This window comes from Maricaulis sp. (assembly GCF_030149235.1).
In the GTDB taxonomy this organism is placed as follows: domain Bacteria; phylum Pseudomonadota; class Alphaproteobacteria; order Caulobacterales; family Maricaulaceae; genus Maricaulis.
This window is the reverse complement of record NZ_JASBRW010000065.1, coordinates 1-49,605: the sequence shown is the minus strand read 5'-3', so window position 1 is coordinate 49,605 and position 49,605 is coordinate 1. Positions and strand designations below refer to the sequence as shown.

The following is a 49,605-nucleotide window of genomic DNA, read 5'->3' as shown; positions in this document are numbered from 1 at the left end:
TTTCGTTTCAGCGCCCAGGCGGCGCTGACACCTGCCAGGCCGGCACCGATGACGATAATGTCCTTGGCCACGCGCGATCGCTCCAGAATCTCATCTACAGACCGTCCTTTGAACTTCGCCGCGATGCAGATAAAAGCAAGCCATATTCCGCATTTGCCCGGTATGGATCTCATGGACAGCCTGGTTGCCCAGCTCAAAGCACTCGCCGAACCCACGCGCCTACGCGTCGTGGTCATGCTGGCGCGTGGCGAGCTGACGGTGTCCGAACTTGTCGGCATCCTGGGGCAAAGCCAGCCACGGGTCAGCCGGCACCTCAAATTGCTCACCGATGCCGGTCTGGCCGAACGTCTGCCGGAAGGCGCTTACGTCTTCTACCGCCTGACCGATAGCGGTGGTGGTCGCCGCCTGGCTGAACTGGTCAATGAAATGGTCCCGGCTGATGACCCGGTCATCGCCCGCGATGTCGAGCGCCTGGAGCGGACCAAGGCGCAGCGTGCAGCGGCGGCCCAGGACTATTTTGAAAGCGTCGCTGAGGACTGGGACCGGATCCGCAAGTTGCACTTGTCCGATGGTGCCGTGGAAGCGGCGATGCGCGATCTCGCCGGGGCCGGACCGTTCGGCCTGATGCTCGATGTCGGGGTTGCCACGGGACGCATGCTGGAGCTCTTCGCTGACCGTGTTGAGCGCGGTATCGGCATTGATATCAATCACTCCATGCTCAATGTGGCTCGTGCCAACCTGTCCGAGGCCGGGCTGACGCATTGCTCGGTCCGCCATGCCGATGTTGGTGCTTTGCCGTTTGAAAGCGACAGTGCCGATCTCGTTACCGTGCACCAGGTGCTGCACTATCTCGACGACCCGGCCATGGCAGTTTCGGAATGCGCCCGGGTTCTAAAACCCGGTGGCCGCCTCCTGGTCGTCGACTTCGCACCGCATCAGCTGGAAGAATTGCGCGAAGAGCACTTCCATCGGCGCCTGGGTTTCTCCGATGAGGAAATGTCGGAGGTCATCGAGCGCGCCGGGCTCAGCCTGTCAAAACAGGTCGATCTGCACCCGGAAGAGGATGCTGGCGAACTGACCCTGAAAATCTGGGTCGCGGCCAAGGGCTGAACTGTCGCTGCGGGTGGGAATGATGCCCTCGCCGAATTTTCTGGACGCAGTTGAATGCCGGATATAATGGGTCGCATCCATTTTCGGGGGGCAATTTGATGGAAGATAAAACCCTGCTTGGCTGGGAGGAATGGGCTACATTCCCCAAGCTTGGGCTGCCCGCGGTCAAGGCCAAAGTCGATACCGGGGCGCGAACATCGGCGCTGCATGCTGTCTCTATCGAGCCATTTGGCCCGCTGGAGAAAACGCAGGTGCGTTTCATCCTCCATCCGATTCCAGACAAGCCCGAGATCGAGATCGTCTGTTCTGCTCCTGCCGTCGACCGGCGCGAGGTCGTGTCGTCCAACGGGGAGCGCGAGTTGCGCTGGGTTATCGAAACCCCGGTACGCATCGGGGCTCGAGAATGGTTGGTCGAACTAACCCTGACCAACCGGGAAACAATGGCCTATCGCATGTTGCTGGGTCGTCAGGCGATTCCCGAGGATATGGTCGTCAACCCGACCCTGTCCTGCGTGCAGGGCCAGCTTAGTTATGACCTGTACAAGGAATTCCCCCGGAGGCGGCCGGTCAAGAGGCCGCTTCGCATAGCCATCCTCACCCGAGAGCCGAACAATTACTCGTCACAGCGATTGCGTGATGCCGCCCAAACCCGCGGGCATGTCGTTGAGATGATCAATACCGCCCGTTGCACGCTGGCTATCGATGCCAATGACCCGAAAGTCTATTACGACGGCAAGCCGCTGCCGGTGTATGACGCCGTCATTCCGCGCATTGGTGCCAGTATGACCGGGTACGGCATGGCAGTGCTGCGACAATTCTCGATGATGGGGGCCTATTGTCTCAACACGGCTGAGGCGATAGGCGCATCGCGCGATAAGCTGTTCGCGCACCAGATACTGGCGCGTTCGGGCATCAATATGCCTGTGACTGCGTTTGCGCACTCGCCGAAAGATACCGCCAATCTGATTGCTCATGTCGGGGATGCACCGCTGGTGGTCAAATTGTTGCAGTCTACGCAGGGACGCGGTGTTGTGCTCGCTGAAACCAAGAAGGCGGCGGAGTCGGTGATCGATGCGTTCCGAGGCCTTGATGCGAACTTCATTGTTCAGGAGTTTGTCAAGGAAGCGGGTGGCGCGGATATTCGCTGTTTTGTGGTTGGTGGCCGCGTGATTGCGACGATGATGAGACAGGCCGAGGAGGGAGAATTCCGCTCCAACCTTCATCGTGGTGGTACAGCGAAAAAGGTCCGTATCACCAAGCAGGAACGTATCGCGGCCGTGCAAGCCACGAAGTCTCTTGGTCTGTCCGTCGCAGGTGTCGATCTGTTGAGATCCGCTGCGGGGCCCAAAATCCTTGAGGTGAATTCCTCACCTGGCTTGGAGGGCGTTGAGCGATCCTCGGGCAAGGATGTCGCGGGTCTGATCGTCGAGTATCTAGAAACGCACGTTCGCCCTGCCCGGACTGGCAGGCGCAAAGCAGCGGCACGGACCCCCGCTGGGGCCCGCGCCGAACCGCCTAGTTCGCAGTCGGAATAATGACGCGGTCGACGACTTGGATGACGCCGTTGGAGGTCTGGATGTCGGCCTGGATCACTTCGGCATTGCCGACGCGCACGCCATTGGTGGCATCGATCAGGACGTTGGAGCCCTCAACCGTCTCCACCGACAGGATCTGACCGGCCAGCTGATCGCTGGTGATCGCACCCGGGACCACGTGGAAGGTCAGGATGTCGACCAGCTCGTGCCGGTTTTCCGGACGCAGTAGACGGTCCACTTCGCCGTGCGGCAGATTGGCAAAGGCACTGTCAACCGGGGCAAAGACCGTGAACGGTCCATCGCCCTTCAGCGTATCGACGAGGCCGGCCGCCTGAACGGCGGCGACCAGTGTGTTGAACTGGCCGGCACCGACAGCAGTGTCGACGATGTCAGCCCGGGCATTGGTGCCGTGGTGGTGAGAATTGTTCACGGCCTTCGGGTGGCTCATGGCCATAGCCGGGACAGAGACGAGGGCGGCGGCGATCGCCGCAATAGAGACAAGACGCATTATGCGCTCCCTTTTCGGTTCAGTTGCGTCCGGCGGTGGCCACCACCGGTCGCATGTCGGGGGGTGTCTCATGCATGTGACGTGAAGACTTACGCACCCGGTTGCAAAACAGATCTGAACCTTGCGGGAGTTTAATTCTCTAGTGAAAACAGTCCCCCGCCACCGGGCGTGCAAACCTCGACCCTGTCGCCCGCTTGCACTTCGATACGGAACAGGCCTTGCAGCTCCTCGACGCTTCCATCGGAGCGGATGACCCGCTGTGTCCCGGAGCGCGCATTGCCGCCGCCCTTGAGACCGAACGGGTGTTCGATCCGGCGTGAGGATAGCAGGGCCACATCCATGGGCTCCCGGAAGCGCAGGCAGCGCTGCGAGCCGTGCCCTCCACGGCAGCTCCCGTCGCCGCCGGAGTCTGGGCGGATACGGTGGTGAACCACCTCGACCGGGAAGCGTTGTTCGAGCACTTCCGGGTCGGTCATGCGCGAATTGGTCATATGGGTGTGGATCGCGTCCGTCCCGGCAAAGGGCTCGCCGTCATGACCAAATCCGGCACCCGAGCCTCCGCATATGGTCTCATAATATTGGTAGCGCGCATTGCCGAAGGTCAGATTATTCATCGTCCCCTGGCCGGCGGCGAGGCGACCGGTTGCGCCGAACAGGGCGTCGACGACAAGTTGGCTGGTCTCGACATTACCCGCCACAACAGCGGCCGGTGGACGCGGGTTGAGCAGGCAGCCTTCAGGGATGATCAGCTCGATCGGCTTGAGGCAACCCTCGTTGAGCGGGATCTTGTCGCCGACCAGACAGCGGAAGACATATAGTACGGCGGCCCGGGCGACCGATGCTGGAGCGTTGAAATTGCTTGTGCGCTGGGGCGAGGTGCCGGTGAAATCGACCACAGCCGTGCGCGCGTCCCGGTCAACGCGGATGGCAACGCGGATCTCGGCGCCATCATCAAGGCGAACCCGATGTCCGCCATCATGCAAGGCGTCGATGACGCGTCGCACGGCGCGTTCGGCATTGTCCTGGACGTGACCCATATAGGCCTTCACGACATTCAGCCCGTGATCGCCGACAAGACGCTCCAGTTCCGCAGCACCCTTGGCGCAGGCCGCAAGCTGGGCCTTGAGGTCGGCAATGTTCTGGTCCGGGTTACGGGCCGGGTAGGGCCCGCTCTCGAGCACCTCGCGGACGGAGGCGTCGAGGAAAGTGCCATTGTCGACAATGCGGACATTGCGGAATTGCACGCCTTCCTCCTCGATCGAAGTCGAAAATGGCGGCATCGACCCCGGCGCGATCCCGCCGACATCGGCATGGTGCCCGCGTGAGGCGATATAAAAGAGGCGCTCGCCGCTGGCCGGATCATGAACCGGCCGAACAATGGTGATATCAGGCAGGTGCGTGCCGCCATCATAGGGCGCGTTGACGGCAACTGCGTCTCCCGGGCCGAGATCAGGATGCGCCGCCGCGGCAGAGCGGACGCTGGCCGACATGGAGCCGAGGTGAACCGGCATGTGGGGCGCATTGGCGACGAGGCCGCCATCCGCATCGAACACGGCACAGGAAAAGTCGAGCCGTTCCTTGATGTTGACGGAATGGGCGGTGCGCTCGAGTGCGACGCCCATCTGCTCCGCCACGCTCATGAAACGGCGGTTGAACAATTCCAGCCGTACCGGATCGAGCTCGGTGCCTGCCGCTTCGCTGGCCTGGTGGCTGCCTTCGCGCTGCAGCCGCAGCATTCCGTCCTCCAACCGGTCGGCGCTCCAGCCGGTATCGAGCACAATTGTCGAATTCGCGTCCATGATCAGGGCAGGACCTGACAGGCGCGGTCCGACCGGAAGATCCTCAAGCCGGTAGACGGGGCAATCCTCAGCTTTGCCATCAATGACCATTGCAGCGCTACCGGCAGGAGCCGGTGCATCGCCCAGCGACATGTTCAAGGTCCAATCGCGCGATCCGGGCGGGGCAGCGGCGGCCTCAACCGTGATCGACTCCACCATCAGCTGCCCGGCCGGCATGAAGCCGAATAGCTGTTCATGCGCATTCCGGAATTCGGTGCGCATGCTTTCCGGGTCCGCCAGCGCGATGGGGATGGTCGTATCGGTGCCCTCGACCTTGATGCGGAGGTCGACACTGCGGCGGATCGTGTCTGCGGCAATGCCGGCCTGTATCAGGGCGTGCGAGGTTTCCCCAACCAGTCGTTCGACCGCCTCGCCGACCGTTCCGAGTGCGGTGCCTAGGGGAGCGCCGATTGCGGCCTGCCGGGTTTCCACCAGATCGGCCAGGCCGATGCCGAGCGCCGAGAGCAAGCCGGCATAGGGGTGAACCAGAACGGTTACCATACCGAGGCCTTCGGCGACCGTGCAGGCATGCTGGGCGCCGGCACCGCCAAAGGCCGACAGGGCATAACGGCCCGGGTCGACACCTTCAGCAATCGAGATCTGCTTGATCGCCTGCGCCATGCTCTCGATGGCCACCGCGAGAAAGCCTTCCGCGGCGGCCTCCGGGGACGGCAAATCCATGGCATTCGCCAGCTCGGCCAGGCGTTGACGGCTCGCCCCGACATCGATCGGGGCCTTGCCATCGGGGCCAAATTTATGCGGGAACCAGTCCGGCTGGATGCGGCCCAAAACAACATTGGCATCGGTTACGGTTGCCGGCCCGCCGCGCCCGTAGGCGGCTGGTCCAGGCTGGGCACCGGCACTTTCCGGTCCGACACGGGCCCTTTCGCCATCAAAGCTGAGGATGGAACCGCCACCGGCGGCAACCGTGTGAACGGCCATCATCGGCGCGCGCAGGCGCTGGCCCGCGACCTCGGTGTCCTCGACCCGAGCATAGCGCTGCCCGTCGAAGCGGGACACGTCGGTAGAGGTGCCACCCATGTCGAAACCAATCACGCGCGGATAGCCGGACTTGAGCGCCGTTTGCGCCATGCCGACCACGCCTCCGGCCGGCCCGGACAAGACGGCATCGCGGGCATGGAAATTCTCCGCCGGTGCGAGACCGCCTGAGGATTGCATGAAGTAGAGCGGTGTCCCGTCGACACCCGCTGCGACCCGCCCGACATAGTCTTTGAGAACCGGGGTGAGATAGGCATCCAGAACAGTCGTCGAAGCGCGCGGAACGATCTTGATCAGCGGGCTGGCGACCGAGGAGCGCAGGACCGTGTCGAACCCGGCGGCGCGGGCCAGAGCTTCGGCGCGCTCCTCATGCTCGCTATTGCGCCAGGCATGCATGAAGGCGATGGCAACTGTCTTGAGCCCGTCTCGCCGGGCCTGTTCGAGGCTCGCCTTGAGTGTCGCCTCGTTCAGCGGGGTCTGTACCCTACCGTCCGCGCTGAGGCGTTCCTCCACCTCTTCCACGCGCTCATAAAGCGGCGCGGGTCGCTTGAGATCGAGTGCGAAAATATCCGGCCGGGTCTGATCGCCGATAATCAGCAGGTCCTCGAAGCCGGCGGTGACGAGAAAGAGGGTGGGATCGCCCTTTCGCTCCAGCAGGGCATTGGTCGCAACCGTCGTGCCCATCTTGACCGCGGCGACTGGAGCGCCCGCGCTTAACCGCTTCACCCCTTCGCTGGCCGCGTCCTGATATTCCGGGCTTTCCGAGAGGAGTTTGAGCGCATGCAGGCGGCCATCAGGCGCGCGGCCGAGAATGTCGGTGAAGGTGCCGCCCCGATCGATCCAGAATTCCCAGTCCTGCGACATGCCCGCTCCCCTGATCAGCGGGGCGAGCCTAGCGGCGGAGCTTGGCGAGGCAAGTCCGGTCTGCGGCGAAATACCCTAGGAGAATTTGCACCGCCCCTCTCGCATGTACGGCGGTGAACGCTTACATTGCATGCGAAAGACGGATGGCTGATGAGTTTTTGGCGCAAGCTTGCGGCCCGGCTTCAGGGCCGGGACTGTTTCCTTGAATGCGACGGTTTCGATTGCGGCCCGGAGCGTCGGGTCGGTGATGCCGATTTTGCCATGGCTCTCATCGGTCTCGGTGCCAAGCTGGCCAAAGCCGATGGGGTCGTTACCCGTAGCGAGATCAAGGCCTTCTACGAAGTGTTCAGACCGCCGCCGGAAGGGCGCGATGCGCTGGACCGGGCCTTCGAGCTCGCCATGCAGACCACGCTTGGGTTCGAGGGTTATGCCCGGAGGTTAGCGCGCCGTTTTCGTGCGCATCCGGCCATTCTTGAAGATGTGCTCGATGGTCTCTTCCATATCGCCAAGGCCGATGGTGCCGTGACGGCGAGCGAGCTCGACTTCCTGGAATCCGTCGCCGAGGAGTTCGGTTTCACCCCGCTGGAATATCGTCGCGTTTATACCGCTCATATGGGCGCACCGGAGGATGACCCCTACGTCATCTTGGGCATTGATGCGGATATTTCCGACGCGGACCTCAAGCGCGCCTACCGTCGTATTGCGACTCAAAATCACCCTGATCGCATGATCGCCCGCGGAGCCCCGCCCGCGGCGCAGAAACTTGCCGATGAAAAAATGGCGGCCATTAACGTGGCTTACGGGAGAATTCTGGAAGAAAGAGGTATCCTGGCCGGGGCAGCCAATTGACCTCGGCGGTGTAAATGCCAACATGTAGGGGTGAGGGGATCAAAAGAGACGGTGCAGGATGACTGAAACGCATCAAACAACATCTGGGCCTCGCGCCGGTCGCGTACTTCGCGATGTCCTGGCCGCGGTGATTGCCGTGGCGACCATAGCGCTGGTCTTTATCCTCGCCGCCATGCTGACTGCCGTCTTCCTCGCCATTCTCGGTGCGGCCCTTATTGCCGGGGGCGCCTATTGGCTCTGGCTCAAGGTGCGCCGCCGCAAGAGTGATGATAGCCCGGAAGTGCTCGTCGCCACGCGCGGTCCGGAAGGCTGGACCGTAGATGGTCTGGGCGGATCCAAGCGCCGCGACTAGGTGCGGCTGTCCCGGCTTTCATCGAAAACACGCCAATGTGACTGTATGGCTGTGCGTCGTGTGTCCAATCATCCATTCGAATTCGTTTGGAGCCGATGATGCGTCGCGTCCTGATCCTGCTTTCCATCCTTCTGCCCCTTATGCTGGTCGGTTGCGTCAGCATGGGGTTGCCGAAAGTCTCTGCGCGCGGCGCTGATGAACCGGCCCGGCCTCTGATCGCGCCCCAGGCGGAAACGCTCGATAGCTGGAATGCAGCGCGGGCGCCCCTGCTGGAGGCCTTTGAGCGTGAGGTCTATGGCACTTATCCCGATCTGGGTGAGACCGTGGTGCTCGATCGTACTCTCGTCGATGTCGGGGCTTTTGGCGGGCGTGGCGATATTGAGGAATATCACCTCCGAATGGCCGGGCAGGAGACCTATCTGGTCACCATTACCCCCGCTGATGCGGGCGAGCCGGTGCCGACTATTATCCTGCAGATGTTCTGCGGCAATCGCGCCGCTCTGGGAGGGCGCGAGGACATCACCAGCGGCCCCAATGATCCGGGGTGTGATCCGAACAGCTGGTTTGCTGGAGCCATCCGCATGGTCTTCGGCCGCCACATTATGGAGCCGCCGATCGACGATATCCTCGATCGCGGCTATGCGCTGGCGATCATATATCCCGGCGATGTGGTGCCGGATCGCTCGACCAGTGGCCTTGCTGCGCTGGATGTGATGATGCCGGAGACCCCAAGCGGTGCCATCACGGTGTGGGCCTGGGTCTATTCCCGTGTCGTTGACGTCCTCGACGCCGACCCGCGGTATGATCCGGCCCGGACGGCGGTCTGGGGGCATTCCCGCAATGGCAAGTCCGCGCTTCTGGCGGCCGTCTATGACCCGCGGATTGATCTCGTGATTTCCCACCAGGCCGGAACCGGGGGCACGACGCTATCGCGATCCCATGCCGGGGAGAGTATCGGCCAGATCACGGAAAGCTATCCGCACTGGTTTGCGCCTGCCTATGCGGAATATGCCGGTAATGAAGAGGCGCTGTCGGTTGACCAGCACCAGCTTATCGCCCTGGCGGCCCCGCGTCCGGTGCTGATCGGCGGAGCCTGGCGCGATCAATGGTCGGATCCGCAGGGCAGTTTTCGGGCCGCGCGTTCGGCCAATCCGGTTTACGCACTTTACGGGTCCGATGGACTGCGCCAGCCCAGCATGTCGGATTTTGACCCGACCGCGGACCTGGCTCTGTTCATGCGCGGTGGTCTGCATGGAGTGCAGCCCTCGGACTGGGACAATTTCTTTGCTTTTCTCGACGCCCATTTCCAGCCGTCAAACCCGCACACGGAATGATGGCTTGTATCGATGCCGCGCTCGCGCGATGTATCGATCATGAGATGGCGTGATTTCCTCGCCCTTGTCGCCGTTTGCGTCGTCTGGGGACTCAATTTTGTTGTGGCGAAATTCTCGGTGACCGGGGATCCCGGCTGGGTGCCCGGTTTCGATGGGGCGCCGCCGATCTTTTTTGCCTTTCTGCGCTTCGCCTTGCTGTACGCCTTCCTCGCGCCTTGGCTCAGGCCGGGGCCGGCGGACATGAAGACCATGTTCGGTGTCGCCATGTGCATGGGGGCGCTGCAATACGTTCTGATCTTCATGGGCCTGCAATGGGCTACGCCGTCGGGGATGGCCATTGCCCTGCAGCTCGGCGTGCCCTTTGCCACCATTCTCTCAGTTGTACTGTTGAAGGAACATGTCGGCCCGGTGAGGCTGATGGGCATTATCGTGGCGTTCGCCGGGATCATTATCGTCGTCGCCAATCCGGGCGAGGCAGACCTGTCGCTGGGGCTTCTGATCGGGATCGGCGCGGCCTTCGTTGGCGCTCTGGGCATGATCCTGGTCAAGCGCATGCCGCTGGATAGTATCCGCATGCAGGCCTGGATCGGGCTGATTTCTTGGCCGCCGCTTCTGGTGCTCTCGCTGGTCTTCGAGCGCGACCAGATCGCCGCATCGCTGGACGGGGGCTGGATCTTCCTGGCCGCTCTCATCTTCACCGTCGTGCTGGTGAACATTTTCGGCCATGGCGTCTTCTACAATCTACTGAAGCGCTATGATGCCACGCTGATCGCGCCTCTGACCCTGATGGCACCACTGGTCGGCGTCATCTCCGGCCTGGTCATCACCAATGACCCGATTGGCTGGCGTCTCATTGTTGGTGGCGGTCTAACCCTGGTCGGCGTGGGCGTGATTGCTCTACGGCAGAACCGGAAGCTGCCCAATGCCGGACTGGCGCGCGAAAAGACGCTCTGACTCACCATGCCTGACGTGATCGAAAGCCCATCGCCGAATTTCAATGACCGCAAACTGCCGGTCTCGCTGATCATCCTGCATTACACCGGGATGGAAGACGGTCCCTCGGCGCTGGCGCGCATGTGTGATGAGGAGGCCCAGGTCTCTGCGCATTACATGATCGAAGAGGATGGCCGTGTTTTTCGCCTCGTCGATGAGGGCAAGCGCGCCTGGCATGCCGGTGTCAGCTCCTGGCGCGGTGAGTGCGATATCAACTCCGCTTCAATCGGTATTGAGATCGTCAATGGCGGGCATGATTTCGGTTTGCCGGACTTCCCGCCGGTCCAGATCGAGGCCGTGATCGCACTCGTGCGCGATATCATGCAGCGCTATCAGCTCAAATCGCACCAGGTGATTGGTCATTCCGATATCGCCCCCGGGCGCAAGATTGATCCCGGTGAGCGTTTCCCATGGGGTCAGCTGGCCGAGGCCGGTTGTGCGCTCGCACCGATGGATATCCGGCCTGACGGTTTGGACGCCGACGCCGCGTTGAGGGTTATCGGTTATGGGCTGGAAGCCGGGTTGCCGACCGTGGTCGAAGCCTTCCAGCGCCGCTATCGGCCTGCTCGCGTCGACGGTGTTATCGATGCTGAGACCGAGGCGCTCATTGGGGGCGTATTGGCCGCACGGACCTGAGCCTGGGCCGGCTGTAGGCGCGGCAGGCAATTGACGCGCAGGGCGTCTCATCCCTATGTAGCCTTGATCAGGCGGCTGGACGGTCGCGGCAGCAAGGCTGGAAACGGCGCTGTCGAGGAAAGTCCGGGCTCCACGGAGACAAGGTGCCGGGTAGCGCCCGGCGGGGGTAACCCCAGGGAAAGCGCAGCAGAGAGTAGACCGCCTTCGGTGCTTCGGTTCCGGGGGTAAGGGTGAAACGGTGCGGTAAGAGCGCACCGCCCCGACCGTAAGGAAGGGGGCACGGCAAGCCCCACCTGGAGCAAGACCGAATAGGGATGAGCGCGGTTCGCCGCACATGTGTTTCCGCATGTCATCCGGGTAGGTCGCACCAGGTGCGCCGCAAGGCGCATCGCAGATGAATGATCGTCGCCCCGCTCGCGGGGAACAGAACCCGGCTTACAGGCCGCCTGATCCTTGTCCCTCGCCCCGGCCCGGGCATCCCACAAGATTATATCTTATTCGGAAAGAATGCCCCGCCTCATGGGATTTCGCGCCCCCGCATGGGGTTGTTAGCGGTTGGACTGTGGATATTAACTTAATTTTCCGGATTTGTTCTCTTTGCGCGCCGATCTGAATACTTGGATTGGCGCGTTATTGCATGAAATTCGGCCTCTTCGTCATTGTCTCCCATCAAATCCCATGTTATCCCATAGTTAACCATGCAGGGGCTGCTGGTTGGTTCGGGGAGCGAGCGGGCGTGTTTTTGTCCACCACCATCAATGGCGTCGATGCGAAGGGGCGGGTTTCCGTGCCGGCGGATTTTCGCGCCGTGGTGCGGGGCGGGCCGTTTGACGGCATCATCGTCTGGCCTTCGTTTGATGGCCCCTATCTCGAGGGCGGTGGTCAGGCCCTGCTCGAGCGCTACCAGGCCCTGATCGAGGACATGGACCCGTATGATGATGCTCGCATCGCCTTTGAGCGGGCCATTTTCGGTGCCGCTAAGCCGCTCGCCTTTGATGCCAATGGTCGCGTGACCCTGCCCAAGGAGCTCAGCGATCATGCGGGGCTGGACGGCAAGGCGACTTTCGTCGGCCTGGGGTCTCGCTTCGAAATCTGGGCGCCGGAAGCCTTCGAGGAGCACAAGCGCAATGCCCAGGCCTTCGCGCGAGACAACAAGCGCTCGCTGCGTCCGGGTGCGCGTGCGGGAGGTGTATCGTGAGCCACGTCCCAGTTCTCCTGAATGAAGTGCTCGAGGCCCTCGATCCGAGCGAGGGCGATTGCATCATTGACGGCACCTTCGGCGCCGGCGGCTATAGTCGTGCCATTCTGGAGGCGGCCGGGGTGGATCTGATCGCGATCGACCGGGATCCGTCCGTTAAGGTTAATGCAGACGCATTCGCCGCCGAGTTCGGTGAGCGGTTTTTCTTCTATGCTGGCCCGTTTTCCGAGCTTGAGCAGGCGGCCAATGATGTCGGTCGGGACCATGTGGATGGTGTCGTGCTGGATATCGGCGTGTCGTCCATGCAGATCGACCTGGGCGAGCGGGGTTTCTCCTTTGCCAAGCCGGGGCCGCTGGACATGCGCATGGCGCAGGATGGGCCCAGCGCGGCCGATGCGGTCAATCGTCTGAGCGAAGCCGATCTGGCAGATATATTTTATGTCTACGGTGAAGAGCGCCGCTCCCGTCGGGCTGCGAAATTCATCGTCGAGGCCCGTCGCGAGGCTCCAATCGAGACAACCGAGCGTCTTGCCGAGATCGTTTCCCGCGCAATTGGCGGAAAACATTTGAAGATTCATCCCGCGACGCGGGTCTTCCAGGCCTTGCGGATTTTCGTCAATGACGAGCTCGGTGAGCTGGCGCGTGCACTTGAGGCCGCTGAGCGGCTGCTCGCGCCGGGTGGGCGGCTGGTTGTGGTTACCTTCCATTCACTGGAGGACCGCATGGTTAAAGCCTTCTTCCGGGCCCGTTCCGGTCTGGCAGGAGGTGGCGGCTCGCGTCATGCACCGGCTGTCGAGCAAGGTCCCGCAGCGGCGTTCAAGCTTGTGACCCGCCAGGCCGTTACGGCCGGCGCGGAGGAGATTGATGCCAATCCGCGTTCCCGCTCGGCCAAGTTGCGCGCTGCGATCCGCACCGAGGCACCGGCCTGGGCCAAGGGTGATCCGCTGCACCAGGCTGTTGTTCCGCTTGCACGTTTGGAGGCTGCGTCGTGATCCGCACCTTGAATGTCATCGCTCTTGTCGTCGCCGTCGCCCTGGCGGCGGCGCTGTATATCGCCAAGACCGAAGCGAAGTCGGCACAGGAACGGCTGGAAACGATACAGGCTCAGCTGGCTGAGGAGCGCCGCCAGATCAATGTGCTCAATGTCGAGATCGCTCATCTGGAAGAGCCCGAACGTCTGCGCCAGCTGGCGCGTCAGTATTTGGGCTTCGAGCCGCTTGATCCGGCCCGAGAGATCACCATGAATGACTTGCCGCTGCTGGTCGATCGTCGCGAGGATGAGCAGACACTGCGCGGGGATATGGTTCTGGCCGGACAGGTCCCGGAAGAACTGCCGGCCCAGGCACGGCGTGCCGGAGGGCCACGCTGATGAAGTGGTGGCCTTTCAGGAAGTCGGTTTCCAGCGAGGCCACGACCCCTGCGCCGCCAGCTCTGACCGAGGCGGCGCCCGCTGACATGTCTCGCCTCTTGCGGCTGGAAAGCGAGGAGACCCAGGCGCTTGATGCGGCTCGCAGTCGCCTGCGCATTATTGGTATGGCGCTCGCGGTCGGGTTTTCCATTCTCGGTGTCAAGGCCGTGACCATGGCGACCGGCGGGGCGGTGGAGCGCGCGCCGCGCATGGTGGCGGACGCAGAGCCGGCGACGCGTGGCGATATCTTCGATCGGACCGGGCAGGTGCTGGCGACAACGCTGGAGACGCACTCCCTTTACGCCGATGCGACCGATGTCTGGGATCCGGTAGAAACGGCCCAGGCCCTGCGCACGGTTCTGCCGCACCTCGATGAAGGCCGGCTCATCCGCGACCTGTCCTCGCGCCGGCCCTTTGTCTGGATTCAACGGAATTTGACGCCGCGTCAGCGCCAGGCGGTTTTTTCGCTGGGATTGCCGGGTATTGGTTTTCGTACCGAGCCGCGCCGTGTCTATCCGCGCGGCCGGCTGGCCTCGCACATTGTTGGCTACACCGATCGTGATCTGAACGGGCTGGCGGGCTCGGAGCGCGCGTTCAACTCAGCCCTTTCGGCCGGTGATGGTCGCCCGGTCGCGTTGTCGATCGATATGGGTGTACAGTTTCACCTCGACGAGGTCCTGCGTCTGGCCATGGCCGAGTTCGAGGCGATGGCGGCGATCGGTGTGGTGATGAATGTCCGCTCCGGCGAGATTGTCGGCATGGTTTCCCTGCCGGATTTCGACCCCAACCGGCCGATGGATGCAGCCAATGGCGAGCGTCTCAACCGGGCCGCCCAATCCGTTTACGAAATGGGGTCGACCTTCAAGGCCTTCACCGTGGCCCTGGCGCTGGAGACAGGCACGGCGACTCTGGAAAGCGGCTATGATGCCAGCAATCCTCTGCAGTTGGGCGGGCATACGATCAGTGACTTCCATGCCGAAGAACGCTGGCTGACCCTGTCGGAGATTTTCACCCATTCCTCCAATATCGGTTCCTCGCTGATGGCGCTCGAGGCCGGGGGTGAGGCCCAGCGCGGCTTTCTTGGTGATTTGCGGTTGCTGGAGCGCGCGCCTATCGAGCTGGCCGAAAGTGCCGACCCGATCTTGCCGCGCCAGTGGTATGAGACTGAAACCGCGACGATCTCCTACGGTCATGGTATCGCCGTAAGTCCCATTGCGACGATCGCGGCGTTTGCGGCGATCGCCAATGATGGCGTCTACGTTCCGCCAACCCTCCTCCCGGTAGCGGCCAATGAAACGGTGTTGTCTGAGCGCGTCATGAGCTCGGAGACAGCGCAGGATGTTCTGTCACTGATGCGTGAGAATGTCGCCAACGGAACCGGGGGGCGCGCCGAGGCGCCGGGTTATCTTGTGGCCGGCAAGACCGGGACAGCGGAGAAGCCGAGCCGCGGCGGTTATGATTCCGACCGCCTTATTTCCTCCTTCTCGGCGGTCTTCCCATACGACGATCCGCAATATGCAGTCCTTGTGATGCTCGACGAACCGCAAGGCAATGAATCGACCTATGGCTACGCCACGGGGGGATGGACTGCGGCGCCGGCGACGGGCGAGATCATCTCCCGTATTGCGCCGATCCTCGGCGTGGAACGCCGTGATGCCGATCCCGACAGCCGGGCTCAAATGGTCCGCGCGGCCTTGATGCCGGAGATGATCCCGTGACCCTTGCCGACCTCCTCGATAGCGCGCTTGTGCAGCCCGGTTTCGACGCGATCGAGGTGACCGATATCACCCTGGACAGCCGCAAGGCGGGACCGGGCTGTGTGTTTGCGGCGTTGCCTGGTGTGAAGGTGCACGGCCGCCAGTTCGCCGCTTCCGCGGCCGAGCGTGGGGCGGTCGCCGTTATCAGCGATGCACCGATCGACGGGATCGGTGTGCCGGTGATTGCTGTGGAAGATCCTGCGGCACTGTTTTCCTTCATGGCGGCGAAAGTCTTTCCCGGTCAGCCCGAACATGTCGTGGCGGTTACCGGGACCAACGGCAAAAGCTCCACCGTTGAATTCCTGCGCCAGATCTGGGTCAAGGCAGGGATTGATGGCGCCAGCCTGGGTACGCTCGGCGTCACCCGGGGGCATGAGCGTGAAGTGACCGGATATACGACGCCCGATGCGGCCGCCCTGCAAAAGGCGTTGAGTGCCCTCGCGAGCGAGGGGGTGACCCACCTGGCCATGGAGGCGTCGAGCCACGGGCTCAAGCAGCGCCGGATGGAAGCGGTCAATCTCAAGATCGCCGGCTTTTCCAACCTGACCCAAGACCACCTCGATTATCATCCGGATTTCGAAGACTATTTCCGCTCCAAACAGCGCCTCTTCACCGAGCGATTGCCGGTGAGCGGCACAGCCGTCATCAATATTGACGGCGAGTGGGGCGTGAAGATTGCTCAGAGCACGCGGGCGAGAGGGGTAAAGACCCTGACGATTGGCTGGCGCGGCGAAGATCTGCAATTGCTCGAAGTCGTGCCTCGCCCGGCGAGCCAGAGCGTGGCCTTCAACTGGGGCGGTGAGACGATCCGGATGGAAGTGCCGCTGGTCGGCGAGTTCCAGGTGCTCAACGCCATCCTCGCCGCTGCGATTGCCTTTGAGGAAGGGCTGGACCGGGATCTCGTCATTGCCGCGCTGCAAAGCCTTGAAGGCGTCGCCGGCCGATTGGAGAAGGTTGGTGAAACCGCCGATGCAGCTCCGGTCCTGGTTGATTACGCCCACACGCCTGATGGTCTGGACAAGCTGATCCGCGCCGCACGGCCGCATACACGAGGCCGCATTCTCGTGGTCTTCGGATGCGGCGGCGACCGTGATCCCGACAAGCGCTCCAAGATGGGTGCGATTGCCGAAGAACTGGCCGATATGGTCATCGTCACCGACGATAACCCGCGCTCCGAAGATCCCGCCGACATTCGCCGGGCGGTCATGGCTGGCTGCCCGAGCGCCACCGAGATCGCCGATCGTGAGGAGGCGATTTTCCACGCGGTCACCGAATTGCGCGAAGGCGACTGCCTGCTGATTGCGGGCAAGGGCCATGAGACCGGGCAGACGGTTGGCGATGTCGTTCATCCGTTTGATGATCGTGAGGTCGGCGCCCGGGCGCTCAAGGCGCGGGAGGCCAGCCATGTCTGAACCGCTCTGGACCGCCAAACAGGTCATGGCCGCCACGGGTGGTGAGCTGCTCGGCTCCACCGAATGGCAGGCTGGCGGCGTCTCTATCGATACCCGTACGCTCAAGCCGGGCGATATATTCGTCGCCCTTAAAGATGTCCGCGACGGTCATGCTTTCGTGCCCGACGCCATGGCGCGTGGTGCGTCCGCAGCCCTGGTCGAACGCGCTGATGCCGGGCCGGGCAATCTGATCAAGGTATCCGATACTCTGGGCGCCTTGCAGGCACTCGGCGAAGCCGCACGCCGCCGATCAAGCGCGGTGCGCGTCGCTGTGACAGGGTCGGTTGGCAAGACCAGCGTCAAGGAAGCGATTGCGGCGGTGTTCCGGGCTGCGGGGTCGGCGCATTGGAGTGTTGCGTCGTACAATAATCATTGGGGCGTACCCCTGACTCTGGCGCGCATGCCGCGCGCGACGGAGCGCGGTGTATTCGAAATGGGCATGAACCATGCCGGCGAGATCCGTGAACTCTCCACCATGGTCAGGCCGCATGTGGCGCTGATCACCCGGATTGCACCGGCGCACCTGGAGAACCTTGGAACCGTCGAGGCTATCGCCGATGCCAAGGGCGAGATTTTTGAAGGGCTTGAGACCGATGGGGTCGCAATTTACCCCGCCGATGATGCCCATGCCGAACGCCTCGCCCGCCATGCGAAGCACTCCTCTGCGGCCTTCATGCTGGAATTCGGCACCAAAGCCGGTTCGGCAATTCGCATCGAGAGTTTCGAAACCGATGCCCAGGGCTCTCGCGGCATGATCGATGTGCTTGGGGTCCGGGTTCCGTTTCGCCTGGCGGCTTCGGGCGATCACTGGGCCTGGAATACCGGTGCCATTTTCGCCGCTGCAGCGGCTGCCGGGCTTGATGCCCGTCATGTGTCAGAAGCCCTGAGCGCGGTCGATGCCGAGCGTGGACGCGGACAGGCGCTTGATGTTGAGCTGCCGGATGGTGGACGTTTCACCCTGCTGGACGACGCCTATAACGCCAATCCGGTGTCGATGCGGGCGGCGATCAGCGCTCTCGGTGCGGTCGAGCCGGGCCCTGGGGGGCGCCGCATCGCCATCATGGGGGATATGCTGGAACTGGGTAAGACCTCGCCCACGCTGCACGCCGAGCTGACCGGGCCCCTGGAAGATGCCCGGGCCGATCTGGTGTTTTGCTGCGGCGGGCTGATGCGCAACCTCCAAGACGCCTTGCCCGCAGCGATGCGCGCAGGCTATGCCCACACCGCTAGCGATCTTCTCGAACTGGTCAAAGCGGCGATCAAGCCGGGTGATGTGGTCCTGATCAAAGGATCACATGGGTCCGGTCTTCATAAGATTGCCTCAGTTCTCGCCGATGGCAGTGCGTTCACGCTTACGGAGGCCTGAAACAGCCCATGCTCTACTTGTTGTTTGCGCCGCTGGCGGAAGACCTCCAGCTGGCCAACCTGTTTCGCTATATCACCTTCCGGACCGGCGGTGCGCTGATGACGGCGCTAATCATCGCCTTTGCGTTCGGCAAGCCGATGATTGGATGGCTGCGGCGCAAGCAGGGCAGGGGCCAGCCGATCCGGGAAGAGGGCATTGAGCGACATGTGATCGAAAAGGCCGGCACCCCGACCATGGGCGGCTTCCTGATCCTTCTCGGTGTCATGGTTGGCACACTGCTCTGGGCTGACCTGTCCAATCAGTATGTCTGGATTGTGATTTTCGTCACCGGTGGCTTCGGTCTGATTGGCTTTATCGACGACTATCTCAAGGTCTCCAAGCAAAACACGGCGGGTTTCAGTGGCAAGCTGAAGCTGCTGGGCGAGTTCGTCATCGCCCTGATTGCCGTGTTCTGGGCCACTCATGTCGCACGTGAGAGCGGTATGGACCCGGCCATGGCGACCTCTGTTGCCTTTCCTTTCTTCAAGGACTTCGTCCTCAATATCGGCCCGCTCTTCTTCGTCTTCGGCTGTATTGTCATTGTCGGCGCGGGCAATGCGGTGAACATGACGGACGGGCTCGACGGGCTGGCCATTGTGCCGGTGATGATTGCCGCGGCGACCTTTGGCGCCATTGCCTATGTCGTCGGACGGGTTGATTTCGCCGAATATCTCCAGGTTCACCACACGCCGGGAACGGGCGAGCTGCTGGTCTTCTGCGGCGCTCTTCTCGGGGGTGGTCTCGGCTTCCTGTGGTGGAATGCCCCGCCGGCCATGATCTTCATGGGCGATACCGGGTCTCTTTCCCTGGGCGGCGCGCTCGGGGCCATCGCCGTCGCGGTCAAGCACGAGATCGTTCTCGCCATTGTCGGCGGTCTGTTCGTGCTGGAGATGGTGTCTGTCATGGTGCAGGTCGCCAGTTTCCGTCTCACCGGTAAGCGGGTCTTCCGTATGGCTCCCATTCATCATCATTATGAGAAAAAGGGATGGGCCGAGCCGACAATCGTGATCCGGTTCTGGATCATTGCCGTCATTCTCGCCCTTATCGGACTGGCCACTCTGAAGCTGAGATAGGATAAACGGCGCATGATCCCGATCCAGACATATAAGGGCCGGCGCGTTGCCGTGTTCGGATTGGGCCGCACCGGTATCACCGCCGCGCGGGCGCTGAAAGCGGGTGGCGCCGAAGTGTCGGCCTGGGATGACTCCGAGCCGGCGCGGGAAAAAGCCATCGCCGAAGGCATCGAGCTGGACGATCTCAATCGACGCGATTGGGGCGATATCGCCGCGCTGATCCTGTCACCGGGTGTACCGCTAACCCATCCCAAGCCGCATCGCATGGTCGAGCTGGCCAAGGCCGTCGGCGCGCCCGTGATCGGGGATATGGAGCTTTTCGCCCAGGCCCTCAATGCGCTGCCGAGCCGCCGCCGGCCGAAAATCATCGGCATCACAGGAACCAACGGGAAGTCCACCACGACCGCCCTGATCGGCCATATCCTGCGTGCCACCGGGCGCAATGCTATCGTGGCCGGGAATATCGGCGATGCCATCCTGGCGCAGGACCCACCCCGGGCGGGCTCTTATTATGTGCTGGAGCTGTCCTCCTACCAGATCGATCTGACCCAGTCGCTGCGCTGCGATGTGGCGATCATGCTGAATATTTCACCCGACCATCTCGAGCGTCATGGCGGGTTCGACAATTATTTCGAGGCCAAGATTCGTCTGTTTGAAATGCAGGCCCCCGACGGCATTGCCGTCATCGGTATCGATAATGACGAGACCAATGCCTGCTATTCGCGCCTGCGCCGCGAGCGAGGTGAGGAGCTGGTGATCCCGATTTCTGCCGGTCGCGTGTTTGCGCGCGGCGTGTTTGCGCTCGGCACCAAGGTTTACGAGGCAATCGACAGCGCGTCGGTTCCTCTGGTCGATCTCAAGCAGGCCCGCGCGCTTCCTGGCAAGCACAACGCCCAGAACGCGGCCGCAGCCATGGCGGCTGTTCGCGCGCTTGGTGTGGGCGGCCGCGCAGCGGCGGAGGCGATGAAGAGCTTTGGAGGCCTGCCGCACCGACAGGAGCTGGTCGCCCTGCATCACGGCATTCGCTTCATCAATGACAGCAAGGCGACCAATGCACTGGCGGCACTGCAGGCGCTCGGGTCGTACGAAAATATCTACTGGATCGCTGGCGGACGCGGGAAGGATGATGACCTCTCGGTTATGCGCCCGGGCTATGAACGTGTCGCCAAGGCTTTTCTGATTGGCGAGGCCGAGGATGAGTTCGCAGCCGAGCTGGATGGGCGTTTGTCCTACGAGCGGTGCGGCGACCTGGCCAACGCAGTTCGCGCGGCCTTCCTGGCGGCGCGGGCGGATGGCCGCCCGGATCCGGTGGTGCTTTTGTCGCCGGCCGCAGCCTCCTTTGACCAGTTTGCCAATTTCGAGGCCCGTGGTGCAGAATTCGCGCAGCATGCCTTGCAGCTGGAGGACGCCGATAATGATGGCGAGGCCGTGGAGAGTGTCGCTTGATGGCGCTGGCCCCACGCGTCGTGATTACCTGGTGGCGCGGGGTCGACCGCACCTTGCTGTTCACCATTCTGGCGCTGATCGTAACGGGTTTACTCCTGTCCATGGCCGCGAGTCCGGCCGCGGCTGACAGGCTTGGTTATTCCGACCCGTTCCATTTCATCTATCGCCAGGGCGTGTTCGCGACACTCAGCGTGGCCGGCTTGTTGTTCGTTTCCTCGCTCAGCGCGAAGGGCGCGCGGCGTCTTGCAGCGCTGGCCCTGCTTGGCTCACTCGTCCTGATGTTGGCTTTGCCCTTCATCGGTCACGAGGTGAAAGGCGCAACGCGGTGGATACGCATTGGCAGTTTCGGCCTGCAGCCGTCCGAATTCCTCAAGCCGGCGCTGATCGTGACGGCGGCCTGGCTGTTTGCCGAGGAAAAGCGCGGGGCGCCGATCCCCGGGCGGATTATCGCGTTCGGGATCTATCTGGCATCCGTGGCCCTGTTGATGATCCAGCCTGATTTTGGCCAGACCGTCCTTTTGACCCTGTGTTTTGGCGGTGTGTTTTTCATCTCCGGCCTGTCCTGGATCTGGGTCGTGGGCCTCGGCGGGCTGGCGGCCGCCGGTTCGGCGGCGGCCTATATGACCTTCCCGCATATCGCCAGCCGCGTGGACCGTTTCATCAATCCGGAGAGTGGTGACAATTATCAGATCGAGCGCGCTGTCGAGGCGATTTCGCGTGGCGGGGTCGCCGGGGTTGGTCCTGGCGAGGGAGAGGTGAAACACTTCCTGCCCGATGCCCATACCGACTTCATATTCTCTGTCGCCGCTGAAGAATTTGGTCTTCTGGCCTCACTCTCGATTATCGGCCTGTTCTCGATTTTCGTCATCCGCGCCTGGATGCAGGCCATGCGCCTGACCGATCATTTTGCCCAGCTCGCCGTGGCGGGTCTCGGGCTGCAATTCGGTTTGCAGGCGCTTGTCAACATCGCCGTGAACTTGAACCTGATCCCGCCGAAGGGCATGACTTTGCCATTCGTTTCCTACGGGGGATCGTCGATGCTGGCTCTGGCCTTTGGTGCAGGGCTATTGCTCGCCTTCACCCGCCGCCGCCCGGGGGCTTATTCGAGCCGTTACGCCATATGACACCACGCCGATGTTTGATTGCCGCCGGGGGAACCGGCGGACACCTCTTTCCTGCCCGGGCCGCCGCTGAAGCCCTGATCGAGCGCGGCTGGCAGATCCGTCTTGTCACCGACGCCCGCGGGATGAAGCACACCGAGGGCTTCCCGGCCGTTGCGATTGACGAGATCCATGCTGCCAGCCCGTCGACCAAAAACCCCGTCAAGCTGCTCAAGGCCGGCATCGAGCTGACCCAGGGGCTGGCCCAGGCGCAGGGTATTCTCAAAGCCTGGAAGCCGGACGTGGTGGCGGGGTTTGGCGGCTATCCGGCCTTTCCGGCGCTGGCCGCTGCCCAGGTGGCGCGTATCCCGTTTTGTATCCATGAGCAGAATTCCGTTCTGGGGCGCGTCAACCGTGTCTTTGCCGCCAAGGCCGGCTTCGTTGCGTCCGGTTTCGAACGGCTTGACCGGCTGCCGGAGCGCGCCCGCAAGCGTCACATGCTGACGGGCAACCCGCTGCGCGATCCGATCGTGGCCGCCCGGGCGGCCGGTTATCCGGAATTGAGCGAGGCGGGCCGCATCAATCTCCTGGTGCTGGGCGGTTCTCTGGGAGCGCGTCTGCTTTCGGAAACGGTCCCGGCAGCGATCGCACAACTCCCGGAATCGCTCAGGTCTCGCCTTGATGTCGTCCAACAAACGCGCGAGGAAAACCTCGATGTGGCGCGCAAGACCTATGAGGACGCCGGCGTGAACGCGACCTGTGAACCCTTCTTCCACAATGTCGGTGAGCTCTATGCCGCCTGCCACCTCGTGATCGGAAGGGCCGGAGCCTCAACCGTGTCAGAGGTCATGGGGGTCGGCCGGCCGGCGATTTTCTGTCCGCTCGGCATTGCGACCGATGACCATCAGACCGCCAATACGGACAGCCTGACCCAGGCGCTTGCCGCCGATGTCCTGACAGAAGCCGATTTCACTGCCGACCGTCTTGCAGACCTGCTCGAGGCGCGGCTGACCAATACCAAGGATCTCACCGAACGGGCCGCCGCCGCGCGCTCGCTCGGCCGGCCCGATGCCGCAGACGCACTTGCCAAGGCGGTCGACGGACTTGTTACCGGAGCACTCGTATGAATTTCGCAGCCTTGCCCTTTCCCGTCGGGCCGGTCCACTTCGTCGGTATCGGCGGTATTGGCATGAGCGGTATCGCTGAGGTGATGCTGAACCTGGGCTATAAGGTCCAGGGGTCCGACATCAAGGCCAATCCCAATGTCGAGCGCTTGCGTTCAAAGGGCGCCAGCATCGCCATTGGCCATGCCGGCGAAAATGTCGAGGGTGCGGGCGCCATTGTCGTGTCCACGGCGATCAAGCCCGACAATCCGGAGCTCGTTGCGGCGCGGGCCGCCAAAATCCCGGTCGTCCGCCGCGCCGAGATGCTGGCAGAGTTGATGCGTCTGAAATTCGCCGTCGCTGTCGGCGGTACGCATGGCAAGACGACGACCACATCATTGGCGGCGGTACTGATGGATGCGGCGGGCGTCGATCCGACCGTGATCAATGGCGGCATTATTTCCGCCTACCAGTCCAACGCCAAGGTGGGACTGGGTGACTGGATGGCGGTCGAGGCTGATGAGAGCGATGGCTCTTTCCTCAAGCTGCGCTCGACCGTGGCCATCGTCACCAATATCGACCCGGAGCATATGGAGCATTACGGCGATTTCGACACGCTGCGCCAGGCCTTCCGTCAGTTTGTCGAGAACCTGCCCTTCTACGGGTTCGCCGTGCTGTGTACCGACCATCCTGAGGTGCAGTCCCTCGCCAGCCGCGTCGAGGACCGCCGGGTCATCACCTATGGCCTCAACCCGCAGGCCGATGTGCGCGCCGAGAATGCCCGCGCCGAGCCGTCCGGTTCGACCTTCGACGTCGCCTTCCGCGTGCGTGGCCAGGAGGAAGAGACCTGGCGCGACCTGCACCTGCCCATGGTTGGCGAGCACAATGTGCTCAACACGCTGGCAGCGCTGGTGACCGCACGTGAGCTGGGGCTGACCGAGGACAAGGCCAGGTCGGCCCTCGCTGAGTTCGGCGGGGTGAAGCGTCGCTTCACCAAGGCCGGTAGCTGGAACGGTGCAACCATTATCGATGATTACGGCCATCACCCGGTCGAGATCGCTGCGGTCCTGAAGGCCGCGCGCCAGGCCTCGACTAGCAAGGTCATCGCCATCATGCAGCCGCACCGCTATTCGCGCCTGGCTGACCTGTTTGAGGACTTCTCCACCTGCTTTAACGATGCCGACACGGTGATGGTGTCCAATGTCTTTGAAGCTGGCGAGGACCCGATTGAGGGCGTGGATCGCGACAGCCTGGTGGAAAGCCTGGTCGCGCATGGTCACCGTGAAGCCATCGCCGTGACGCGCAATGATGTGGCGCGTGAAGTGAAAGACCGGGCCAGCGAGGGGGATGTCGTCATCTTCCTCGGTGCCGGAGATATCACCCAGTGGGCCTATGCCCTGCAGGGTGAGCTGGAGGCGCTGGCTTGAGCCTGATTTCTCGCCTTCCGGAGGTGCGCGGCAAGTATATCGAAAACGCGCCCCTGAAAGATGTGACCTGGCTGCGGGTCGGTGGTCCGGCGGATGTGATGTACCTGCCGGCGGATGAGGATGATCTCGCGACGTTTCTGGCGGCGGCGCCTGCGGATGTGCCGGTGTATGTCCTGGGTGCGGGCTCGAACACGCTGGTGCGTGATGGCGGTATCCGCGGCGTGGTCATTCGATTGGCCGGTCCGTTCGCGCGGTCTGAAGCGATTTCAAATACGCAGATCAAGGCCGGCGCGGGTGCGCTGGACAAGATGGTCGCCAAGACGGCGCAGAAGTCCGGGATTGCCGGGCTGGAATATCTGGTAGGCGTTCCAGGAATGATCGGCGGGGCCCTGCGGATGAATGCGGGCTGTTATGACCAGGAAACCAAGGATGTTGTGATCGAGGCTCGGGCCGTTGACCGGCAGGGGCAGATCCATACGGCTTCGCCGCGGGAGCTGGCCTACAGCTATCGCCATTCCGGAGCCCCGGAGGACTGGATATTCACATCCGCAATATTCCAGGGCCAGCGCGACGACCCCGCTGCGATCCTGGAACGTATGGAGGCGATCACGACACGTCGTGAGGGCACGCAGCCGATCCGCGAGAAGACCTCCGGCTCCACTTTCGCCAATCCCGATGCCCCCGGCACTGTGAACCAGCGCAAATCCTGGCAGCTCATCGACAGTGTCGGCGGTCGCGGGCTCACACGCGGCGGTGCCAGCTTTTCCGAGCAGCATTGCAACTTCCTGATCAATGACGGCACCGCGACCGCAGCTGATCTGGAAGGTCTGGGCGAAGAAGTTCGTGCGCGTGTGAAGCAACAGCACGGCGTCGAACTGCGCTGGGAAGTCAAACGGGTGGGGGAAAAGGACTAGAGAATGACCCAACGTATCGCCGTTCTCATGGGCGGGCTCTCGCCCGAGCGCGATGTTTCCCTCGTTTCCGGGGCCGCCGTAGCCGAGGGGTTGCGTGAAAAGGGCTATGACGTCGTCGAGATCGATGCCGGGCGGGATCTGTATGGTCAGCTCGCCGAGGCCGATCCGGGTATCGTCTTTAATGCCCTGCACGGTGAATGGGGCGAGGACGGCCTGGTCCAGGGCGTGCTCGAGCATTTCGGTAAGCCCTATACCCATTCCGGCGTGCTCGCCTCATCCTTGGCGATGAACAAGCAGATGGCCAAGGACGTCTTGCGGGCCGCGGGTATTCCCTGCCCGGAAGGCATTATCGTCAACCGTTTCGAGGCGGCGCGCGAACATGCGATGAAACCGCCCTATGTCGCCAAGCCCAATGCCCAGGGGTCATCGGTCGGCGTCCATATCGTGCTGGAAGGTGCCAATCGCCCGCCCGCCGACCTGGCGGCCGAAGCTGAAGGTCTGGGCGATCACGTCCTGGTCGAGCGCTATGTGCCCGGCCGCGAGCTCACGGTGGCGGTGATGGAAGATAAACCGCTGGCGGTCACCGAGATCATCCCCAACACAAAGTTCTACGACTATGAGGCCAAGTATGCGGCCGGCGGGTCGGATCATATTTTACCGGCAAAAATTCCGGCCGATATCGAGAAGCTTGCCATGGAACTGGCGCTAAAGGCCCATAAAGTCTTGGGTTGTCGGGGGTTGACGCGCTCTGATTTTCGTTACGACGAATCAGCGAATCAGCCTCTATGGTTACTCGAAATTAACACCCAACCCGGCATGACTCCTACCTCTTTGGCGCCAGAACAGGCGCTTCACTGCGGGATCGCGTTTCCAGATCTCGTAGCATGGATGGCGGAGAATGCGTCGTGTCGAAGGTGAGGCGCGGGGGACCGAAAAAGTCGGTCCGTCGTAGAACCAAACCCAGGTCCGCCGCGGTGTCCGCACCGCGGCGTTTGCGTAACTGGGCTACGGCCCAAGTCCGAGGTGCGCGTTACCGTGTGGCGAATGCCGCGCGCTTGGGCGGTATCGCGTTGGCCGGTCTGGCCGCGGTGAGCCTTGCTGTGCTCGCCCTGTTCGGACAGCTCGGCGCCGTCAATGACTATGCCACCCGCACAGCCCAGACCCAGCTCGCCCGAATCGGTTTTGCCGTCGACAGTGTTGATGTCACTGGCGCACAGGGCGTGATCGCACACAAGATTGTTGAGGCGACGCAGCTGTCCGGCGGACAACCGATCTTCGCCGTTGATCCCGAGATTATCCGCGCCCGTGTCGAGGCGCTTCCCATCGTCCGGACCGCCCAGGTCGCGCGCCTCTGGCCCAACCGGATCGCCGTCGTGGTCGAGACCCGTTCCGCTTATGCCCTGTGGCAGAACCAGGGTGAGCTCGCCATCATCGATCGCGATGGTGTGGTGATCGCCCTGGCCGACGCCATGGATCCGCCGGCACTGCCGCTTGTCGTTTCTGCTGGTGCCAATGACGCCGCCCCCGAGATTGTCGAGGCGCTGGAGCGTTTCCCGCATATCGCCGAACGTGTGGTCGGAGCCGTGCGGGTCGGCGAACGTCGGTGGAATCTGCGGCTCGATAGCGGGGCGGATATCAAATTGCCCGAGGGTGACGTGCTCGCAGCGCTGGCGATCCTGGATCGCGTGCATGCCGAGCGGGGGGTGCTGCGCCTGGCCGCAGAGAGTTTTGATTTGCGCGGTGAGGGCGACCTGATCGTCCGTGCGCGGCCCGAGCGGGCTGCCGAAGCCGGGATGCGGGAGCGCGACGCATGAATGTCCTGAATTTCTTCCAGTCGCGCCGACCGCAAGCACCGCAAGCTGCGCCCGCCAATGCGGTCTATGCAGCGCTGGATGTCGGCTCCTCCAAGGTGGCGTGTTTCATTGCCAAGACCGATCAGACGATTGCGGGCCCGCGTCCGCGCATGGTCGGTGTGGGCCACCAGTCGAGCCGTGGTGTGCGTGGTGGGGCTGTGGTCGACATGGATGCGGCGTCCGAAGCTATCCGAACCGCGGTTGAGCAGGCCGAGCGCATGGCCGGTCAGGCCGTCAGCGCCGTCAGTGTCAGCCTGTCTGCAGGCCAGCCGACCTCGACGCGGATTGCGGCCGAGATCGATCTGCCCAATCGCGAGGTCACTGCCCGGGACCTCCGCCGCCTTCTCGACGGCGCCCTGTCCGAATTTGCCCTGGATGACCGCATCCTCCTGCACGCCATTCCGCTGTCCTGGTCCGTGGATGACCATCGCGGTATCCGTGATCCGCGCGGCATGTATGGCAAGACGCTGGGCGTGGAGGTGCATGTGATCACCGCTGCTGTCGGGCCGCTGCGCAATCTCATGACCTGCGTCGAGCGCTGCCATCTTGGACTCAAGGCCGTGGTCGCGACCCCTTACGCCTCTGGCCTGTCCGCCCTGGGTGATGACGAGGTAAAGCTCGGCGCCACCTTGATTGATATGGGCGCAGGCGCGACGACGGCGGCTGTCTTCGCGGACGGCGCGCTTTTGCACATTGATGCAGTTCCTGTCGGTGGCGCCCATGTCACCGCGGACGTTGCGCGGGGGCTATCGACCCCGCTGGCGGCTGCAGAACGTTTGAAAATTCTCTACGGCTCTGCCCTGGACAGCCCGGATGACGATCAGCAGATGATCGAAGTACCGTCGGTGGTGGGCGAGGAGGGAGCGGCTTATGGCTCAGCGCCACGCTCTCTCCTCAACTCCATCATCCGTCCGCGCCTGGAAGAGACGTTCGAACTGATCCGCGACCGGCTGGAAGCGGCTGGCGTGGAAGATGCCGGAGGGCGCCGCATGGTGCTTACGGGCGGAGCTGCACAACTCCCGGGCGCTTCTGAACTGGCGAGCCGGGTCTTTGGCAAACAGGTGCGTGTTGCGGGGCCGGGCGGCATTACGGGACTGGGCGACGCGGTCGCCGGTCCGGCGTTTTCCGCCGTGTCGGGTATTGTGCGCCGTGAAACGCGTGGCGCGACCGATGCGATTTCCGGCCCTCGCGTGCTCGGCGGCGGCGCGCGGCGGGCGGCTTCCCGAGCGGGTGATGGCGAGGTCCGTGGGCCGGCCGCCATGTGGCGCTGGTTCGCGGAAAGCTTCTAAACGCAGAGCTGCGCAAAACCGCGTCTAAATCCTGCTCATTTCATTGCATTTAATATTGCGCTTAACACTCGCTTAAGTGTGTGAGGGCGATGATACCGTTCGAAATTCGTTAACCTTACTTGTGTGTGAACGGGGTCCGTTATGACGCTCAACCTCTCCATTCCGGAAACGACCGAACTGCGGCCGCGCATCGTCGTCTTTGGTGTCGGTGGCGCAGGGGGTAATGCCGTCAACAATATGATCGAGGCGGCGCTGGAAGGCGTCGACTTCGTCGTCGCCAATACCGACGCTCAGGCGCTGTCGCGCTCGAGCACGGAAAAGCGCATTCAGATGGGCGCAGCGATTACCGAGGGCCTCGGCGCAGGCGCCCGTCCGGAAGTTGGCCAGCAGTCGGCCCAGGACTCCATCGATGAAATTCGTGAACACCTGCAAGGCGCACACATGGTGTTCATCACTGCCGGTATGGGCGGCGGCACCGGTACCGGCGCGGCCCCGGTTGTTGCCCAGGCCGCTCGTGAGCTGGGCATTCTGACCGTCGGTGTCGTGACCAAGCCGTTTCACTTCGAAGGCACGCGCCGCATGAAGCTGGCGGAAAATGGCATCGAGCAGCTGCAGGAACATGTCGATACGCTGATCGTCATTCCCAACCAGAACCTGTTCCGCATCGCCACGGAAAAGACCACCTTCGCCGAAGCCTTTTCCATGGCTGACGAAGTGCTGCACTCCGGTGTGCGCGGGATCACCGATCTCATGGTCATGCCGGGCCTGATCAATCTCGACTTCGCTGACGTTCGCGCGGTGATGAATGAGATGGGCAAGGCAATGATGGGCACGGGCGAGGCCGAGGGCGAGAAACGCGCTGTCGATGCCGCCCAGGCTGCGATCTCCAACCCGCTCCTCGATGATGTTTCGATGAAGGGCGCGACCGGCGTTCTGATCAATATCACCGGCGGTTACGACATGACCCTTTATGAGGTCGACGAGGCTGCGAACGAGATCCGCGCTGAAGTTGATCCGGATGCGAATATTATCGTTGGATCGACCTTCGACGAGAATATGGATGGCTCCATGCGCGTCTCCGTGGTCGCTACCGGGATCGAAGCGGAAGCCATGGCCATCGATCCGCGTAACCGCCAGCGTACAGTCACCACGACGCCCGAGCGCATTGTTCAATCGTCTCCGGCCGGTACGGCTGTTGCAGCGTCCGGCGGCAATGATCACATCCTGCCGTGGAAGCGCATGAATACGGATCGTCCGGGCCGGATGATGCAGGAGCCGCGCACCGAAGCGCAGGCACCGCGTGAAACCGAAGTTCGCGAGGAGCCGCTGCGTCGCGCAGCGGGTGCCGAAGACATGACCCCGCCGCCGGCGGACCCGACACAGGGTGAAGTCCAGGGGCAGCCGCTGACCTCGCCGCAGGTCGAGGCGCCGCGCATGGAAGCCGCCGCGCCCACCCCGCCTCCGCAAGTTGTCGTCGACCAGGCTCGCTTGCAGCGTGAGGCCGAGGCACTCAACGCTCGCTATGAACAGCGTCGCTCCGAGCCTGCTGCACGGACGATCATGCCGGAACCGAAAGCGGAAGAAGAGCCAAAGCGCGGCTTTTCCCTGTTCGGCCGTCGTCGCAAGCCGGCTGAGCCGGCGCCGAAGGCGGCCCCAGTGGCAGAAAAAACTCCGCCGGTGCAAGCACCCCGGGCACCATCTGGTGATCTCTTTGGGGATAGCCTGGATGAGGGTGATCTGGAGATTCCGGCCTTCCTGCGCCGCCAGGCCAACTAGTTCAGTCGCACGCGTAACAAAGCGCAACAAAGCTTTAATTGTATCCTCGCGCTGCCTGTCGTTTCCTCCAAGAGAGGGGCGGCTCGTGCCGCAGATATAAAACAAAAGCGATGGCGAGTTGTTGTGATTTACCGGCAAACATTGGCGGCACCGGTCGTATGTGCAGGGGTGGGACTGCATAGCGGCGAACGCGTACGCCTGGTGATGCAGCCTGCATCTGCAGGATCTGGCATCGTATTCATCCGTTCCGATATCACCGATCGTGACAACCGCGTGGAAGCGCGGGCTGATGCGGTCACCGGCGTGCGTCTGGGGACGACGATCGCTAATGGTGACGGCGTATCTGTTGCAACGGTCGAGCATCTTATGGCCGCGCTGGCCGGTGTCGGGGTTGATGATGCCATTGTCGATATCGACGGTCCCGAATTGCCGGTAATGGACGGGTCTTCCGCACCCTTCGTCGAGTTGATCCACAAGGTTGGGCTCGTGGCTCACGCGGCACCGCGCCGCGCCATTCAGGTTCTCAAGCCGGTCATGGTCGAAACCGAAGGCCGCCGTGCCGGTTTCCTTCCGGCTCTCAAACCGATGATCGAAGTCGATATCGCGTTCGAGCACCAGGCGGTTGGCCGTCAGTCCTGCGTCTTCGATGTGACGCCGGACATCTTCGCCAATGACATCGCCGGTGCACGCACCTTCGGCTTCCAGAAGGATTATGACGCGCTCCTCGCTGCGGGCCTCGCCCGTGGCGGCTCGATGGATAATGCGGTTGTGCTGGACGAAACCGGCGTGGTGAACCCGGAAGGGCTTCGCTATGACGACGAGTTCGTCCGTCACAAGGCGCTCGATGCCCTGGGCGATCTCTATCTCGCCGGTGCGCCGATTCTCGGCCGTTATTCCGCGAGTCGTCCGGGCCATGCGATCAATAACGCGGCCGTTCGTGCTCTGCTCGAGGATACCAGTGCGTGGAAAATGGTGACCATGCGAGGCGGTACGACGCACGATATTGCGCTCGCCCAGTCCTAGTATTCCCGTTTCTTTTAGGTGAAGCGCTGACAGCACTCTTTTGCGGCGCGCCGTGATCGGCTACAAGGCTTTGACCACCGGCGCTTAACCAAGCGTCCAACCAGTTGAGTCGTGTTTGATGCTTCGTAAGTCGCGCCTGATCACACCTATTCTCGCCGCCGCCGCTCTGGCTGCTTGTTCAAGCGGCCCGGAAACCGAGCTCGCTTATATCGAGCGACCGGCAGAGACGATTTATGGCGAGGCGTTCCGCGCCATGGATCGCCAGCAATACCGTGTCGCCGCTGCGATCTATGATGAAGTCGAGCGTCAGCACCCGTATTCGGAATGGGCGCGACGCTCCATGCTCATGGCGGCCTTCGCGAACTACCAGGGGCAGCAGTATGACGAGGCCATCTCAGATGCGCAGCGCTTTATCTCCCTGCACCCGGGCAATCGTAGCGCGGCCTATGCCTATTATCTGATCGCCATCTGCTATTTCGAGCAGATCATGGATGTCGGTCGCGACCAGCAGACGACCGCCCAGGCCATGGAAGCGCTTGAACAGGTGGTTCGCCGTTTTCCTGACAGCCGTTATGCCACCGATGCCCGTTTGAAGATCGACATGACGCGCGATCACCTTGCCGGCAAGGAAATGGACGTCGGCCGCTGGTATCTGCGTCGCAATTATCATCTTGCTGCGATCAACCGGTTCCGCAATGTGATCGAGGAATATGGCACCACCAGCCACGTGCCGGAAGCGCTCCATCGTCTGGTCGAAAGCTATGTCGCTTTGGGCGTAGATGGCGAGGCGCGCCAGGTCGCTGCTGTGCTCGGTTATAACTTCCCGGGCTCGCAATGGTACCAGGACAGCTATGATCTGCTGACCCGCGAAGGTATCACCCTGGATGAGGCCATCGAGGGTGAGGACCCGACCTATTTCGATCGCGCCTGGCGTCGTCTCTTCGGTTAAACTCGAGGTGCAACCGCGCTGAATGCTGCACGCCCTCTCCATCCGCAATGTGGTCCTGATCGACACGCTCGATGCGGTATTTGACAGCGGGTTGTGTGCGCTGACCGGTGAGACCGGGGCCGGTAAATCCATTCTTCTGGGCGCTTTGGGCCTGGCCGCTGGTGAGCGAGCGGAACGCGCGCAGGTCCGGTCCGGCGCCGATGAGGCGCGCGCCGTTGCGACATTCGAGCTGCTCCCGGATCATCCGGTCTGGGGCTTGCTCAGGGAAGCCGATATCGAGGCGGAGCCGGGTGAGGCGCTAATTCTGCGCCGGCGACTGACTGAAGACGGTCGCTCCCGCGCCCACGTCAATGACCAGCCCGCCAGCGTTGCGCTTCTGCGCCAACTGGGTGATGCCCTTGTCGAGGTTCACGGCCAGCATGATGGCCGCGGCCTCATGGATCCGAAAACCCATCGTGGCCATCTGGACACCTATGCTGGTCATACCGGCCTGCTGGACGATTGCCGGACTGCCTGGGCCTCGCTGCAGGGCGCTCGGAGGCGGCTGGATGATCTGATTTCTGCCAATAACGCCTCCCAGGACGAGCAGGATTATCTTCAACATGCGCTTGAGGAACTCGATCGGCTTGCGGCCAGGCCGGGCGAAGAGACGGCGCTCGCAGAGGAGCGCCAATTCCTGCAAGGCGCCGAGCGCGCTCTGGGCGATTTGCAAGACGCTCAGTCTGCCCTGACCAGTGATGGCGGTGGGCTGGAGAACCGGTTGAACGCCGCCCTCCGAGGGCTCGACCGGGTCCGCGACCAGATCGGCCCGGCCGGGGGTGAGGCCGGCGATGCGCTGGAGCGGGCCTCCGGTGCGATCGACCGTGCGCTGATAGAGTTTGGCGAGGCGGGGGAGGCGCTAGCGGATGCGGCCGAGGCCTTCGACGTTGAACCGGGCCGGCTTGAGGCGGTCGAGGAGCGTCTCTTCGCTATTCGCGGCGCAGCCCGAAAACACGATGTGCAGCCCGATGGCCTGCCGCAGATCCAGGCCGCGATCGCCGCCAAGCTGGAGGCTATTGATCAGGCTGGAGACCAGATTGCTGAGGCCGAGAAGGCCGTCTCTGCAGCCATGGCTCGCTATGATGACGCCGCGAATGCGCTCTCGGCGAGTCGCGCTGCGGCTGGCGAACGCCTCGCTGAGGCGGTAGCGGCTGAACTGCCGCCACTGAAAATGGATAAGGCCCGCTTTCGCGTTGCCGTGATCAGCGACCGTGAGCGCGGCGGCCCAGGCGGACGCGACCAGGTGGCGTTTGAGGTTTCGACCAATCCCGGTGCTCCATTCGGGGCCTTGGACAAGATCGCATCCGGGGGCGAACTGTCGCGCTTTGGACTCGCGCTCAAGGTCGTTCTGGCCTCTGAGGAACAGGGGCGGGTGCTGGTCTTTGACGAGGTTGACCAGGGCGTCGGTGGGGCTGTTGCGGACGCTGTTGGCCGCCGGTTGAAGCAATTGGCCCGGCAAGGCCAGACCCTCGTTGTCACTCATTCTCCGCAAGTGGCGGCGCTGGCTGATCATCACTGGAAAATCGAGAAGCAGGATGACGGGCAGGGCGGGATGCGCACGACGCTGGTGCAGCTGACGGGGGAAGCCCGGCGCGAGGAGATTGCCCGTATGCTGTCGGGTGCTGATATTACTGATGCTGCGCGGGCTCAGGCGGATGCACTCATGGCGGTTGAGGCCTAGACTGTTCGCGCATTGATTCAGCGGGACGGCTTATGAGCGCACTCAAGGATGTTGACGATCTGAATTCGGCTGAAGCGCGCGACGAACACGCGCGGCTTGCCAAGGAAATCGCCACTCACGACAAGCACTATTACCAGCATGACGCGCCGAAGATCTCGGATGCTGCCTATGACAGCTTGCAGCAGCGGCTTGAGGCGATCGAGGCCCGCTATCCGGACCTCGTCGATCTGTTCAGTCCGACCCAACGCGTCGGCTCGGCTCCCTCCGGCAAGTTCGGCGAGATCAAGCATGCTGTGCCGATGCTGTCGCTGGGCAATGCGTTCAATGACGAGGATGTGGCGGATTTCATTGGCCGGATCCGGCGTTTTCTCGGCCTCGGCGAGAGCGAAACGGTCACTATTACGGCCGAGCCCAAGATCGACGGTCTGTCGGCCAGCTTGCGCTATGAAAGCGGCCGCCTGGTATCCGGTGCCACCCGGGGTGACGGGGCCGCCGGTGAAGATGTCACCCGCAACCTCCTGACCCTCGACGATATCCCGGAAAACCTGCCCGGTGATGACTGGCCCGCGGTACTGGAAGTTCGCGGGGAAGTCTATATGTCACATGCCGATTTTGCGCTTCTCAACACCAGGCAGGTTGAGGCTGGCAAGCCGGAGTATAAAAACCCGCGCAACGCGGCGGCAGGCTCCTTGCGGCAGATCGATCCGGTGGTGACCCGCACCCGCCCCTTGCGCTTTTTTGCCTATGCCTGGGGCGAGGTGAGTGAACCGCTGGCCCCAACCCAATTCGAGGCTGTGCAGCGTTTCAAGGCGCTCGGCTTCCCGACAAACGAGCTGATGCGGCGCTGCGATACGCTTGCGGCCGTTCTTAGGGTCTATCGCGATATCGAGGCCCGCCGAGCGGCACTCGGCTATGATATCGACGGCGTCGTCTACAAGGTGGACCGGCTCGACTGGCAGGAGCGCCTCGGCTTCGTCGCGCGGGCACCCCGCTGGGCCATCGCCCACAAGTTTCCGGCCGAGCAGGCGACCACAGTACTCGAGGGCATTGATATCCAGGTCGGGCGCACCGGGTCACTGACGCCGGTTGCGCGCCTCAAGCCGGTGACGGTCGGCGGTGTCGTTGTCTCCAATGCCACCCTGCACAATGAAGATGAGATTGCGCGAAAGGATGTCCGCGTCGGCGATACGGTTGTTGTACAGCGCGCCGGGGACGTGATTCCGCAAATTGTCCGTGTCACCAACCCTGATCGTCCGGATAGAGCTGGACTCTTTGAATTCCCGACGCGTTGCCCGGTTTGCGACAGCCAGGCCGTCCGCGAACACGATGAGAAAAGCGGCAAGCTTGATGCCGTGCGGCGCTGCACAGGCGGGCTGATATGCGCGGCACAGCTGATTGAGCGCCTGAAGCACTTTGTCTCGCGCAAGGCCTTCGATATCGAAGGGATGGGGACCAAGCAGATCGAGGCATTTCATCACGAGGGACTGGTTCGCCAGCCGGCGGACATTTTCACGCTTCGCAAGCGAAATGATGCCGGCGAGATCGACCCACCGATCCAGGATCGCGAAGGCTGGGGTGCAACCAGCGCCGCCAATCTGTTCAACGCGATCGATGAGCGCCGGAGGATTGCTCTGGCACGGGTGATCAACGCGCTGGGTATACGCCATGTCGGCGAGAATACAGCGGCCCTGCTGGCGCGGACCTATACCAGCTGGACCCAGTTCAAGTCGGCGGCAGAACAACTCGGCGATGATGCCGTGCGGGCAGACATGCTTGGCATAGATGGGCTGGGGCCGGCGGCGGTTGAGGCCCTGGAGCAGTATTTCGGTGAGCCGCACAATCGCGACCTGCTCGATGCCTTGGCTGCCGAGCTCGACATTCAGGATGCCGAGGCTGTAGCCAGCGACAGTCCTGTCGCGGGCAAGACGGTTGTCTTCACAGGTACCCTGGAACGGATGACGCGCGACGAGGCCAAGGCCAAGGCCCAAGCGCTGGGCGCCAAGGTGGCTGGATCTGTGTCAAAGAAGACCGATTACCTCGTCGCCGGTCCCGGGGCTGGATCGAAGGCCAAGAAGGCGGCCGAGCTGGGTGTGGAAACGCTTAGCGAGGACGACTGGTTCAGATTGATCGGCGAGGGCTAGTTTGCCGGTTCCAACACAGCCCCGTCCAGGATCAGCCCCTCATTCTCTTGCACGTAGAGCGTCAGGGCCTGCTCGAGCTGGTCGAGGCTTGTGACTTCGCAATTGCCGCGCTGGTCTCGGTCAAGCCCGGCCTGTTGGACGGCTTCAGCGGATAGGTCGTCGCATTCCGGGAAATGCGCGAACAGACGGTGACCGGGATAGCGGAAGACGATGACATAGATCCGCTGATCGCCATCATCCACATCCTCTGAGACGGCGATGAATATGTCCCGAGACATTTCATGGAAGACCGCATCCTGGAGCGGCATGTCATCGGTCGCCGAGTGCAGGCGTCCGTCCAGATACACCACGTCGCCAGCCCAGTTGTCATCGTCGGTGGCCTCGCCACGCTCGTCGACCGAATAGGCGCGATAACTGCCGGGTGGAATAGGCTGAACGCCGCTTTCGGCCGTGATCAGCGGTTGATAAGAGTAGAAACATCCGGCCAGTGCGGTAGCGAGCATGGCAGTCAGGACGACGCGAACGCGATTGAGCATGACAAATTCCCCCTGTCGTTGAATCGAGCCTAGGGAGTTCGCGTGCCGAAAATGAGGCATTCAGTCGAGACGCCGGTAAACACCGTCAACGCGCGGCGCGCCGTTCTGTTCGTCCAGATAGGTCAGGAGCACGGCTTCCAGCACATCCCAACGATCGATCAGGCAAGTACCTTCTTCCATGTCGACGCTCAGCGCGTAGCGGTCGCGTGCGCTTTCGGAGAGGTCGGAACAGGATGGGTTATGATAGGTGACGATGCCGCCGGGATAGGTGAAGACCAGACCGAACAGGTAGTTGCCGTCATTCTCGCGTTGTGCCGCGTAGAGACCGTCGGTGAGCTCGCGAAGACGAACATGCTGGTGCGGGAAGGCTTCTTCATCTGAGGCGTAACTCCAGCCCTCGCGCTCGATTTCACCGGTCCAGGTGGCGCGGTCGAACGGGCGGCCATCCGGGTGGTAAGGCGTATGGGAATAGCGTCCCTCCGCCAGCGGGAAATCCGCTGCGCGCCGCGAGATCAGGGGATCGTCGGCATAGAAGCAGCCGCCCAGAAGGGCGGCCGCCAATATCGGCAGGACGCTGCGGCGCATCAGGGCGTTGCGCCGGCCAGAGGTTCGGTCGCCTTGAGCAGCCAGTCCGCAACCTGGCCTTCGACCAGCGGCAGGAGTTTTTCGCGCACCAGGGCATGGTAGCGATCCATCCACATCAGCTCCTCCGGCGTCAGCAGGTGCAGATCGATGAGCGTGCGATGGATCGGGGCCAGGGTCAGGGTTTCAAACCCCAGCATGTCCCGCTCACCGCCGGGTATTTGTGCCGCGTCTGTCACAACCTGCAGGTTCTCGATCCGGATACCGAAGGCGTCTTCCTTATAGTAGCCGGGCTCGTTGGACACGATCATGCCCGGCTCCAGCGGAACCGAGCTCGGCGCTTTGGCAATGCGCTGCGGGCCTTCGTGCACGCCGAGGAAGCTGCCAACACCGTGACCGGTGCCATGATCATAGTCGAAGCCGGCCTGCCACAGCGGCATGCGCGCCAGGATGTCGAGCTGGGTGCCGGTGGTGCCCTTGGGAAAACGGATCATGGAGAGGGCAATATGGCCCTTTAGTACGCGCGTGAACTGCGTACGCATTTCCGCCGTCGGCGTGCCGATCGGGACCGTCCGGGTGATGTCAGTCGTGCCGTCCGCATACTGGCCGCCACTATCGACAAGATAGAGCGAGCCGTCCGCCAGTTTCAGATTACTGTCCTCGGACACGCGGTAATGGGCAAAAGCCGCATTACCCTGCGCGCCGGAGATCGTGTCGAAGGAGAGATCGCGCAGTTCCGGCAATTCGGCCCGCAGGCTTTCCAGCTTTTGGGCGGCCTGGATTTCGTCGACCTCGCCGGACTGACCCTCGGTGTCGAGCCAGTGCAGGAATTTCACGATCACAGCACCATCGCGGATATGCGCCTGGCGCGCGCCCTCGACTTCGGCAGCATTCTTGGCCGCCTTCGGGCGCATCACCGGATCTTCCAATTCCTGGACCGTTGCGCCGCCTGCCTTGAGCTGTTCAAAGACCCAGGCCGAGGCGGTCGTCGGATCGACCCGGACCGTCTTGCCGGTCAGTTCAGCCAGGCCGGCTGCAAATTCGGTTTCCGGCCGCAGGGCGACTTCATTGCCCAGATGCGTTCGGGTTTCATCTGTCAGCTTCTCCAGCGCCACAAACAGCGTCGCCTTGCCGTCCTTGCCGAGAATCGCTGCCGACAGGGGAAGCGGTGAGCGGGACACGTCGCCACCCCGGATATTGAGCAACCAGGCGATTGAGGGCGGTGCGGTCAATACCGCTGCGTCTGCAGCGCCGCGTTCAATGGCGACACCGATCCGCTCGCGCTTGGAGGTATGGTTCTCGCCAGCGAACTCGAGCGGCTGCGGATTGATTTGCGCCATGGGCGCTCGCGGGCGGTCCGTCCAGGCCTTGTCCAGCGGATTGTTGTCGACGCTGACCAGTTCGACCCCGGCGCGCTCAGCTGCCGTTTTCAGCTTGTCCAGCGCCGCCGGGCTGTGCAGTCGGGCGTCATAGCCAATCTTCTCGCCCACCTTAGCTTCGCTCTGGATCCAGCCATGCATGCCCTGCTCAACCAGGTCGCAATAGGCGAACAGATTGCCATCAACCTGCTGGCGGACCTGAAGCGTGTAGCGGCCATCCACAAAGACAGCGGCGCGGTCCTTCATGGCGATGGCGGCGCCGGCGGAACCGGAAAAGCCGGTCAGCCAGAGCAGGCGCTCATTGCAATCGGGCAGGTATTCATTGTCGTACTCGTCCTCATGCGGCACCAGGAAGCCGTCCAGCCCGAGGGCCTGGAGTTCTGTACGCAGTTTGGGGAGATTGTCGCGGCCGAATTGCGGGCCGCCCTTAACGTCGAAAGTCTGAGAGATCATCTGGGTCATGGGGCGAAATTAGGCCCGCTCCATGACGCATGCAATCAGGCTTTCATTGCAATCAGCGTTTCCCAGCCCTCGATCGGCTCACGACGCAGGACGGACAGACCTGCAGCCTCAAAGGCCTCACGCACCCAGGTTTCCTGTTCGCTCAGCAGGCCGGACAGGATCACCTTGCCGCCCGGAACCAGTGCGTTGGCAATGCCCGGGGCGAGGGCCACAAGCGGCCCGGCGAGGATGTTGGCGAAGATAAGGTCGAACCGTCGGCCGGCGAGTTTGGCGTGATCGAGACCTTCGGCAACAAAGCAATCAATGCCCGGAGTCCCGTTTTTCTCGCAATTGACCTGGCTTTCCTCGATCGCTTCCGGGTCGATATCGGACGCCAGCACCTCTGCGTCCGGCAAGGTCTTGGCGGCGGCGATGGCCAGCGCTGCGGTGCCGCAGCCGAGGTCAAACACAGTGGCCGGTGCCTCTCCCCTTGCAAGCATCTCGTCAAAAGCCAGAAGACAGCCCCGTGTGGTGCCGTGATGGCCGGTACCAAAGGCGGGGCCCGCTTCGATCTCGAGCATGACCTTGTCAGCGGAAATCTGATCGCGATCATGCTCGCCGAAAACGACGAAACGTCCCGCTTCCACCGGCTTGAGGCCTTTGAGGGAGAGCTTCACCCAATCCTCGTCGGGCATGGCTGCGCTTTCGATTTCCATACTGTCCGGCAGCCCGGCCTTGCGCCGCACCATGGCGAGATCCGGTTCACCATCAAATATCAGGTCCAGCCGTGCGACCTCGCCCTCGTCGAATATCGACCACGAGGTCATGCCCTCAACGCCGACCTCATCGAGGTGCTGCACAATATCGGCGAGTTGAGCGAAATCGGAATGGGCGGAAAGGCGCCAGTGATTGGTCATGGAGTGTCCTTGTCTGGCGCCGGGGTGTGGCTGGTTTTTGTCGCTTAGGCAAGGGCTGCGAGTGATGAGTCCCGTCGGTTAGGGCAGGTCCCGAAGAAAACTTTCGACGACTTTCTTTTCGCCGGCCTTGTCGAACTTGACGGTATATTTCGCACCGTCCGCCTTTTTGACTGTCCCATAGCCAAACTTGTCGTGGAAGACGCGGTCCCCGGCCTGCCATTTGCCGGTCTTGTCCGAGCCCCCGCTCTCGATCAGCGTTGCTTTGGCATTGATGGTCGGGGGATCGCTCTTGCGACCGGATTGTGTGTTGGTCTGATAGCGTTTCCAGCCGGGTGAGGAATAGCTCGATGCCATCGGATCGGCAGTGCCGGTGAAGCTCTCGCGTCCCGGTCCGCCATCATAATAGCCGGTCTCCGATTTGGCCTCGACGTGATCGACAGGCAATTCATCGATGAAGCGGGAGGGGATTACGGCCTGCCAGTGGCCATAGATCATGCGATTGGCGGTAAAGGTAATGATGGCCCGTTCGCGTGCCCGGGTGATGCCGACATAAGCAAGCCGGCGCTCTTCCTCGAGCGAACGCGTTCCGCCCTCATCCAGCGAGCGCTGTGAGGGGAAGACGGTCTCTTCCCAGCCGGGAAGGAAAACCAGCGGGAATTCCAGGCCCTTGGCGCCGTGCAGCGTCATCAAGGACACCTCGTCATCATCGTCCGAAGCACGATCGGCGTCAGTGACCAGGGCGACGTGTTCGAGATAGGCCTCAAGCGTGTCCCACTCGCCCATGGAACGAACCAGTTCTTTGAGGTTTTCCAGCCGGCCGGCCGCCTGGGGCGTTTTGTCCTCACGCCACATGGCGGTGTATCCGCTCTCATCGAGAACGATCTCTGCCAGCTCGTCGAGCCGGGAATGCTCTGCCTGCTCGCGCCAGCGATCAATATCTCGCAGGAAGACTTGCAGTGCTGTGCGGGCCTTGCCGCGGATCTCGTCGGTGGTGACCATAACGCGGGCCGCTTCGCTCATCGGCACGCCCATGGCCCTGGCCGTCATGGCAATCTTCTGTACCGATGTGTCGCCAATGCCGCGCTTGGGCGTGTTGACGATACGCTCGAAGGCCAGATCATCTTCCGGTGACCGTACGAGGCGCAAATAGGCGTGGGCATCGCGGATCTCGGCGCGTTCGAAGAAGCGCGGCCCGCCGATGACCTTGTAGGGCAGGCCCAGCATGATGAAGCGGTCCTCGAAGGCTCGCATCTGCCAAGCGGCCCGGACCAGCACGGCCGAGTCGGAATAGGCACGGCCCTTGGACGACCAGTTCTCGATCTCCTCGGCGACAAAGCGGGCCTCGGCCTCCCCATCCCAGATTCCGCGAACCTGGACTTTCTCGCCGCCACTATCCTCGGTCCACAATGTCTTGCCCAGACGGGACCGATTGGCCGCGATCAGCCCCGATGCTGCCGCGAGAATGTGTTCGGTCGAGCGGTAATTGCGCTCAAGTCGGACGACATGAGCACCCGGGAAGTCCTTCTCGAAGCGCAGGATGTTGTCGACTTCCGCTCCGCGCCAGCCATAGATCGACTGATCATCATCGCCCACGCAGCAGATATTTCCCGTGCCCTGGGCGAGCAGCCGCAGCCAGAGATATTGCGAGACATTGGTGTCCTGATACTCGTCGACCAGCACATAGCGGAATTTCTTGTGATACTCGGCCAGGACGTCGGGGTGGTCCTTGAACATATGCAGCGTGTGCAGCAGGAGATCACCGAAATCGCAGCAATTGAGCGTCTTCAGACGGTCCTGATACATCTGGTAGAGGCCCTGGCCTCGGCCCTCGGCGAAGGACCATTTATCTTCCTCGCCGAGCTGGTCTGGCAGGAGGCCACGGTTCTTCCAGCCGTCGATGAGCGAGGCGAGGTGTCGGGGTGTCCAGCGCTTCTCGTCGATATTTTCGGCCTGGATGATCTGTTTAAGCAGGCGCAGCTGGTCATCGGTGTCGAGAATGGTGAAGTTGGACTTCAGCTCCACCAGTTCGGCATGACGGCGCAGGATCTGGGCGGAAATGGAGTGGAAGGTGCCAAGCCACGGCACGCCCTCTACCGCTTCACCGATAATACGCCCCACCCGTTCTTTCATTTCCCGCGCCGCCTTGTTGGTGAAGGTGACGGCGAGGATTTGCCAGGGCTGGGCCGTGCCGGTCGCCAGGATATGCGCCAGGCGCGTGGTGAGAACCCGCGTCTTGCCGGTGCCCGCGCCGGCCAGTACGAGGACGGGCCCTTCCACCGCTTCAACGGCTTCGCGCTGCTCCGGGTTGAGCCCCTCTAGATAGGGCGAGGGCGGCGCCGGACGGGCCATATCGGAAATGGAAAGATTGGACATGGGGCGAGGCCGGACGGGTTGCGATTCGTTACAGCCCACCAGTCTGACCCGGATGGGGACTAATCCCAAGGGCGGAAGATGCGATTGTTCGGTGTTTGTTCAGGGGTGGGGCGCCCGCGCGGACCGGTTCTGACGTATCGGAACCGGTCCGGCCGGGGGGAGGAAATGGGCCTACGCAGCGAGGGCCGATGTCTGGTAGGGACCCATTTCCAGAAAATGATAGAAGGCGGTGGAGAGCTCACCGTTCTGACAGCGGCTCTCATCCGCATAATTCACCAGCTCGGACAGGAAGGCCTCATGCTGGCGCTCGATAAATCGGGACGATACGCCGTCCCGGTCGCTGATTGCGATCGCGAGGTCTTCGAAGAGCGTTTCATAGGCCGCACATAACTCGTTGATCAGCATGAGAAGATGCGGGCCGTCGCCGCCCTCGGACTGTTCAACGCGAAGCGCGGTCACGATCTTTTCGATCTCTTCAGTGGTCGTGTCGACCGTCACTCCGGCAAGCGACATACGCGCGGACATACGAGGCCTCCCCCGGGATCCCGGATTAACTCTGTGCGCTATCCCGGACCTGTTCAGCGGGAATTGAAATGAATTATATAATATAACCGGGAGGGGGAAGGAATAAACCATATAAAAACAGAGAATTAGACTTCGATTTCGAAGTGCCCTGGTCGCAGGTTGAAACTTTTCCGGAGCTTCGGCCGGGGCCGTGCCCGCGGCATTCTGCCTAACCGAACATAGCGTCGATATCGGCCTGAAGAGCTTCATCGGGCTGATCTTCGACCGGCTCCGACTGGCCGTTGATGGCTGACGAAGCGGCAGCGATCAGCGGCTTGATATCCTCGTTCGCCAGTCGGGCAATCTCGGCGCAAATCTCCGGGGCCTGGCTCTGGCGCAGGAAGGACTGCGCGCGTTCGACTTCGCCATCGATCTGAAGGATCAAGGTTTCCAGATGAACCCGCACCGGCCGCGGTGCAGCGCTGTAGGCCAGCACTGCGAGGTCCTTGTCCTTGAAGGCTGATTGCTCGAAATGCTCGCAATAGCTCGCCGGCTTCCATTCCAGCACGTCTTCGGCACAGTCGCGCATGTCCGGAAGCATTTCCATCAACATGACGACTTCGTTGAAATGGTTGAGATAGTCGGTTGCCAAGCCGGTGTCTGGATTGATATTCGCTGCACGCAGGGCATCTGCTGCGAGCGCGCCATCTCCCAGTACGGGGCTTTCATGCCCGTTTATCCGACCCACCATAGCCATCATTTCACACCCTAAACGAACATCCTTTCCGAAGCCTTATTGGCGCTGCGACCAGGTGTTTTGATGCTAGCGGTGCTCTTCTTCGCTAATTTCGGCGAGGGATTTGGCATAGGCGGCCTGGGCGTCCGCCTTGGTCAGCCAGCCGATGATCGGCTGATCCGCGGACCGGCTCCTAACTGCGGCCCCTTCGAGCTGTTCGGCGTCGAACACGCCCATGGCTCGGCCCAGCGTATCGTCCTCATAAAGGCAGACGCCTGAATCAATCTCCGCCTCTCCCCAATGATCCAGTGGCATCATGCATTGGCGCACGCGGACCATTTGCAGAACTAGCCGGCTGGCCCCGCCGGAAATATCATAGCCCCGCCGCATCACCTGTTTATGGAAAAGGGATCCTCCCAGAGCGGACTGGGTCAGCACCGTTGCCAACGAGACCGCGACCAGGACAGCGACCGCCGCCTCATAGCTTGATGTCAATTCGAACACGATCAGCGTGGTAGAGAGGGGGGCGCCAAGGACGGCTCCGGATACGGCTCCCATGCCGACGACAGCAAAGAAACCGGCTCCAGCCGTCTGATCGCCGAAAAGCTGCACCATGATCAAACCGAAGGCAGCCCCAAGCATGGCGCCAAGATAGATCGATGGCGAAAAAACCCCGCCGGCAAAGCGAAAGCCGATCGTCACGAAGGTCGCCAGAGTTTTGAGAGCGATCAGAACGATCAGCTCGTTGAACATATACTCGCCTGACAGGGCATTGCTGGTGGCCTCATAGCCCACGCCCAGGATTTCCGGTGCGATGAGAGCGAGGCAGCCGATCATCAGTCCACCGGGGATGGGCAAAAGCCAGAGCGGCAGGCGCAGCCTTTCCGCAACCCCGTCAATCCAGCCGCCGCCATGAAGAACGCCCCGGTCAAACAGGATCGCCATGCCGGCTGCAGCAATGCCCAGCATCGCGGCGGCGGGATAGTCGAACAAATGGCTTTGATAAGCCTGCGTGATGGCGAAGGCGGCATCATCACCGAGATGGAAGCGGACGATGAGCGCGCCGATCACGCTGGACACGGCGACCGGTGCAATAGAGCGCAGGCCGTAGTGTCCCAACACGACCTCGAATGCGAAGAGCGCCCCGGCGACCGGTGCATTGAAGCTGGCCGACACCGCCGCTGCGGCGCCACAGGCGAGCAGGATGCGGCTGCCGCGCGGGCTCAGCCCGATCAGGCGCGAGACCTGGGAAGCCAGAGTCCCGCCCAGGTGAACAGCTGGACCCTCGCGACCGGCGCTGCCGCCACCGCCCAGCGAAATGGCAGCCAGAAGCGCAGAGTAGAGACCGGTCTTGAGTTCGATGCGGCCATTCTTGACCGCCCGGGCTTCCAGTACATCGGGCACGCCGGACGCGCGCCCATTATTGACCCAGCCGGCCCGGCCACCCAGCCAGAGCAGGGCCGCGATGATACAGCCTGCAACCACTGGGGTGAGCAGGAGGCGCCCATCGGGCAGGTCAGCGGCCGCGCTGGCGAGCGATTCCTCGGTGACGCCGAAGGCGAGGACCTCGATCGCGCTGATGGTGAGGCGCAAGCCAAGCGTGGCGTAGCCGGCGATCAGGCCGACAAGCACGCCCATAACCCATAGCGCGCCGCCCCGTCCGTCACGGAATGCGGTCGCCAGCTTGGATATGAGTCCACGATTTGCCCCGGAATCGTTCACACCGCCAATAGGCGCGAGGCGGGAGCCAGCGTCAAGCCGAACGCCGCCTGCAAAATACGGAACCCGCTGATTGCCGCGCGGCTTCGGCATGGCTCTGGCCAAATCGTGTGCGACGCACTTAGATGCCGGGAAGCCAAGGGGAAACGCCATGATTACGATTTTGACCGCCGCTCTGCTGGTGGCCGCACAGACCGGTACGAGTGACGATATCACCAGCACCTATACGCGGATTTTCGACGCGGATTGTACCGGGCTGGAAGTGCCCGGCGGGCTCGATATCAGCTGTCCGGGCTATGCTGACTGGCGCTTGACCGTGGCAGTCGGCGAACACGGCCAGGCCATCCAGTATGTTCATCCCTCGCGTGGTCAGTCGGGTTTTTTGGGGACGCCGAGCCGTGGGCTCTGGGGCGGCTATAACAATGTTATGGAATGGCGACTGGACGGCGAGCAGGCCTTTGCCACCATTCATCGCTATCGCTACGACACGCCCAGCGATGTCGCCCGGGACACGGTTTATGCCGAACGCGCCGAGGTGCTTGCGGTGACGGCGCTGAACGCGCAAACCGCCTGCGTGATCGCCTATCTGGACGCGTTGAGCCTGGAAAACGCCAACGTCTGGGCCCGGCGCGTAGCCGACACCTATGCGCGGAGCTGGGATTGCGGTGAAGGCGAGCCGATGGATCTCAATGCAGCAAGCACCGTAGAGCTGGCGCGTATTGCAGCCGACCATGAGGCGCTTGGCACGGACTAGCCGTCATCCGCCATCAGGCGTCGCACAACCCAAACCCGCACCGAGGAAGCCAGCGGCTCCTCGCCGCGTGCGCTATCGATCTGATTGATCAATCCGGCGAGCGAGTGGCCCTCCGCGGCGATCGCCTGGTCAATGGCAGACCAGAATTCCGGTTCGAGCGACAAGCTGGTGCGGTGGCCGGACAGGGAAATGGATCGCTTGATCAGGGGCATGATCAAAGATGTGGCGGATCGCGGCGCGGCTGGCAATGCCGTACAGATGATTTAAGCCGTTGCTTAACCTTGCTGGTCTAGGCGTTCAGTCGAGTTCGCAACCCTCAATCAGGCCCGTTCATGCGCCGCTGGCACAAACCCATTCCGCTCTCCAGCCTGTTAAAAGCCCGCGTGCCCGACACGCCGGGCGTTTTTATGCTGCTGGCGCATGAGGCAGATCTGTCCTCGGTGCTCAAGATCGCCCCGGCCCGGTCGCTGCGCAAAGCCTTCGAGCGGGAATTGGAGCCTGCCGACGGGTACCAGCCGGTGCTGCCCGAAGCGCTGATGTATTTCGAGACCGTGACCGAGACGGCCGAGGCGGAGCGGCTGCTGACCGCTTATCGTCGCAAGCATGGCAAGAACCCGGCTCTGAACTCGCCCTTCTAGTGCCTGCCGCCGGTTGCTGGTGCTGCCGGTGCGGGCGCTGCGGCGGTGTCGGACCGGCTTGCATCACTTTCGGCACTGTCGCGCCGGCCCATCGCCCGGATGCTCATGATGCGTTTGAGCAGGTCGAACCAGAACGGCGCTCCGAGGGATAATGCAATGGCTGTGAGGCCAAGGCCGATCAGCTTGCTGAGAAAAGCGAGGCGGGGGTTCGCGGCTAAGGTCACCTCATTATAGGCCCCACTAACCCCGTTGAGTGGGAAGAGCGACAGGGCCTCATTCAGGGTCTGCATGCGTCCGCGTGTATCGGCGATATCCTCCACAGCGTCCGTCCCGGTGTTGTCGCTCTCCGCAGACCCGCTCGATGTCAGAAGCGAGCAATCCACCTCTGCGTTGGCGTTCTCGCCTTGCAAGACACAGCTCTGTGCATAGGTGTCCGCCACGCCGGCAATCGCCTCGCGCATGGTGCGGTCGGTCCAGAGCCGCTCGGTCATCGTGATGGTATCGGCATTGGCGACAACGGCGAGGCCGATCGCGATCCACAGTGTCCACATGCGGATCTTGCGGGTGAACATGCCGGTAATGCGGTCAATCGCTCGCTGATAGGTGGCTTCAATCTGGGCCAGGGCCGCATCGACATTGTTGTCGGCGGTTTTGACCGCGGTCCGGATCGACTGGGTCAGTGGCGTATCCGGCAGATAGTTCAAACTGTCGAACGGAGTCCCGGTATCGATATCGCCGCTGGATTGCGCATCGGGCTTTTTTTGTTCCTTGTCGGCCCATTCCAGCAGCGCCATTGCGAATTGTCGGGGCGCGATGCTGGACGGGGCAATGCCGTCATCGATCGCCATGCGGGCATCGGGCTCATACTGACTGCCGGCCAGGAAGGTGGTGCGGATGCTGGGCGTATTGAGGAAGCTCTCGAAATCGCCGGTCTGTCGCCGTTCCGCTTTTGACGCAGCCGGCAGGCCGGTCTCCTGGGCCGAGACGATCCAGGTGAAACCATCAACCCCGATAGCCCGCCGCACACCGCGCAACAGGTCCATCTTGCGCGTCTCCTCAAGTCCGGTGTCGGCGCGTTGGAGCAGGAGGTAGAGCCCCTGCATCAGCGTCTTCTGGCGTAGCCGGACGAGCCCATTGGCGATCAGTTCGACCAGGGCCGTCGCAAACAGACTGAGCAAGAGATACAGAAAAATCAGGCCGATCGCGACCTCGATTGCGATTCCGAAAGTCATCTCGTCCCCCGAAAGTGAGTTGCCACTTTAGGGGAGTCAGCCTTTCAATGCAATTTATACGGGTTTTTCCTCGTCGCTCCCGTCGAGCTTTTTGGCCTCCAGCTCGCGCAACAGGCGTTCACGCTCTTCGCGGACCGGCTCGCTGAGCGATTTCGGTGTGCCATGGGCGAGCCGGTTGGCCTTCGCCTGCTTCGCCTTGTCCTCGCGCTGCTTGCGCTTGCGGAATTGGCGGAGATTGACGGGTTTTGAGGTCATCTGGGTATCCGGGAGACGTGACCCCGGGAGGCAAGCCGCCCCGGGGTCATGAAATTCGTCCGGGTTTGCCGAACCTACGCCTTCGGCCCGATCATCTGCTCCGGACGCACGATGGCGTCGAACTGCTCTTCGGTAACAAAGCCGAGCTTGACCGCTTCCTCGCGCAGAGTGGTGCCGTTCTTGTGCGCCGTCTTGGCGACGATGGTGGCGTTGTCATAGCCGATCGTCGAGTTGAGCGCTGTGACCAGCATGAGCGAGCTCTCCTTGTGCTGTTTGATATTGTCCTCGCGCGCCTTGATGCCGGTGACGCATTTGTCGGTGAAGGTGCGCGCGGCGTCGGCCAGGATCTGGATCGACTGCAGCACATTGAAGATGATCACCGGCTTGAACACGTTGAGCTCGAAATGGCCCTGGCTGCCGGCGAAGGAGACGGCGGTGTTATTGCCCATGACCTGGGCGCAGACCATGGTCATGGCTTCGCACTGGGTTGGGTTGACCTTGCCCGGCATGATCGAGGAACCCGGCTCGTTTTCCGGCAGGGCGATCTCGCCGAGACCGGAGCGCGGGCCGGAGCCCAAGAGGCGGATGTCATTGGCGATCTTGAACAGCGACACGGCAACCGAGTTGAGGGCGCCGTGGGCTTCCACCAGGGCATCCTTGGTGGCCAGGGCCTCGAACTTGTTCGGTGCGGTGATGAAGGGCAGGCCGGTATAGCTGGCCGCTTCCTCGGCGAACGCTTCTGCATAACCCGGCTTGGTGTTGAGACCAGTGCCAACCGCGGTGCCGCCCATGGCCAGTTCGTGCAGCGCTTCGCGCGTCGCTTCAACGCGGCGGATGCCATTTTTGACCATTGCGGTATAGCCGGAGAATTCCTGGCCCAGGGTCAGCGGCGTTGCATCCTGCAGGTGGGTGCGGCCGATCTTGATAATGTCCTTGAACTCTTCCGTCTTGGCCGCGAGCGCGGCGTGCAGATGCTGGAGCGCCGGGATCAGCGCATGGGCGATCTGTTCGGCGGCGGCGATATGCATCGCCGTCGGGAAGGTATCGTTGGAGGATTGCGAACGGTTGACGTGATCATTCGGGTGCACCGGGTCCTTCGAGCCGACCGTGCCGCCGAGAATCTGGATGGCGCGGTTGGAGACCACCTCATTGGTGTTCATGTTCGACTGCGTGCCCGAGCCGGTCTGCCAGACCGACAGCGGGAAGTGGTCATTCCACTGGCCTTCGGCGACTTCCGTGGCGGCGGTGACGATGGCGTCGGCCAGTTCCGGCTCGAGATTGTCCAGGCGTTTGTTGGCCAGGGCTGCGGACCGTTTGACGATGCCCAGGGCGCGGATCAGCGCGAACGGCATGGTTTCCGTGCCGATCGGGAAGTTGATCAGGGAGCGGGCCGTCTGCGCGCCGAAGAGTTTTTCGGCGGGGACTTCAAGAGGACCAAAGCTGTCGGTTTCCGTGCGCATCTCGCTCATGAGGGGAGGCTCCTTGCAG

At 62.5% G+C, this 49,605-nt stretch carries 43 protein-coding genes and 1 other RNA gene; 30 read left to right on the top strand and 14 right to left on the bottom strand.

What is annotated here, in order from left to right:
* Positions 1 to 171 precede the first annotated feature (171 nt).
* Both Q1V51_RS09790 and rimK read left to right on the top strand, forming a co-directional pair.
* Positions 172 to 1,110, top strand: a complete 939-nt coding sequence (locus Q1V51_RS09790; protein WP_300555828.1) for a metalloregulator ArsR/SmtB family transcription factor — start codon at positions 172 to 174, stop codon at positions 1,108 to 1,110.
* Positions 1,111 to 1,208: 98 nt separating this feature from the next.
* Positions 1,209 to 2,645, top strand: coding sequence for a 30S ribosomal protein S6--L-glutamate ligase (gene rimK / locus Q1V51_RS09785; protein WP_300555826.1), 1,437 nt, complete (start codon positions 1,209 to 1,211; stop codon positions 2,643 to 2,645).
* Here the strand turns inward: rimK and Q1V51_RS09780 are convergent.
* Together Q1V51_RS09780 and Q1V51_RS09775 are read right to left on the bottom strand one after the other, a co-directional pair.
* Positions 2,626 to 3,093: a fasciclin domain-containing protein gene (locus Q1V51_RS09780; protein WP_366522734.1), complete on the bottom strand. Its 468-nt coding sequence runs from the start codon at positions 3,091 to 3,093 to the stop codon at positions 2,626 to 2,628. The two genes, rimK and Q1V51_RS09780, sit on opposite strands and share 20 nt — an antisense overlap.
* A 191-nt stretch (positions 3,094 to 3,284) precedes the next feature.
* Positions 3,285 to 6,854 (bottom strand): hydantoinase B/oxoprolinase family protein, encoded by a 3,570-nt coding sequence (locus Q1V51_RS09775; protein WP_300555823.1) that lies wholly within the window; start codon positions 6,852 to 6,854, stop codon positions 3,285 to 3,287.
* 150 nt (positions 6,855 to 7,004) lie between these two features.
* On the opposite strand from Q1V51_RS09775, the gene Q1V51_RS09770 reads away from it, so the two are divergent.
* The 26 genes from Q1V51_RS09770 (at position 7,005) to ligA (ending at position 36,051) form a co-directional block, all read left to right on the top strand.
* Positions 7,005 to 7,703, top strand: coding sequence for a molecular chaperone DjiA (locus Q1V51_RS09770; RefSeq protein ID WP_300555821.1), 699 nt, complete (start codon positions 7,005 to 7,007; stop codon positions 7,701 to 7,703).
* A gap of 58 nt (positions 7,704 to 7,761) precedes the next feature.
* On the top strand, positions 7,762 to 8,055 hold the full coding sequence (locus Q1V51_RS09765; protein ID WP_300555819.1) for a hypothetical protein: 294 nt from the start codon (positions 7,762 to 7,764) through the stop codon (positions 8,053 to 8,055).
* Between the two features lie 98 nt (positions 8,056 to 8,153).
* Complete coding sequence (locus Q1V51_RS09760) at positions 8,154 to 9,389, top strand: hypothetical protein (RefSeq protein WP_300555817.1); 1,236 nt, start codon at positions 8,154 to 8,156, stop codon at positions 9,387 to 9,389.
* Positions 9,390 to 9,401: 12 nt separating this feature from the next.
* Complete coding sequence (locus Q1V51_RS09755; RefSeq protein WP_300555815.1) at positions 9,402 to 10,343, top strand: EamA family transporter; 942 nt, start codon at positions 9,402 to 9,404, stop codon at positions 10,341 to 10,343.
* A 6-nt stretch (positions 10,344 to 10,349) separates the two neighbouring features.
* Entirely contained in the window at positions 10,350 to 11,018 is a 669-nt protein-coding gene (locus Q1V51_RS09750; protein ID WP_300555813.1) for an N-acetylmuramoyl-L-alanine amidase, read from the top strand.
* A gap of 67 nt (positions 11,019 to 11,085) precedes the next feature.
* Positions 11,086 to 11,472, top strand: an RNA gene (gene rnpB / locus Q1V51_RS09745) — RNase P RNA component class A.
* 282 nt (positions 11,473 to 11,754) lie between these two features.
* Positions 11,755 to 12,216, top strand: a complete 462-nt coding sequence (locus Q1V51_RS09740; protein WP_300555811.1) for a division/cell wall cluster transcriptional repressor MraZ — start codon at positions 11,755 to 11,757, stop codon at positions 12,214 to 12,216.
* Positions 12,213 to 13,208: a 16S rRNA (cytosine(1402)-N(4))-methyltransferase RsmH gene (gene rsmH / locus Q1V51_RS09735; RefSeq protein WP_300555809.1), complete on the top strand. Its 996-nt coding sequence runs from the start codon at positions 12,213 to 12,215 to the stop codon at positions 13,206 to 13,208. Before Q1V51_RS09740 ends, rsmH begins: the two co-directional genes overlap by 4 nt.
* A complete protein-coding gene (locus Q1V51_RS09730; protein WP_300555807.1) occupies positions 13,205 to 13,585 on the top strand; it encodes a hypothetical protein in 381 nt (126 codons plus the stop codon). The genes rsmH and Q1V51_RS09730 overlap by 4 nt, the downstream gene beginning before the upstream one ends.
* Before the next feature lie 86 nt (positions 13,586 to 13,671).
* Positions 13,672 to 15,342, top strand: coding sequence for a penicillin-binding protein 2 (locus Q1V51_RS09725; protein ID WP_300555805.1), 1,671 nt, complete (start codon positions 13,672 to 13,674; stop codon positions 15,340 to 15,342).
* Complete coding sequence (locus tag Q1V51_RS09720; protein WP_300555803.1) at positions 15,339 to 16,793, top strand: UDP-N-acetylmuramoyl-L-alanyl-D-glutamate--2,6-diaminopimelate ligase; 1,455 nt, start codon at positions 15,339 to 15,341, stop codon at positions 16,791 to 16,793. Before Q1V51_RS09725 ends, Q1V51_RS09720 begins: the two co-directional genes overlap by 4 nt.
* Positions 16,786 to 18,198 carry a UDP-N-acetylmuramoyl-tripeptide--D-alanyl-D-alanine ligase gene (gene murF, locus Q1V51_RS09715; protein ID WP_300555801.1) on the top strand — a complete coding sequence of 471 codons (1,413 nt, stop codon included), beginning with the start codon at positions 16,786 to 16,788 and terminating at the stop codon, positions 18,196 to 18,198. Before Q1V51_RS09720 ends, murF begins: the two co-directional genes overlap by 8 nt.
* An 8-nt stretch (positions 18,199 to 18,206) precedes the next feature.
* A complete protein-coding gene (mraY, locus tag Q1V51_RS09710) occupies positions 18,207 to 19,310 on the top strand; it encodes a phospho-N-acetylmuramoyl-pentapeptide-transferase (RefSeq protein WP_300555799.1) in 1,104 nt (367 codons plus the stop codon).
* A 12-nt stretch (positions 19,311 to 19,322) separates the two neighbouring features.
* Positions 19,323 to 20,756 carry a UDP-N-acetylmuramoyl-L-alanine--D-glutamate ligase gene (gene murD, locus Q1V51_RS09705; protein ID WP_300555797.1) on the top strand — a complete coding sequence of 478 codons (1,434 nt, stop codon included), beginning with the start codon at positions 19,323 to 19,325 and terminating at the stop codon, positions 20,754 to 20,756.
* Positions 20,756 to 21,880, top strand: a complete 1,125-nt coding sequence (ftsW, locus tag Q1V51_RS09700; protein ID WP_300555795.1) for a putative lipid II flippase FtsW — start codon at positions 20,756 to 20,758, stop codon at positions 21,878 to 21,880. Before murD ends, ftsW begins: the two co-directional genes overlap by 1 nt.
* Positions 21,877 to 22,983, top strand: coding sequence for an undecaprenyldiphospho-muramoylpentapeptide beta-N-acetylglucosaminyltransferase (gene murG / locus Q1V51_RS09695; protein WP_300555793.1), 1,107 nt, complete (start codon positions 21,877 to 21,879; stop codon positions 22,981 to 22,983). Before ftsW ends, murG begins: the two co-directional genes overlap by 4 nt.
* Complete coding sequence (gene murC / locus Q1V51_RS09690) at positions 22,980 to 24,386, top strand: UDP-N-acetylmuramate--L-alanine ligase (protein ID WP_300555791.1); 1,407 nt, start codon at positions 22,980 to 22,982, stop codon at positions 24,384 to 24,386. The genes murG and murC overlap by 4 nt, the downstream gene beginning before the upstream one ends.
* The gene (gene murB / locus Q1V51_RS09685; RefSeq protein WP_300555789.1) at positions 24,383 to 25,300 is read left to right on the top strand and encodes a UDP-N-acetylmuramate dehydrogenase; all 918 of its coding nucleotides are present in this window, start codon (positions 24,383 to 24,385) and stop codon (positions 25,298 to 25,300) included. The genes murC and murB overlap by 4 nt, the downstream gene beginning before the upstream one ends.
* Positions 25,301 to 25,303: 3 nt before the next feature.
* On the top strand, positions 25,304 to 26,218 hold the full coding sequence (locus Q1V51_RS09680; RefSeq protein ID WP_300555787.1) for a D-alanine--D-alanine ligase: 915 nt from the start codon (positions 25,304 to 25,306) through the stop codon (positions 26,216 to 26,218).
* Positions 26,219 to 26,337: 119 nt separating this feature from the next.
* A complete protein-coding gene (locus Q1V51_RS09675; RefSeq protein ID WP_300555785.1) occupies positions 26,338 to 27,114 on the top strand; it encodes a cell division protein FtsQ/DivIB in 777 nt (258 codons plus the stop codon).
* Positions 27,111 to 28,442: a cell division protein FtsA gene (ftsA, locus tag Q1V51_RS09670; RefSeq protein WP_300555783.1), complete on the top strand. Its 1,332-nt coding sequence runs from the start codon at positions 27,111 to 27,113 to the stop codon at positions 28,440 to 28,442. The genes Q1V51_RS09675 and ftsA overlap by 4 nt, the downstream gene beginning before the upstream one ends.
* A 141-nt stretch (positions 28,443 to 28,583) precedes the next feature.
* The gene (gene ftsZ / locus Q1V51_RS09665) at positions 28,584 to 30,218 is read left to right on the top strand and encodes a cell division protein FtsZ (protein ID WP_300555781.1); all 1,635 of its coding nucleotides are present in this window, start codon (positions 28,584 to 28,586) and stop codon (positions 30,216 to 30,218) included.
* Positions 30,219 to 30,341: 123 nt separating this feature from the next.
* Positions 30,342 to 31,241: a UDP-3-O-acyl-N-acetylglucosamine deacetylase gene (lpxC, locus tag Q1V51_RS09660; protein ID WP_300555779.1), complete on the top strand. Its 900-nt coding sequence runs from the start codon at positions 30,342 to 30,344 to the stop codon at positions 31,239 to 31,241.
* Between the two features lie 118 nt (positions 31,242 to 31,359).
* A complete protein-coding gene (locus tag Q1V51_RS09655) occupies positions 31,360 to 32,190 on the top strand; it encodes an outer membrane protein assembly factor BamD (RefSeq protein ID WP_300555777.1) in 831 nt (276 codons plus the stop codon).
* Positions 32,191 to 32,212: 22 nt separating this feature from the next.
* Complete coding sequence (gene recN / locus Q1V51_RS09650) at positions 32,213 to 33,910, top strand: DNA repair protein RecN (protein ID WP_300555775.1); 1,698 nt, start codon at positions 32,213 to 32,215, stop codon at positions 33,908 to 33,910.
* A 32-nt stretch (positions 33,911 to 33,942) separates the two neighbouring features.
* Positions 33,943 to 36,051 carry an NAD-dependent DNA ligase LigA gene (ligA, locus tag Q1V51_RS09645; RefSeq protein WP_300555773.1) on the top strand — a complete coding sequence of 703 codons (2,109 nt, stop codon included), beginning with the start codon at positions 33,943 to 33,945 and terminating at the stop codon, positions 36,049 to 36,051.
* On the opposite strand, the gene Q1V51_RS09640 is transcribed toward ligA, so the two are convergent.
* The 8 genes from Q1V51_RS09640 to Q1V51_RS09605 all read right to left on the bottom strand — a co-directional run bounded on the left by Q1V51_RS09640 (position 36,048) and on the right by Q1V51_RS09605 (position 45,331).
* The gene (locus Q1V51_RS09640; RefSeq protein WP_300555771.1) at positions 36,048 to 36,587 is read right to left on the bottom strand and encodes a hypothetical protein; all 540 of its coding nucleotides are present in this window, start codon (positions 36,585 to 36,587) and stop codon (positions 36,048 to 36,050) included. The two genes, ligA and Q1V51_RS09640, sit on opposite strands and share 4 nt — an antisense overlap.
* A 60-nt stretch (positions 36,588 to 36,647) precedes the next feature.
* Positions 36,648 to 37,172: a hypothetical protein gene (locus Q1V51_RS09635; protein ID WP_300555770.1), complete on the bottom strand. Its 525-nt coding sequence runs from the start codon at positions 37,170 to 37,172 to the stop codon at positions 36,648 to 36,650.
* Complete coding sequence (locus Q1V51_RS09630; protein ID WP_300555769.1) at positions 37,172 to 39,010, bottom strand: aminopeptidase P family protein; 1,839 nt, start codon at positions 39,008 to 39,010, stop codon at positions 37,172 to 37,174. Before Q1V51_RS09630 ends, Q1V51_RS09635 begins: the two co-directional genes overlap by 1 nt.
* Positions 39,011 to 39,045: 35 nt before the next feature.
* Complete coding sequence (locus Q1V51_RS09625; RefSeq protein ID WP_300555768.1) at positions 39,046 to 39,906, bottom strand: 50S ribosomal protein L11 methyltransferase; 861 nt, start codon at positions 39,904 to 39,906, stop codon at positions 39,046 to 39,048.
* 78 nt (positions 39,907 to 39,984) lie between these two features.
* Positions 39,985 to 42,279 carry a UvrD-helicase domain-containing protein gene (locus Q1V51_RS09620; RefSeq protein WP_300555767.1) on the bottom strand — a complete coding sequence of 765 codons (2,295 nt, stop codon included), beginning with the start codon at positions 42,277 to 42,279 and terminating at the stop codon, positions 39,985 to 39,987.
* A gap of 171 nt (positions 42,280 to 42,450) precedes the next feature.
* Positions 42,451 to 42,804, bottom strand: coding sequence for a hypothetical protein (locus Q1V51_RS09615; RefSeq protein ID WP_300555765.1), 354 nt, complete (start codon positions 42,802 to 42,804; stop codon positions 42,451 to 42,453).
* 208 nt (positions 42,805 to 43,012) lie between these two features.
* Positions 43,013 to 43,540 (bottom strand): hypothetical protein, encoded by a 528-nt coding sequence (locus tag Q1V51_RS09610; protein ID WP_300555763.1) that lies wholly within the window; start codon positions 43,538 to 43,540, stop codon positions 43,013 to 43,015.
* A 66-nt stretch (positions 43,541 to 43,606) separates the two neighbouring features.
* Entirely contained in the window at positions 43,607 to 45,331 is a 1,725-nt protein-coding gene (locus tag Q1V51_RS09605; RefSeq protein WP_300555761.1) for a chloride channel protein, read from the bottom strand.
* Between the two features lie 58 nt (positions 45,332 to 45,389).
* On the opposite strand from Q1V51_RS09605, the gene Q1V51_RS09600 reads away from it, so the two are divergent.
* Positions 45,390 to 45,992 carry a hypothetical protein gene (locus Q1V51_RS09600; protein ID WP_300555759.1) on the top strand — a complete coding sequence of 201 codons (603 nt, stop codon included), beginning with the start codon at positions 45,390 to 45,392 and terminating at the stop codon, positions 45,990 to 45,992.
* Here the strand turns inward: Q1V51_RS09600 and Q1V51_RS09595 are convergent.
* Entirely contained in the window at positions 45,989 to 46,204 is a 216-nt protein-coding gene (locus Q1V51_RS09595) for a ribbon-helix-helix domain-containing protein (RefSeq protein ID WP_300555757.1), read from the bottom strand. The genes Q1V51_RS09600 and Q1V51_RS09595 overlap by 4 nt on opposite strands.
* A 120-nt stretch (positions 46,205 to 46,324) precedes the next feature.
* On the opposite strand from Q1V51_RS09595, the gene Q1V51_RS09590 reads away from it, so the two are divergent.
* Positions 46,325 to 46,630, top strand: coding sequence for a hypothetical protein (locus Q1V51_RS09590; RefSeq protein WP_300555755.1), 306 nt, complete (start codon positions 46,325 to 46,327; stop codon positions 46,628 to 46,630).
* On the opposite strand, the gene Q1V51_RS09585 is transcribed toward Q1V51_RS09590, so the two are convergent.
* From Q1V51_RS09585 to fumC, 3 genes are all read right to left on the bottom strand, one after another.
* On the bottom strand, positions 46,627 to 47,862 hold the full coding sequence (locus tag Q1V51_RS09585) for a hypothetical protein (RefSeq protein ID WP_300555753.1): 1,236 nt from the start codon (positions 47,860 to 47,862) through the stop codon (positions 46,627 to 46,629). The two genes, Q1V51_RS09590 and Q1V51_RS09585, sit on opposite strands and share 4 nt — an antisense overlap.
* Positions 47,863 to 47,916: 54 nt before the next feature.
* Positions 47,917 to 48,117: a DUF4169 family protein gene (locus tag Q1V51_RS09580; RefSeq protein WP_300555751.1), complete on the bottom strand. Its 201-nt coding sequence runs from the start codon at positions 48,115 to 48,117 to the stop codon at positions 47,917 to 47,919.
* A 74-nt stretch (positions 48,118 to 48,191) separates the two neighbouring features.
* The gene (gene fumC / locus Q1V51_RS09575; protein WP_300555749.1) at positions 48,192 to 49,586 is read right to left on the bottom strand and encodes a class II fumarate hydratase; all 1,395 of its coding nucleotides are present in this window, start codon (positions 49,584 to 49,586) and stop codon (positions 48,192 to 48,194) included.
* Positions 49,587 to 49,605 lie beyond the last annotated feature (19 nt).

Coding starts and splice junctions, on each gene's coding strand:
- Q1V51_RS09790 (WP_300555828.1), top strand. CDS start 172: ATGGACAGCCTGGTTGCCCAGCTCAAAGCACTCGCCGAACCCACGCGC.
- rimK (WP_300555826.1), top strand. CDS start 1,209: ATGGAAGATAAAACCCTGCTTGGCTGGGAGGAATGGGCTACATTCCCC.
- Q1V51_RS09780 (WP_366522734.1), bottom strand. CDS start 3,093: ATGAGCCACCCGAAGGCCGTGAACAATTCTCACCACCACGGCACCAAT.
- Q1V51_RS09775 (WP_300555823.1), bottom strand. CDS start 6,854: ATGTCGCAGGACTGGGAATTCTGGATCGATCGGGGCGGCACCTTCACC.
- Q1V51_RS09770 (WP_300555821.1), top strand. CDS start 7,005: ATGAGTTTTTGGCGCAAGCTTGCGGCCCGGCTTCAGGGCCGGGACTGT.
- Q1V51_RS09765 (WP_300555819.1), top strand. CDS start 7,762: ATGACTGAAACGCATCAAACAACATCTGGGCCTCGCGCCGGTCGCGTA.
- Q1V51_RS09760 (WP_300555817.1), top strand. CDS start 8,154: ATGCGTCGCGTCCTGATCCTGCTTTCCATCCTTCTGCCCCTTATGCTG.
- Q1V51_RS09755 (WP_300555815.1), top strand. CDS start 9,402: ATGCCGCGCTCGCGCGATGTATCGATCATGAGATGGCGTGATTTCCTC.
- Q1V51_RS09750 (WP_300555813.1), top strand. CDS start 10,350: ATGCCTGACGTGATCGAAAGCCCATCGCCGAATTTCAATGACCGCAAA.
- Q1V51_RS09725 (WP_300555805.1), top strand. CDS start 13,672: ATGTCTCGCCTCTTGCGGCTGGAAAGCGAGGAGACCCAGGCGCTTGAT.
- murF (WP_300555801.1), top strand. CDS start 16,786: ATGTCTGAACCGCTCTGGACCGCCAAACAGGTCATGGCCGCCACGGGT.
- mraY (WP_300555799.1), top strand. CDS start 18,207: ATGCTCTACTTGTTGTTTGCGCCGCTGGCGGAAGACCTCCAGCTGGCC.
- murD (WP_300555797.1), top strand. CDS start 19,323: ATGATCCCGATCCAGACATATAAGGGCCGGCGCGTTGCCGTGTTCGGA.
- ftsW (WP_300555795.1), top strand. CDS start 20,756: ATGGCGCTGGCCCCACGCGTCGTGATTACCTGGTGGCGCGGGGTCGAC.
- murG (WP_300555793.1), top strand. CDS start 21,877: ATGACACCACGCCGATGTTTGATTGCCGCCGGGGGAACCGGCGGACAC.
- murC (WP_300555791.1), top strand. CDS start 22,980: ATGAATTTCGCAGCCTTGCCCTTTCCCGTCGGGCCGGTCCACTTCGTC.
- Q1V51_RS09680 (WP_300555787.1), top strand. CDS start 25,304: ATGACCCAACGTATCGCCGTTCTCATGGGCGGGCTCTCGCCCGAGCGC.
- ftsA (WP_300555783.1), top strand. CDS start 27,111: ATGAATGTCCTGAATTTCTTCCAGTCGCGCCGACCGCAAGCACCGCAA.
- ftsZ (WP_300555781.1), top strand. CDS start 28,584: ATGACGCTCAACCTCTCCATTCCGGAAACGACCGAACTGCGGCCGCGC.
- Q1V51_RS09655 (WP_300555777.1), top strand. CDS start 31,360: ATGCTTCGTAAGTCGCGCCTGATCACACCTATTCTCGCCGCCGCCGCT.
- recN (WP_300555775.1), top strand. CDS start 32,213: ATGCTGCACGCCCTCTCCATCCGCAATGTGGTCCTGATCGACACGCTC.
- ligA (WP_300555773.1), top strand. CDS start 33,943: ATGAGCGCACTCAAGGATGTTGACGATCTGAATTCGGCTGAAGCGCGC.
- Q1V51_RS09640 (WP_300555771.1), bottom strand. CDS start 36,587: ATGCTCAATCGCGTTCGCGTCGTCCTGACTGCCATGCTCGCTACCGCA.
- Q1V51_RS09635 (WP_300555770.1), bottom strand. CDS start 37,172: ATGCGCCGCAGCGTCCTGCCGATATTGGCGGCCGCCCTTCTGGGCGGC.
- Q1V51_RS09630 (WP_300555769.1), bottom strand. CDS start 39,010: ATGACCCAGATGATCTCTCAGACTTTCGACGTTAAGGGCGGCCCGCAA.
- Q1V51_RS09625 (WP_300555768.1), bottom strand. CDS start 39,906: ATGACCAATCACTGGCGCCTTTCCGCCCATTCCGATTTCGCTCAACTC.
- Q1V51_RS09620 (WP_300555767.1), bottom strand. CDS start 42,279: ATGTCCAATCTTTCCATTTCCGATATGGCCCGTCCGGCGCCGCCCTCG.
- Q1V51_RS09615 (WP_300555765.1), bottom strand. CDS start 42,804: ATGTCCGCGCGTATGTCGCTTGCCGGAGTGACGGTCGACACGACCACT.
- Q1V51_RS09610 (WP_300555763.1), bottom strand. CDS start 43,540: ATGGCTATGGTGGGTCGGATAAACGGGCATGAAAGCCCCGTACTGGGA.
- Q1V51_RS09605 (WP_300555761.1), bottom strand. CDS start 45,331: ATGCCGAAGCCGCGCGGCAATCAGCGGGTTCCGTATTTTGCAGGCGGC.
- Q1V51_RS09600 (WP_300555759.1), top strand. CDS start 45,390: ATGATTACGATTTTGACCGCCGCTCTGCTGGTGGCCGCACAGACCGGT.
- Q1V51_RS09595 (WP_300555757.1), bottom strand. CDS start 46,204: ATGCCCCTGATCAAGCGATCCATTTCCCTGTCCGGCCACCGCACCAGC.
- Q1V51_RS09590 (WP_300555755.1), top strand. CDS start 46,325: ATGCGCCGCTGGCACAAACCCATTCCGCTCTCCAGCCTGTTAAAAGCC.
- Q1V51_RS09585 (WP_300555753.1), bottom strand. CDS start 47,862: ATGACTTTCGGAATCGCAATCGAGGTCGCGATCGGCCTGATTTTTCTG.
- Q1V51_RS09580 (WP_300555751.1), bottom strand. CDS start 48,117: ATGACCTCAAAACCCGTCAATCTCCGCCAATTCCGCAAGCGCAAGCAG.
- fumC (WP_300555749.1), bottom strand. CDS start 49,586: ATGAGCGAGATGCGCACGGAAACCGACAGCTTTGGTCCTCTTGAAGTC.